Annotated in this window: 53 protein-coding genes (2 of these 53 cut by a window edge); 32 read left to right on the forward strand and 21 right to left on the reverse strand. The window is 38.4% G+C overall.

Features of this window, described 5'->3' with window-relative positions; all coding sequences use genetic code 11:
• On the forward strand, window positions 1-103 hold the final stretch of the coding sequence (locus tag WA338_RS11700; RefSeq protein ID WP_272984798.1) for an alpha/beta hydrolase family protein. 725 nt of this gene lie to the left of the window's left edge; only the last 103 of its 828 coding nucleotides appear in the window; the start codon falls outside the window, past its left edge; the stop codon is at window positions 101-103.
• 150 nt (window positions 104-253) lie between these two features.
• On the opposite strand, the gene WA338_RS11705 is transcribed toward WA338_RS11700, so the two are convergent.
• On the reverse strand, window positions 254-1,549 hold the full coding sequence (locus WA338_RS11705) for an NAD(P)/FAD-dependent oxidoreductase (protein WP_009780436.1): 1,296 nt from the start codon (window positions 1,547-1,549) through the stop codon (window positions 254-256).
• Between the two features lie 124 nt (window positions 1,550-1,673).
• On the opposite strand from WA338_RS11705, the gene WA338_RS11710 reads away from it, so the two are divergent.
• The 7 genes from WA338_RS11710 (at window position 1,674) to WA338_RS11740 (ending at window position 8,724) form a co-directional block, all read left to right on the forward strand.
• Window positions 1,674-2,168 (forward strand): RNA polymerase sigma factor, encoded by a 495-nt coding sequence (locus WA338_RS11710; protein ID WP_009780437.1) that lies wholly within the window; start codon window positions 1,674-1,676, stop codon window positions 2,166-2,168.
• 4 nt (window positions 2,169-2,172) lie between these two features.
• Window positions 2,173-2,814, forward strand: a complete 642-nt coding sequence (locus tag WA338_RS11715) for a hypothetical protein (RefSeq protein ID WP_009780438.1) — start codon at window positions 2,173-2,175, stop codon at window positions 2,812-2,814.
• A gap of 183 nt (window positions 2,815-2,997) precedes the next feature.
• Window positions 2,998-5,907, forward strand: coding sequence for a PEP/pyruvate-binding domain-containing protein (locus WA338_RS11720; protein ID WP_336093452.1), 2,910 nt, complete (start codon window positions 2,998-3,000; stop codon window positions 5,905-5,907).
• A gap of 41 nt (window positions 5,908-5,948) precedes the next feature.
• Window positions 5,949-7,241 (forward strand): serine hydrolase, encoded by a 1,293-nt coding sequence (locus WA338_RS11725; protein ID WP_336093454.1) that lies wholly within the window; start codon window positions 5,949-5,951, stop codon window positions 7,239-7,241.
• A 131-nt stretch (window positions 7,242-7,372) separates the two neighbouring features.
• On the forward strand, window positions 7,373-7,798 hold the full coding sequence (locus tag WA338_RS11730; RefSeq protein WP_009780441.1) for a DoxX family protein: 426 nt from the start codon (window positions 7,373-7,375) through the stop codon (window positions 7,796-7,798).
• On the forward strand, window positions 7,798-8,271 hold the full coding sequence (locus tag WA338_RS11735) for a glutathione peroxidase (RefSeq protein WP_336093458.1): 474 nt from the start codon (window positions 7,798-7,800) through the stop codon (window positions 8,269-8,271). The genes WA338_RS11730 and WA338_RS11735 overlap by 1 nt, the downstream gene beginning before the upstream one ends.
• Window positions 8,272-8,724, forward strand: coding sequence for a MarR family winged helix-turn-helix transcriptional regulator (locus tag WA338_RS11740; protein ID WP_273016952.1), 453 nt, complete (start codon window positions 8,272-8,274; stop codon window positions 8,722-8,724).
• On the opposite strand, the gene WA338_RS11745 is transcribed toward WA338_RS11740, so the two are convergent.
• The 4 genes from WA338_RS11745 to WA338_RS11760 all read right to left on the reverse strand — a co-directional run bounded on the left by WA338_RS11745 (window position 8,721) and on the right by WA338_RS11760 (window position 14,195).
• A complete protein-coding gene (locus tag WA338_RS11745) occupies window positions 8,721-11,492 on the reverse strand; it encodes an NTP/NDP exchange transporter (protein WP_336093460.1) in 2,772 nt (923 codons plus the stop codon). The genes WA338_RS11740 and WA338_RS11745 overlap by 4 nt on opposite strands.
• Window positions 11,493-11,550: 58 nt before the next feature.
• A complete protein-coding gene (locus WA338_RS11750; protein WP_336093462.1) occupies window positions 11,551-12,489 on the reverse strand; it encodes a serine hydrolase in 939 nt (312 codons plus the stop codon).
• A 178-nt stretch (window positions 12,490-12,667) separates the two neighbouring features.
• Window positions 12,668-13,483 carry a lysophospholipid acyltransferase family protein gene (locus WA338_RS11755; protein WP_009780446.1) on the reverse strand — a complete coding sequence of 272 codons (816 nt, stop codon included), beginning with the start codon at window positions 13,481-13,483 and terminating at the stop codon, window positions 12,668-12,670.
• Window positions 13,484-13,553: 70 nt separating this feature from the next.
• Complete coding sequence (locus WA338_RS11760) at window positions 13,554-14,195, reverse strand: NUDIX hydrolase (protein WP_272984813.1); 642 nt, start codon at window positions 14,193-14,195, stop codon at window positions 13,554-13,556.
• Window positions 14,196-14,197: 2 nt separating this feature from the next.
• Between WA338_RS11760 and WA338_RS11765 the strand changes: the two genes are divergently transcribed.
• Window positions 14,198-14,923, forward strand: coding sequence for a peptidylprolyl isomerase (locus WA338_RS11765; RefSeq protein WP_009780448.1), 726 nt, complete (start codon window positions 14,198-14,200; stop codon window positions 14,921-14,923).
• Here WA338_RS11765 and WA338_RS11770 read toward each other — a convergent pair.
• Genes WA338_RS11770 through WA338_RS11780 form a run of 3 tightly spaced genes read right to left on the reverse strand, consistent with a single transcriptional unit; the run spans window position 14,920 to window position 16,851 of the window.
• On the reverse strand, window positions 14,920-15,465 hold the full coding sequence (locus WA338_RS11770) for a pyridoxamine 5'-phosphate oxidase family protein (RefSeq protein ID WP_272984814.1): 546 nt from the start codon (window positions 15,463-15,465) through the stop codon (window positions 14,920-14,922). The genes WA338_RS11765 and WA338_RS11770 overlap by 4 nt on opposite strands.
• A gap of 43 nt (window positions 15,466-15,508) precedes the next feature.
• On the reverse strand, window positions 15,509-16,129 hold the full coding sequence (locus WA338_RS11775) for a trimeric intracellular cation channel family protein (RefSeq protein ID WP_009780450.1): 621 nt from the start codon (window positions 16,127-16,129) through the stop codon (window positions 15,509-15,511).
• Window positions 16,129-16,851, reverse strand: coding sequence for an RDD family protein (locus WA338_RS11780; protein ID WP_009780451.1), 723 nt, complete (start codon window positions 16,849-16,851; stop codon window positions 16,129-16,131). Before WA338_RS11780 ends, WA338_RS11775 begins: the two co-directional genes overlap by 1 nt.
• A gap of 174 nt (window positions 16,852-17,025) precedes the next feature.
• Between WA338_RS11780 and WA338_RS11785 the strand changes: the two genes are divergently transcribed.
• The 10 genes from WA338_RS11785 to rplT all read left to right on the forward strand — a co-directional run bounded on the left by WA338_RS11785 (window position 17,026) and on the right by rplT (window position 26,623).
• Entirely contained in the window at window positions 17,026-18,015 is a 990-nt protein-coding gene (locus WA338_RS11785) for a stage II sporulation protein M (protein ID WP_009780452.1), read from the forward strand.
• On the forward strand, window positions 17,993-18,850 hold the full coding sequence (locus tag WA338_RS11790; protein WP_009780453.1) for a hypothetical protein: 858 nt from the start codon (window positions 17,993-17,995) through the stop codon (window positions 18,848-18,850). The genes WA338_RS11785 and WA338_RS11790 overlap by 23 nt, the downstream gene beginning before the upstream one ends.
• Entirely contained in the window at window positions 18,850-19,593 is a 744-nt protein-coding gene (locus tag WA338_RS11795) for a DUF4129 domain-containing protein (RefSeq protein ID WP_009780454.1), read from the forward strand. The genes WA338_RS11790 and WA338_RS11795 overlap by 1 nt, the downstream gene beginning before the upstream one ends.
• Window positions 19,590-20,810, forward strand: a complete 1,221-nt coding sequence (locus tag WA338_RS11800; protein ID WP_009780455.1) for a DUF4350 domain-containing protein — start codon at window positions 19,590-19,592, stop codon at window positions 20,808-20,810. Before WA338_RS11795 ends, WA338_RS11800 begins: the two co-directional genes overlap by 4 nt.
• Window positions 20,811-20,812: 2 nt before the next feature.
• The gene (locus WA338_RS11805; RefSeq protein ID WP_009780456.1) at window positions 20,813-21,856 is read left to right on the forward strand and encodes an AAA family ATPase; all 1,044 of its coding nucleotides are present in this window, start codon (window positions 20,813-20,815) and stop codon (window positions 21,854-21,856) included.
• Window positions 21,856-23,196 (forward strand): DUF58 domain-containing protein, encoded by a 1,341-nt coding sequence (locus tag WA338_RS11810; RefSeq protein WP_272984815.1) that lies wholly within the window; start codon window positions 21,856-21,858, stop codon window positions 23,194-23,196. The genes WA338_RS11805 and WA338_RS11810 overlap by 1 nt, the downstream gene beginning before the upstream one ends.
• A gap of 136 nt (window positions 23,197-23,332) precedes the next feature.
• Window positions 23,333-25,279 (forward strand): threonine--tRNA ligase, encoded by a 1,947-nt coding sequence (thrS, locus tag WA338_RS11815; RefSeq protein WP_272984816.1) that lies wholly within the window; start codon window positions 23,333-23,335, stop codon window positions 25,277-25,279.
• Window positions 25,280-25,301: 22 nt separating this feature from the next.
• Window positions 25,302-25,853 (forward strand): translation initiation factor IF-3, encoded by a 552-nt coding sequence (gene infC / locus WA338_RS11820; RefSeq protein WP_088124385.1) that lies wholly within the window; start codon window positions 25,302-25,304, stop codon window positions 25,851-25,853.
• A gap of 117 nt (window positions 25,854-25,970) precedes the next feature.
• Window positions 25,971-26,168, forward strand: coding sequence for a 50S ribosomal protein L35 (gene rpmI, locus WA338_RS11825; RefSeq protein ID WP_009780460.1), 198 nt, complete (start codon window positions 25,971-25,973; stop codon window positions 26,166-26,168).
• A 110-nt stretch (window positions 26,169-26,278) separates the two neighbouring features.
• A complete protein-coding gene (rplT, locus tag WA338_RS11830; RefSeq protein ID WP_009780461.1) occupies window positions 26,279-26,623 on the forward strand; it encodes a 50S ribosomal protein L20 in 345 nt (114 codons plus the stop codon).
• Between the two features lie 112 nt (window positions 26,624-26,735).
• Here rplT and WA338_RS11835 read toward each other — a convergent pair whose 3' ends face one another.
• The 3 genes from WA338_RS11835 to guaA form a co-directional block, all read right to left on the reverse strand.
• Window positions 26,736-27,140 (reverse strand): OsmC family protein, encoded by a 405-nt coding sequence (locus WA338_RS11835; RefSeq protein WP_273016955.1) that lies wholly within the window; start codon window positions 27,138-27,140, stop codon window positions 26,736-26,738.
• A gap of 4 nt (window positions 27,141-27,144) precedes the next feature.
• On the reverse strand, window positions 27,145-29,121 hold the full coding sequence (locus WA338_RS11840) for a LysM peptidoglycan-binding domain-containing protein (protein ID WP_273016956.1): 1,977 nt from the start codon (window positions 29,119-29,121) through the stop codon (window positions 27,145-27,147).
• A gap of 81 nt (window positions 29,122-29,202) precedes the next feature.
• Entirely contained in the window at window positions 29,203-30,735 is a 1,533-nt protein-coding gene (guaA, locus tag WA338_RS11845; RefSeq protein ID WP_272984824.1) for a glutamine-hydrolyzing GMP synthase, read from the reverse strand.
• Between the two features lie 393 nt (window positions 30,736-31,128).
• On the opposite strand from guaA, the gene WA338_RS11850 reads away from it, so the two are divergent.
• Complete coding sequence (locus WA338_RS11850) at window positions 31,129-31,863, forward strand: XRE family transcriptional regulator (protein WP_009780465.1); 735 nt, start codon at window positions 31,129-31,131, stop codon at window positions 31,861-31,863.
• Between the two features lie 75 nt (window positions 31,864-31,938).
• Here WA338_RS11850 and WA338_RS11855 read toward each other — a convergent pair whose 3' ends face one another.
• The 5 genes from WA338_RS11855 to WA338_RS11875 form a co-directional block, all read right to left on the reverse strand.
• A complete protein-coding gene (locus WA338_RS11855; RefSeq protein ID WP_009780466.1) occupies window positions 31,939-32,826 on the reverse strand; it encodes an anti-sigma factor in 888 nt (295 codons plus the stop codon).
• 277 nt (window positions 32,827-33,103) lie between these two features.
• The gene (locus WA338_RS11860) at window positions 33,104-35,368 is read right to left on the reverse strand and encodes an aconitate hydratase (RefSeq protein ID WP_009780467.1); all 2,265 of its coding nucleotides are present in this window, start codon (window positions 35,366-35,368) and stop codon (window positions 33,104-33,106) included.
• 247 nt (window positions 35,369-35,615) lie between these two features.
• Window positions 35,616-36,569 carry an AAA family ATPase gene (locus tag WA338_RS11865; RefSeq protein WP_009780468.1) on the reverse strand — a complete coding sequence of 318 codons (954 nt, stop codon included), beginning with the start codon at window positions 36,567-36,569 and terminating at the stop codon, window positions 35,616-35,618.
• Between the two features lie 3 nt (window positions 36,570-36,572).
• Entirely contained in the window at window positions 36,573-37,997 is a 1,425-nt protein-coding gene (locus WA338_RS11870) for a peptidylprolyl isomerase (RefSeq protein ID WP_272984828.1), read from the reverse strand.
• On the reverse strand, window positions 37,981-38,814 hold the full coding sequence (locus WA338_RS11875; protein WP_272984830.1) for a peptidyl-prolyl cis-trans isomerase: 834 nt from the start codon (window positions 38,812-38,814) through the stop codon (window positions 37,981-37,983). The genes WA338_RS11870 and WA338_RS11875 overlap by 17 nt, the downstream gene beginning before the upstream one ends.
• 260 nt (window positions 38,815-39,074) lie before the next feature.
• On the opposite strand from WA338_RS11875, the gene WA338_RS11880 reads away from it, so the two are divergent.
• The gene (locus tag WA338_RS11880; protein ID WP_272984831.1) at window positions 39,075-39,311 is read left to right on the forward strand and encodes a hypothetical protein; all 237 of its coding nucleotides are present in this window, start codon (window positions 39,075-39,077) and stop codon (window positions 39,309-39,311) included.
• A gap of 182 nt (window positions 39,312-39,493) precedes the next feature.
• Window positions 39,494-40,039, forward strand: a complete 546-nt coding sequence (locus WA338_RS11885; RefSeq protein ID WP_009780472.1) for an OmpH family outer membrane protein — start codon at window positions 39,494-39,496, stop codon at window positions 40,037-40,039.
• 177 nt (window positions 40,040-40,216) lie between these two features.
• Here WA338_RS11885 and guaB read toward each other — a convergent pair whose 3' ends face one another.
• Window positions 40,217-41,689, reverse strand: a complete 1,473-nt coding sequence (gene guaB, locus WA338_RS11890) for an IMP dehydrogenase (RefSeq protein ID WP_009780473.1) — start codon at window positions 41,687-41,689, stop codon at window positions 40,217-40,219.
• A 180-nt stretch (window positions 41,690-41,869) separates the two neighbouring features.
• Here guaB and WA338_RS11895 point away from each other — a divergent pair, with 180 nt between their 5' ends.
• Window positions 41,870-44,098: a TonB-dependent receptor family protein gene (locus WA338_RS11895; RefSeq protein WP_273016957.1), complete on the forward strand. Its 2,229-nt coding sequence runs from the start codon at window positions 41,870-41,872 to the stop codon at window positions 44,096-44,098.
• Between the two features lie 34 nt (window positions 44,099-44,132).
• Here WA338_RS11895 and WA338_RS11900 read toward each other — a convergent pair whose 3' ends face one another.
• The 3 genes from WA338_RS11900 to WA338_RS11910 all read right to left on the reverse strand — a co-directional run bounded on the left by WA338_RS11900 (window position 44,133) and on the right by WA338_RS11910 (window position 48,034).
• Entirely contained in the window at window positions 44,133-44,999 is an 867-nt protein-coding gene (locus WA338_RS11900; RefSeq protein ID WP_040532745.1) for a hydroxymethylglutaryl-CoA lyase, read from the reverse strand.
• A 42-nt stretch (window positions 45,000-45,041) separates the two neighbouring features.
• Window positions 45,042-46,925 carry a tetratricopeptide repeat-containing sensor histidine kinase gene (locus WA338_RS11905; RefSeq protein WP_336093479.1) on the reverse strand — a complete coding sequence of 628 codons (1,884 nt, stop codon included), beginning with the start codon at window positions 46,923-46,925 and terminating at the stop codon, window positions 45,042-45,044.
• 95 nt (window positions 46,926-47,020) lie between these two features.
• Window positions 47,021-48,034 (reverse strand): quinone-dependent dihydroorotate dehydrogenase, encoded by a 1,014-nt coding sequence (locus WA338_RS11910; RefSeq protein WP_272984837.1) that lies wholly within the window; start codon window positions 48,032-48,034, stop codon window positions 47,021-47,023.
• 170 nt (window positions 48,035-48,204) lie between these two features.
• On the opposite strand from WA338_RS11910, the gene pepT reads away from it, so the two are divergent.
• From pepT to WA338_RS11925, 3 genes are all read left to right on the forward strand, one after another.
• Window positions 48,205-49,440, forward strand: coding sequence for a peptidase T (gene pepT / locus WA338_RS11915; protein WP_272984839.1), 1,236 nt, complete (start codon window positions 48,205-48,207; stop codon window positions 49,438-49,440).
• Between the two features lie 69 nt (window positions 49,441-49,509).
• Window positions 49,510-50,085 carry a DUF3575 domain-containing protein gene (locus WA338_RS11920; protein ID WP_336093482.1) on the forward strand — a complete coding sequence of 192 codons (576 nt, stop codon included), beginning with the start codon at window positions 49,510-49,512 and terminating at the stop codon, window positions 50,083-50,085.
• A gap of 123 nt (window positions 50,086-50,208) precedes the next feature.
• Window positions 50,209-50,712 carry an FKBP-type peptidyl-prolyl cis-trans isomerase gene (locus WA338_RS11925; protein ID WP_336093483.1) on the forward strand — a complete coding sequence of 168 codons (504 nt, stop codon included), beginning with the start codon at window positions 50,209-50,211 and terminating at the stop codon, window positions 50,710-50,712.
• Window positions 50,713-50,802: 90 nt separating this feature from the next.
• Here WA338_RS11925 and rocD read toward each other — a convergent pair whose 3' ends face one another.
• Window positions 50,803-52,083 (reverse strand): ornithine--oxo-acid transaminase, encoded by a 1,281-nt coding sequence (gene rocD / locus WA338_RS11930; RefSeq protein ID WP_336093484.1) that lies wholly within the window; start codon window positions 52,081-52,083, stop codon window positions 50,803-50,805.
• Between the two features lie 269 nt (window positions 52,084-52,352).
• Between rocD and rlmD the strand changes: the two genes are divergently transcribed.
• The 6 genes in view from rlmD to WA338_RS11960 are tightly spaced (at most 32 nt apart) and all read left to right on the forward strand, a layout consistent with a single transcriptional unit that may run on beyond the window.
• Window positions 52,353-53,765, forward strand: coding sequence for a 23S rRNA (uracil(1939)-C(5))-methyltransferase RlmD (gene rlmD / locus WA338_RS11935; RefSeq protein WP_336093485.1), 1,413 nt, complete (start codon window positions 52,353-52,355; stop codon window positions 53,763-53,765).
• Window positions 53,766-53,771: 6 nt separating this feature from the next.
• Window positions 53,772-54,269, forward strand: coding sequence for a DUF6452 family protein (locus WA338_RS11940; RefSeq protein WP_272984846.1), 498 nt, complete (start codon window positions 53,772-53,774; stop codon window positions 54,267-54,269).
• Window positions 54,235-54,978: a DUF6048 family protein gene (locus tag WA338_RS11945; RefSeq protein WP_273016961.1), complete on the forward strand. Its 744-nt coding sequence runs from the start codon at window positions 54,235-54,237 to the stop codon at window positions 54,976-54,978. Before WA338_RS11940 ends, WA338_RS11945 begins: the two co-directional genes overlap by 35 nt.
• A gap of 32 nt (window positions 54,979-55,010) precedes the next feature.
• Window positions 55,011-55,934, forward strand: coding sequence for a CPBP family intramembrane glutamic endopeptidase (locus WA338_RS11950; RefSeq protein WP_272984849.1), 924 nt, complete (start codon window positions 55,011-55,013; stop codon window positions 55,932-55,934).
• A 28-nt stretch (window positions 55,935-55,962) separates the two neighbouring features.
• Window positions 55,963-56,769, forward strand: coding sequence for a TrmH family RNA methyltransferase (locus WA338_RS11955; RefSeq protein WP_272984851.1), 807 nt, complete (start codon window positions 55,963-55,965; stop codon window positions 56,767-56,769).
• A gap of 10 nt (window positions 56,770-56,779) precedes the next feature.
• Window positions 56,780-57,671, forward strand: partial view of a M48 family metallopeptidase gene (locus WA338_RS11960; RefSeq protein ID WP_273016962.1) — the 5' portion only. It continues 341 nt past the right edge of the window; only the first 892 of its 1,233 coding nucleotides appear in the window; it begins with the start codon at window positions 56,780-56,782; its stop codon lies off the right edge, out of view.

Raw genomic sequence — 57,671 nt, forward strand, 5'->3', positions numbered from 1 at the left:
GCTCATTATGAATAAAAATCATACGGCGATGGTGACGCAATTCTTCAATCCGTTGAGTAAGTATTTTAAAGAAATTCAAAATTTCACCTCAAGTATTGAGTAAACTGCCTCCGGGCAAGCCTATCTACCGACAAAGGCAGGCCCACAAGACATTGGTTGAAAACGAATTTTTAATTTCGAGACAAGCCGTGGAGTATCAAATCGTTTTGGTGGCGCCAATAAAAAAGGGACAGTAAAAACTGTCCCTTTTTTATTAATCTTCTTCTGCGATGATCTTGTTCTGTTTAAACGGCCGCACGATAAGTCGGGCTGCTTTATCATAATTGAGATAACTGTAGGTCCAGTTGAAGAAAGTCACCACTCTATTTCTAAAACCTACCAAAAACCATAAGTGTACAAACATCCAAATAAACCAAGCAAGGAATCCACCAAAGTGAATTTTTCCCATATCGACGACGGCTTTATTTCTACCTATGGTCGCCATAGAACCTTTATCAAAATACTTAAAAGGTTCTAGCTCCTCTTTACGCAACATTTTTTTGAAGTTCTTCGCCAGATTTTTTCCCTGCTGAATTGCAGGTTGCGCCAATTGCGGGTAACCTTTTGGGAAATCTTCTGTTTCCATTAATGCGATGTCCCCAATGGCATAAATATTCTGAAAACCGGCAACGCGGTTGTATCGATCTACTTTATAACGATTCAGTTTAGGTAAAAGCGAAGTTTCTTCAAAACCATCAATAGAAGCTCCGGTAACCCCGGCAGACCATATAAAGGTTGCGGTATCTAAAACAAGATCTCCTTTTGTGGTTACGGTATTATTCTCATAATTTCCCACAAAGGTTTCTAAATGAATCGTCACGCCCATATCCTCTAAAAACTTCTGTGCCTTTTCTGAAGACTGCGGACTAAATGGCGGCAAAACGCGATCTGCACCTTCTATAAGGTGTATTTCGATCTCACTGGTATCCATATCAGGATAGTCTGCTTGGAGCACGTTAGAGCGTAATTCTGCTAGAGCACCACTAAGCTCAACACCTGTTGGTCCTGCACCGGCAATAACAAAACGTAAAAGTTCTTTTCGTTTTACGGGATCTTCGGTTCGATTTGCTTTCTCTAGATTTTCAAACATCAAACTTCTAATATTCAATGCCTGTGGAAGACTTTTCATCCAAATCGCATTTTCTTCAATAGTTTTATTTCCGAAGAAATTAGTACGCGTTCCAGTGGCGATCACCAGATGGTCATAATGCAAATCACCAATATCGGTACGCACTTTTTGAAGTTGGGTATCTATGCGGTGCACTTCAGCAAGCCTGAAATGCATATTTTTTTGTTTCCTTATGATCTTCCTCAAAGGATAAGCGATGGACTCAGGCTCTAGCCCAGAAGTTGATACTTGATATAAAAGCGGTTGGAATGTGTGAAAATTTCGCTTGTCGAGTAAAACTACTTGATAATCTGTTTTTTTAAGTTTCTTGATCAGGTTCATGCCTCCAAACCCCCCACCAATTATAACGATGCGCGGTTGGCTAGTTTCAGGAATATTCATGGTAGTTAATTTGTATCAAAGTTAGCTTACAGCCCTCAGACGATTTAATCTTTATCATTATTTTAGCAATAGCTGTAACATATTACCTCGCTTATGTACAAATAAGTCAACTAACAATTTAATATTGGATCCGCAACTTGAAAAACAATTTGTAACTCAGCTTGAAGCCAATCAAAACATTGTGCATAAAATTTGCCGATTGTATACGCACGATCAGGAATCGCACAATGATTTGTTTCAGGAGATAACTATTCAATTATTTAAAGCATATCCAAAATTTAGAGGTGACTCTAAGTTTACCACCTGGATGTATCGTGTGGCGCTTAATACAGCAATCACCCTTTATCGTAAATCTAAGAGAAGGATTAAAACTCAAGATTACGACAATGTGATGTTCAAAATAGCCAGTACCGATTATGATGATACTATAGAAGAACAATTAAAATTAATGTACTCGGCTATCCGGCAGCTTAACGATATTGACAAAGCGCTGGTGTTTCTTTACCTGGAAGACAAACCGTATAGCGAAATTTCTGAAACTTTAGGTATTACTGAGGTGAATGCCAGAGTTAAAATGAACCGGGTTAAAGGAAAGTTGAAAGACTTATTAAAGGTGTAGTACGATGGATGAATTAGATTTTTTAAAAAAAGACTGGAAGCGCCAGGAGGCCGAACTTCCTAAGGTTAGTGTAGAAAGCATCTACACTATGATACATAAACGCTCATCCTCTTTGATGAAGTGGATTTTGTACGTCTCTATTTTTGAATTTGTCTTATGGACAATTCTCAACGTGACAACCGTCAACGCTGAAACCTTAGAGACCTTAAGACAGATACATTTATATGAGTTTGAGATCGTAGGTATCGTTTTACAATATGCCGTTTTAGGTGTTTTTATATTCTTGTTCTATAAGAATTATAAAGATGTACAAACAACAGACAATACCAAGCAGTTGATGCGTCGAATTCTTAGAGTAAGGCGTACCGTAAATTTCTATGTAGCGTACAATCTTATTCTTTTCTTCATCATAGGTATGGTTGTGTTTATCGCTATGCTGAATTTTGATCCTAAGTTTAATGATATCATGATTCAGGCTGAAGACGGCAGTGAGACCATTCCTCTGAGTTTTGTCGCTTTATTTGTCGTATGCCTGCTGGTATTAGTGGCTATGCTTTGGGGCTTTTACAAATTACTTTACGGCATTCTATTAGGGCGTCTAAAACGCAACTATAAAGAATTAAGCAAACTAGAATTACGGGATTAGATCTCGATTAAATTCAGTTAAAACAAAAGCCTGTTTCTACCGAGACAGGCTTTCTTTATGCTCAAAGGTTTCCAAAATCAAAATTTACATTGCCTCAAGGCCACAAAGATTTAAGAAAATCATAATCTTTTTTAGCGCACCTTTAACAAGGCCTCGACTTATTTTTGTGACAAACAACCTATTATGCCCAAAACACTACCTGCGCTGTATTTTTTCCTTTTTGTAGTAGCTTCATTTTCACTTCAAGCTCAAGAATATACTACATCAACAATTAAGCAAACGATACAGGATTTTAAAAAGGATCCTCGTGGTCCCTATTTGCGTATCCGTTGGTTTTGTGAAGATGGTACGATGCGTGAACCCAAAGATCCTTGTCCAGAGGGTGTTGACGGCATACAGCACGCAAGCTACAAGAGCATTACAGAGGATTTAGCCGAAAAAAATCATCTATTTTTTGGTGAAATTTTAGCCGCCGCAGAACATAACGAGTTTTGGGACGAGGCCAATCAACAAAGCAGATTGAAACAATACCAGCTTAATAAATATTTACAAAGTGTAGATAATGGTTGGATTCTGGAAAAAGCACAATATTACCGTGGTGCAATTCAATCTGAAGATGAAGAAGCCTGGGGCATCGAATTTTATGAATGGCTTTTGAAAGATGACGCCCGCTTAGAAAAAAATTATTACCTCATTAGACAATCGCTAAAAGACATTCCTCATTCTGGTGACGACAATATCGCACAGCGTATGCGCAGTGAGTCAAAAGTGATCGCGGAAGAATTTCCTGAGTTTATGGATGTTCGCGTAAAAATTCACGGCCAGCCCGAAGTAAGCGACCTTGCTCTTGTGCAAAATTTCCGTCAGGAATATAACGACGAACTTACTCCGGAGCTTAAAGAGCAATTTGATGCGCTTGTCGCTACACTGAATGAGTACTATTCTCCAATCAACTTAGAGCGCTTAAAAAATGAGGTTTCAAGTATTAAAGGAGAATTTGACGTTAAATCGCAATTGCTTGATTTTACTACAGATTTTGACAACAATACACCCGCATACAACATCATCCCCGAGATCAGTGATCTTTTGTGCAACATTAGAACACAGATCACTCAGGTAAAAAAGGCTTCAGAACGCCTCACTCTTTTAGATGTATCCTTAAAACTAGAAGAAATGCTGCTGAAAAAAACAGCCGACTGGGAACCTGAAGACCTTCGTGAGTTACTAGAAAAAAACTATTATTTGAGTTATGCTACTGCCGGCACCGGACTTTTAGAAGTTTGGGAATGGGAAGAAGTAGCTTCGGTTATTGCTCCTATAAATTACACTACGGTTTCCTTGGCAGAATTGAATTCCATTTTAAATACTTCGCGTAGCATTGTGCAATGGAGTGCTGCGATGGCTAAAGCAAATTACGACGAAGTGGTAGCAAAATACACCGAATTTGAACCGCTTGCCGCGGGCTTTATTGATGATCGCGTGCGATCGTCGGTAGCGCTTCCGTTAGGAAAAACCGTAAGCGAGTTGGGTGATTTTATTTCAACCAAATCAAACCTAGAAAACGATGTGATGCAAATTGATGAGCAAAGCGCTATTCACGGGTTGAATCCGGGATACGCGATGGGCGAATTGGTTGTCGTCTCAGGAAATCCGGATGCGGTCGAAGTTTCAAATAAAAAGATCTACATCTTCAAGCGTCCACCTTCAGACCTAAAACCTGTGGCAGGAATCGCTACGGTAGATGAAGGGAACCTAGTTTCTCACGTACAGCTGCTCGCGCGTAACTTGGGCATTCCTAACGCAGCTGTAAGCGATAAAAATTTAGAAGATCTTGAAGCCTTTAATGGGAAAGACGTATTCTATGCCGTTTCAAGTAAGGGAACCGTGATCCTAAAACTCGCTGCTGCAATGACTTCTGAAGAACAAGCTTTATTTTCTACCGAAGAGCGCAATCAATCTAAAATTGCCGTTCCTATCGAAAAAATACAGCTAGACAAAAAGAGCATTCTCAATATGCGTGATATTGATGCTTCGGCCAGCGGAATCCTTTCTGGGCCCAAAGCTGCTAATCTGGGGCAACTCAAACAAATGTTTCCTGATCACGTGGTTGAAGGGCTCGTGATTCCTTTTGGAATTTTTAGAGATCACATGAATTTACCAATGCCTGGTCAGGGAAAAAGTTACTGGGAGTTTTTAACTGAAATGTTTCAAACTGCCGAAGCAAAACGAAAAGCAGGAACTCCAGAGTCGCAAGTGGTCGATTATCAACTCGCCAAGCTTGCTACTTTAAGAGAGGCGATCAATGCTATGGAATTGAAACCTTCATTCGTTACTGAATTGCGCAACGCCTTCTCTTCTATTTTTGGAAAACCTATAGGGCAAGCCCCTGTGTTTTTACGCAGTGACACTAATATGGAAGACTTAGAAGAATTTACCGGTGCAGGTTTAAATCTGACGCTTTTTAACGTAGTTGAAGAACAAAAGATCTTAGATGGTATCAAAAAAGTATGGGCATCTCCGTACACCGAGCGAAGTTTCAAATGGCGCCAGGTTTACCTTTCAAATCCTGAAAATGTATTCCCTTCCATTCTTGTGATTCCAAGTGTAGATGTAGATTATAGTGGTGTGATGATCACCAAAGGAATCAATGAAGGAACTGATGAAGATCTTACCGTTGCCTTTAGTCGTGGTGCCGGTGGAGCCGTAGATGGTCAGGCTGCCGAAACCCGATTGGTAACCTCAACAGAAAGCAAGTTACTCGCACCTGCTCGTCAACCGGATTTCATTCGTCTACCCGCATCAGGCGGAACTAAAGCCTATCAAACAGCTTTTGAATCTTCAATTCTCAACGAAAAGAATATTCAAAGCCTAAGAGAGGTTGCAGAGGAAATTCGTACCAAAATACCGCAAGAGACCAATAGCAATCCCAATTCAGCTTATGATGTAGAATTAGGATTCCAAAATGACAAATTGTGGCTATTTCAAATACGTCCTTTTGTTGAAAATAAAAATGCCTTGAGCAATGGATATCTTGATTCTATAGCTCCAAAAACAAATCCAGACGAATATATAGAAATGGACAGTAAGCTCTAAGTTTTCTGCAACCTCTTCTAATATTCTTATAAAAACTAACTATGAAAAAATTATTATTCTGCATACCTGTAGTACTTCTGGCACTAGCATTTGCCACGCCTGAAAGCTTCTACCCTATCGATGGTTATGAACGCACAGGGATAGATCGCCTGGCTTATTTGCAAAAATTGGTACGAGATAGCGTCGCCTATAATCGCATTCCACCTGGAGCTTATTATTCTATAGATGACATCAAACTGCGACTTACTCAAAAAAGAGACAGCGCAATTACCTATATGCAGGACGATCCCGAACTTCAGAAAAAAATTGGCGGGTTGTTTTACGGTTTAGATCAAAGCTATTCGATTTCGGTATTAGATATGACAGACAGTACCGATCTGAAATACGCTTCGCGCAACGAAACCCGAGGATATCAACCGGGAAGTGTGGGAAAATTAGCTATTCTTATTGCAATGTTTGATCAGCTTGAAAAATTATGTCCGGATGATTGGGGAGCTCGATTGAATTTACTCAAGTACAAGCGCGTAAAAGGTGGACCTTTTGCTGTTTACGATCACCATACCATTCCTGTTTATGATATTGAACAAGATAAATTAACACGCAGAACGGCACGCGAAGATGATGTTTTTAGCCTTTATGAATGGATCGATCATATGGTTGCCGTAAGTAATAACGGCGCTGCCAGTGTGGTGTATCGCGAAGCATTATTGCTGAAGGTTTTTGGTGAAAAATACTTTGACCTTACCGATGAAGAAGCTATGCAGTGGTTTAAAGATACAGACCGTGGCGAAGTAACCCGACTGGCCAATGAGGTTGTTAACGAACCCTTGAGAGCCATGGGCATCACCGAAGATGAGTGGAGACTGGGTGGCTTTTTTACTAATGGAGGTGAACGTTATGTAGGTCGTATGGGAGGTAGCATTGGCTCTCCTAAAGGCTTGATGAAGTTTTTAATAAATCTGGAACAAGGGAAAGCCGTTGATTCGCTTTCTAGTCTTGAGATGAAACGCATTATGTATCAAACCGAACGTCGTATACGCTATGCTTATTCGCACGATCTGGATTCAGCTGCTGTTTACTTTAAAAGCGGAAGTTTTTATAAATGTGATAAGAGCAAAGGTCCTTGCGGCGACTATGCAGGAAACGTATTTAATTATATGAATTCGGTGATTATTGTAGAGCATCCTGATGATGGGCCCAAGTATATCGTATGTCTGATGACCAATGTTTTGGGTAAAAATTCGGCTACAGATCATATGTATCTGGCAGGACGTATTGATAAAGCCTTGCAAGAACAAGTTGCTCAAAGCAGAGCGACAACTACAGGTCAATAAAACTAATTATATTTAAAATCTCGAAAACCGACGGTGTGTAACTGTCGGTTTTTTTATATCGGCTTTAACCTTTGTCATCTGATAAATAGCTACATTTACATCGTGTGCGATTTAATCGTAAAAGATATATTATGAAATACACTATTACCCAAAAAGTCTTTAGAATTATTCTAGGTGCTTTGATGGCCTTGGCCGGAATTGGTCATCTAACCTTTCAACGGCAGGAGTTTCAAGCTCAAGTCCCGCGATGGCTGCCTGACGATCCTGCTTTTATAGATTTTGTAGTTTTGGCATCAGGAGTTACCGAAATTCTGCTCGGTCTTTCGATGATCTTTCTTACAAAACACCGTATTAAAGTCGGTTTGATTCTAGCGATTTTCTATGTGCTCATATTTCCCGGTAATATTTCGCAATACACCAATGGCATTGATGCCTTTGGATTAGATACCGATCAAAAACGACTCATTCGCCTATTTTTTCAGCCGATACTAATCATATGGGCTTTATGGTCAACCGGTGCCCTCACTTATCTCAAAAACCTTAAAAACAAAGACTAATGCATTTTTATGATTTAGAAGCAAAAACGCTTCAAGGGAACACTATTCCTATGGCTACCTTTAAAGGAAAAACGGTAATTGTGGTAAACACTGCAAGTAAATGCGGCTTAACCCCGCAATATGAGGGGCTGGAAAGCTTATACCAAAAATACAAAGACGACAGACTCGTAATCCTTGGATTTCCTTGTAATCAATTTGGTAATCAAGAACCCGGTGCAGCTGAAGAGATAAGTGAGTTTTGTCAAGTAAACTATGGGGTTAGCTTTACCATGTTTGACAAAATTGAAGTAAATGGAAGCAATACACATCCTATTTTCAAATACTTAAAATCTGAATTAGGAGGTATCTTAGGCAGTAAAATCAAATGGAACTTCACCAAGTTTCTCCTTGATAAAAAAGGGAATCCGGTAAAACGATTCGCTCCAATAACCAAGCCTGAAAAGATGGAAGCATCGATAAAAAAGCTACTTTAAATGGAAGATGCTTCAGTATTACATCTTAAAAATCAGTTTTGTTTTCCGCTTTATGCAGCGTCAAGACTTACCACAAAGCTTTATGCGCCAATACTCAAAGCTCTAGAGCTCACCTATCCACAATATTTGGTGCTTATGGTGCTGTGGGAAAATGATCAACAAACGGTAAATGCAATAGGTAATTGCTTGCTTTTAGAATCGAACACGCTTACTCCTTTACTCAAACGTTTAGAACAAAAACAGCTTTTACAACGTACGCGCTCCAGTAAAGATGAACGAGTTGTCACAGTAGGACTTACTCAAAAAGGGATTGACCTGAAACAAAAAGCGCTTAGCATTCCACAGCAAATAACTGCTTTATTTGAAGACACAACACTAGAACCTAAAAACCTAGAAAACTTTTATCAAACACTGTATAAATTGATCGATGCTTTAAAAGAAAAAACTGCTTAGCTAGGCTTTTGCGTTTCGATAAGTGATGGCTGCAATTTCTTTAAAGCTAAAGATGCAAAAGAACGCACATCTTTGTTTTTTGCGGTGATCTTCAATTCGGCTAAAAGTGGTAAGAAAGAAGTATCTCCCAAAAACTGAATTAAATAAATCACGGGCAGTCGTAAATTACCATCACCCACTTCAATGAGTTTGATAAGCGCTTTATTAAAGCTGATGTCATCGTCTTCTAAGATCTCGTGATACACATCTGCATCTTCAATGATCGCAAGTTCTAACAAGGGTAAAAGGCTATGTTTTAATTTTGGTGAAAGAATATTATCTAAAAATTCTATAGCGTTGGCACGGGTATCTCGATCTTCACTTAAAAACCCTTTATACGCTACATCAAGATCTTTACGATCATAATACACGGCAAGCATTTGAAAAATAGTCTCGACCCGTAATTTCAGTTGTCGATCCAGAACTTCGAGAAGTCCTTCCCGAGCCTGAATTAATTCGGTATGATCATCTTCTGGCAAACGTTGGTATGCCTCTGCCTTAAAGTTATTCCTGATCACTTTTTTACTGCTAATAATATCACGATACTCAAAGGTGAATATTAGTAATTGCCTGAATATACTCTTTGGAAAATAATTGAGTTTTGGGTTTTTACCCTTCAGCTTATATAAGGATTTTGAAGCTGCACGTCTTATCAGGTTATCGCGGCTACGTAAAAGACTCAATAGAATGCGCACTGAAGCTTGCGTCTCAAAGGTCTGAATAACAGCGGGTATATATTTTTTAGCGCTGTTTTTTATCTTCTTTTCAGCTTCTCGTTGTAATAAGATTTCACTTATTGAATCTCCATAAGCAATAAGTGCAGTGATTGCATTCTTTCGATACTGTTTAACGGTAATAAAATCTATAAGCGCATCAATAAACATGGGCTCTTTAGAAATTCCTGCTGCATTTATCGCGTGACTTACAATAAGTGGATTGCGATTATTAAAGTTTACTGATATAAATGAATAAAATTGAGGTATTTGTGCATATCCGATAGACTCGAGCAAAAATGACAATTCTTCAGGTCGATGATCACTGTCTGGAAGTTCAAGCTCTGCCAGCCACAGCTCAATGCGTAATTCTAAATTATAACGCGCTGCGACTTTACGATTGTGCCGGGATTCTTTAGACAAACATAATAATGCGGCGTGGGCTATATAATCGCTACTATGGTTAAGATAACTATCAAATATGCGGCTGTCATTTAATGATGTATGGGTAATAAGGTAATTCATTGCTGCATATACAACCTCATCATCTTTTAAATGCACCATATTACGCACGGCTTCAAGCGCAGTACCTTCCGGGTAATGATACAATTGATTGATTGCTGCAATCTTAACGGCATCATTATCGTGCTCTAATAAAGGAATAATTTTATCCTTCAGTATTTTGGCATTTCTAGGGTTTAAATGATCGAGATAATTTGCAATCTGATCTGGATCCCCTCCGCTTAGAATACGCCTTCCTATCTCAAGGGGCGACTTCCGTTTACGTTTTGTACCTCCGGGCACTTGCACTGCTTGTTTGAGACTCTGTCTAAAACTTTTAAAATAAGATTCTCGCACTTTGAAAATTCCGACAATCCAGACTAAAATCAAAAATAGAATGATCACCGTCACGTAGTTTGAAGATAGCGATAATCCCTTGATGACAAAGATCAGCAAGCAACCTGCAATTCCCGTAGCTACACTATCTACCACTACATCAATAAATGATTTTGTGCGGTTCTTAACCTCCAGAGGCACCGGTACCATAGCAAGTTCTGTCGCTGCCTTATTTACCGACTGTTTTAAACTTCCGTCTAAACCTTTAATAATAATGAGCACCCAAAGTTCTGGGAATGTCAAAAACAATAAAGAGCCTAACGCAATTCCCAATGGAAGAATTAGTAACGAACTATTAACTCCTAACTTTTCTACAACTCTATTGGTTAGAAATAATTGAATCCCTAAAGAAACTAGATTGAATGTTGAAAACCAAAACCCAAAAAAGGATGCTAATTGATCGGCATCAGGTATCGCTTTACTTGCAAAATCACTGAATTGATAATCAACAAGCTTTGCTACAATAACTCCTAAACCGATGATTAACGCGAGAAAGGTTAAGTGCTTTGATTTTAATAAAATTTTGAACGCAGTATCTCCTAAAATCTTTTGCGATCCTATAGATACCGAACCTCTGCTTACATAGCCTTTTTTATAAATTAAGCTAAGAAGCGGGATACATGCAATTATAAATAAGGCGGCGACCAGTAACATATTTCCGTTACCAATTAAAGGTACGAGCAATGTGGTTAGGTAACCACCAAAAATTCCACCTGCAATTGCTCCAGAACCAATAAACCCAAACAAACGTTTGGCTTCACGTGCATTGAAAACCATATTTGCCAGTAACCAAAACTGACTCGTGGTAAGCACGGCGAAAATTCCGCTAATTACATAAAACGTATAAAGTACCGCACCACCAATAGCATTTACTTTATATAATATGCACAACAAAATAAATGCTAAAGCAAAAAATACCAGAGACACAATAATGATGCGTCTCAGCGAATAGCGCCGTACCGCTTGATTGTAAAAGTAAGACGTAACAATTGCTGTAGCTGCAATAAGTAAATAACCAAAAGCTAAATTATCGGCACCTAAGCCCTTAATGAATAAGGCATTTACCGTAGGTTTTACAATTAGAAGAATGGTTATAATCAAAAAGACGTATAACTGCATGAAAAAAGAGATGGTTATCTCACCATCTCTTATATTAAACGTCTTTTTAAGAAATTTTCTAATCACCTACATTGCCAGCACCCTTTGTAGCACTTGCAAGTAAAGTTCGAGATTTTTGAATAGCTTTTTCTACAGGAAATACTAAATTTCTTATAATTTGTTCTCCATTAGGATCTTCAACAAGAGCTACTAAAATATATCTGCGACCATTATCTCCCCATACAAGAATAGAGTCTGAGTGATATTGTTTCCAAGAACCCGATTTTCTAAACAAACGCGCATTAGGTGCAATACGCTCTAGCGTGTTTACAAACTTGTGATGAAGCGAAGGATTCTCCATAATATCAAGCATCGCTTTAGAACGCTCTGGGCTAACCAATTTTCCGGTTACTAATTTGTAATAAAATCTACAAACTTGCTCTGCAGTTGCGGCGTGACTTAAACCTTTCATAGGATCAGGTCTACGCTCTCCGGCAGCCGCATAGCGTTTTCCTACCCAAAGACCACCACCTTTGTTCTGATCGTATAACTTATAACGGTCACTGGTAAGTACACTAGAAATTTTATCGTAGCCTAAACGATCGATCATACGCGTACTAGCCTGGTTGTTTGATTTACTAATCATCAACCACATGTCTTTTTTGATTTCTGCTGTTTCTTTCAACTCACCTTTTTCAATAGCATCCATCGCCGAAAGCAAAATAGCGATCTTAGGCAAGCTCGCAGCATACATCATCTCATCACCATTAAGACCAGCATATTGAATCGCATTAGGATCATCAAGACTTACAATACCCACTGCCATACGTTTTTGATCTACAAGACGCTTCATCGTAGGATCTTTTGAGATCTGATTGTATAGTTGCGAGGTTAATACAGAACTATTGAAATCTTCAAGCGGTGCATCTACGCATTCTTTGAAGGGAAGTTCTTGAGCATTTATTTTTGAAGTTACTGCTACTACTAGCAATATTAGGGCTAAACTTAGTTTTCTCATAAACAATTTTTGGTCTGATTGATTTTGGGCTTTAACGCAAAGTTTACATTAATAGTATGCAAAGGTTAAAGAAAAATCAACACAAATTCAACATTTAACATTCTTTACTTTAAATAGTTGCAAGCGCTATGCCAAAGAAATGTTAAAAGGCAAGTTTCTGTAAAACTATGGCCAAAATCTAAGAATCGCCCTGATAGCCCCAGCGTCGTGTTTGGTTGAGCTCTTCTTCTTTTTGAAGTTCTTCTTGGGGAATTACTTTTAAGAAAGATGGATGTTGCTCGATCGCATATTCAATCATCTCTACAATATCTTCGACACTATCATTTTGATAATCGATATCCAGAGGCTTTTTGATTTCCATAGTTTGAAGAATTCCGCGCTTTTTGATACGAATGCCCTTTTTATCAAAAGATCTTCTAAAACCATCAATTACAATGGGAACCACAACAGGCTTGTACTGTTTTATGATGTGTGCGGTACCTTTTCTAATAGGTTTCCAAGGTTTTGTAGTGCCTTGCGGAAACGTAATCACCCAACCGTCGTGGAGTGCAATTCCTATATTTTCGGTATCACTTAAGTTTACGGGACGGTCGATCTCTTTCCCTTTTGAGCGCCAGGTACGACTTACTGAAACAGCACCGGCATAAGCCATAATACGCGGTAATAAGCCGCTACGCATAGTTTCACTTGCCGCCACGTAGTAAATATTCAATTTGGGTTGCCATAAATAGCCCACATTTTTTATGCTATCTACTCTCCCACTCAAGCTGGCATTAAATACGTGAAACATAGCAACCACATCTGCAAAATAGGTCTGATGATTGGATACAAACAGCACATTGGTCTCCGGTAAATCTTTTATAATTTCTGAACCTTCAATCTGCAACGCATTAAAACCACGGTAGCGCCTGTGCGACATCACACCGGCTACGCGGATTAACCACTTCTTAATGAAGTCGTAATGCCCAAAGGGATTGGTTTTAAAAATTGCCATAAGTTATGTTCTGTAATATGCTGATTATTGCGGAATATAAAATTAATACTTCAAATTCTACTCCTCAAAATTAATCTAATTGTTGAAGGGCCCATTTTACTTCACTCAACATCATAGCTGTCGCGCCCCAAACTACGTGCTCTGCAAGATAAAAAGCGGGGACATCGAGCATCGTCCCGTAGGAAGTGTCAATACGCTGTGTAATCACACTTTTATCATCTAAGAATTGTTTCAGCGAGACTTCTAAAATTGCTTCTACTTCAGCCTCTTCTTTAATAAAACGTGGAGTTTCTTTTACATAACCTATAAAAGGCTGAACCCAGAAGTTACTTGGTGGTATATAAAGTTTAGTGAGTTTTTTCACGACTTCAATTTCGCTTTGCGCGAGACCAACCTCTTCTTCAGTTTCCCTTAAGGCGGTATGTTTAATGCTTTGATCTAAAGTTTCGGCTTTACCACCAGGAAATCCTACTTGATTACTATGTACTCCTTTATAGGTCTTTCTCAAAATAAGCACCAGCGTAGTCTCTCCTTCAGCATTAGGATAAAAGACCGCCATTACTCCGGCCCAACGCGGATTTTTTGCCTCAATATCCATTTCACTCAATGCGCGAATGCGTTCATCAGGTGCCATTTCAAATTGTGCCTCTTGCCCAAGTAATTGCAAATTGCTTAATTTTGGCATTCTTTTTAAAAACTCATCAAACTGCATATATGCGTACTTCTGTTTACTTATTCCTTAGTTTTTTAATGCTGATAGCAGCCGGTTGTGAAGATAAAAAAACAAAAGAAAAACCTGAGGAATCGCAAACCGTTGAAAAAGTAATAGATAGCACTCCTGAGCAAAAAGCAAAGGCAGAAAATGAGCGTTTAAAGAAAAAAGCCGGATCAATTATAGAATCTCAGGCAGAGTTAATTCCGTTTTTAACCGAATACGGTAAAAACAATCCGGAGACACGAGCTCGAATTTCTACAGAGTTTGGAGATATAGACATTCAGCTTTATAGAGATACTCCTTTGCATCGTGCTAATTTTGTGCTGCTAGTAAAGCAAGGCTATTTTGATGATACGATGATTCATCGTAACGCAATAGATTTTGTTGTGCAAGGCGGAAACAGTGACGGTTATGAAACTCCCAAAAAACGCCAGCGTATAGGAAATTATTTAATTCCCAATGAAGCTAGCCCAAATCACACTCACGTGCGTGGAGCGTTTTCTGCAGCAAAATATCTAGAGCAAAATATTAGTGACGCTTCGTCTCCTTTTGAATGGTTTATTGTCGTTCCTGAGCGTGGCGCGCATCACTTGGATGGAGAACATACGGTTTTTGGTCGTGTTACCAGCGGAATGGACGTAGTTGACGAAATCAATAAACTGAAGACCGATGATAACGAATGGCCAATTAAAAATGTCTATCTCGAAGTGAAGTTGCTGGATTAATCCTTAAAAATCCCGGTTTCTAACCCATCTAAACTGGTTTGGTTTTTATCGGTCCAATATTCTTTGATGCCACTTTCTCCTTTTTGTTCTGCCCAAACTTTCAGCGTTTCGCGCTCCCCTTTATAGTCCATAAATGGAACACCAAAACCGCAAGAAGTTTGAACCAGATCAATGTTCAGTTTGAAGATTTGTCTGGAGCCTGCTGTTTCCTCAAAATAGTTGATGTATTCTGAAAATGCGTGATCGCGCTCGTGAAACACTTCAGCCTCGCCATACAATCGTAGAATAAGCGGATTTTTCTCAAAAGAGCAAAACATAATCGTCATACGTGAATCTTCGAGCATATGTGCTGCGGTCTCATTTCCGCTTCCGGTAAGATTAAGCCAAAGTACTTCCTGATCATTCAATACATAGAAGGTGGCCATTCCTTTGGGCGAAATATTCACACGCCCTTTTGCAGCAGCGGTGCCTACAAAGAATATTTTTTGCTGCTTTATAAAATCTTGTAATGCCTGCGTAAGTTGCGGAAGCTTTTTGCCCATGACTCGATGTTTTTATAAAACTACAAAAGTAATGCGTAGTCTGTTACAGTTCTGACTTGCTATAAATTGAGGGTAATTGAACCTCATAGATAACCGCAAGCGTACGTATAATTACGACCAAAAGCCCTGAAAGAATGGCATTAATTCCGGGAGCTATACCATAATGATGTAATATTACATACAGCGCTCCTCCTGCGATACAAGCACTCGCATAAATTTCCTTTCTAAAAATCACCGGGATTTCATTACATAGAATATCGCGTATCACACCGCCAAAACAAGCGGTTATGGTACCCAAGGCTACACAAATTACCGGATCAAGATTGATGAGTAAGGCAATTTCTACACCAGTCACCGTATACAGCGCAATCCCTATGGTATCAAACAAAAATAAAGAGCGGCGTACGTAGCGTAACTGCTTTCTGAAGATTATACCTACGATTGTGGTTAAAACAATGATGTAGACAAAAGTCGAATCAAGCAACCAAGACACCGGAGATTTCCCAATTAACAAGTCTCGCAAAGTACCACCACCCACTGAGGTTACTGTAGCAATTATAAGAATCCCAAAAAGATCCATGCGTTTTTTAGTCGCAGTGATCACCCCGGAAATCGCAAAAGCAATAGTCCCTAAAATGTCTATTATGCTTGCAATATTTTCCATTACTCCTGAGTATAGTAATTATAATCTTTGAGTACGCGATCAACAAAACTTAACGGAGTTTCTTCAGGTGTTACTTGCATCGTAGTTGACAACTTTTGACTCAGTTTAAGGATAACATTATGCTTACCAAATCTGCGTGCCTCGGTGTAGATCGTTTTTATTTTTTGCATATCGGCATCAGTAAAAACAGTGACCTGAGGATATTTTGGCACATAATCTTCTTCAATTGTCTCTAGAATAGTATGACTCAATTGCACTTTTTTACGCTCTGTGATTACGGTAGTTCCGGCAGCGATATCTCCTAAACGTTGCCCTTTTCCATTTAAAAGAATGGTAAAAACAGCTACTCCGCCAGAGGTAAGAGTGATGTCTATTGTACGCATCAACCAGCGCACAAAGTAACTACCGAAGCCTGGTTTTGATCCGTCAATTTTAACCACCCGTAAACCTAAAGCTGCTTTTCCCGGAGTACGCCCGTCCCAAAAGGATTCTAACAATAAAAAGTATAGAAATGAAGGAATCCCGATAAGCATAAAGTAGATATTGATCGATCCATTTGTATTAGAATCCAAGCCGAAGGCAGAAAGCAAATAGATAGAGGCAATCCAGTAAGCTCCTAAAATCAAAAGGTCTATCAAGTAGCCTAAAATACGATCACCAATTCCTGCAACTTGCTGCTGAATGCTCACGTTTTGTGCAGTTTCTATTTGAAAATTATCCATTAAATTGCTTTCTTTACTCGGTAACCGAGGTTTAAAATACGTTTAAGATGGCCTCAATATAAAATTACGCAGAGAAATAACTTTGCATAATCTACTATTCTTTTATCTTTGAACGATACCCCTCACTAAAAACGGTACTACCGCAATTTTGGTGAGATTTCAATATTTCAGTTTATGCGCGAGGCGGCTTTCGTGAAGCAAAATAAGGACAAATGGATAAGATTTGAAAACGTTCTGTCTGGGAATCAAATAGATTTATCACCAGACGAACTTTCAGCTTTATATCTTGAAGTTACAGATCATTTAAGTTTTGCCAAGACCTTTTATCCGCAAAGTAAAACCACGCAATACTTAAATCATCTCGCTTCACAATCCCATCAAAAAATTTATAAAACCAAGCGCGAATCCAGTACCCGCTTTATCACTTTTTTTACTGAAGAGTTTCCGTTGCTGATGTTCAACTATCAGAGACAGCTTTTGATTTCTTTTTTAGTTTTTGCCCTGTTTTGCATTGTAGGTGCTTACAGCGCTGCTACAGACGGCGCTTATGTACGTACCATTCTTGGTGATGCCTATGTTAATATGACTCTTGAGAATATTGCCGATAATGACCCGATGCGCGTGTATAAAGAAATGAATGAGGTCGAAATGTTTATGGGGATTACGGTAAACAATATTAAGGTAGCCTTAATGGCATTTATTTTCGGAATTCTATTGAGTTTAGGCTCGCTTTATATTATGATGCAAAACGGAATAATGCTGGGTTCCTTTCAATATTTCTTCTACGATAAAGGCTTGCTTTGGGAGTCTATGCGCACGATATGGATACACGGTACCATTGAGATTTCGGTTATTATTATTGCCGGTGCCGCGGGCTTGGTTCTAGGAAATGGAATTTTATTTCCAGGCACGTATTCGCGGCTCGAGTCTTTTAAACGCGGTATGAAAGACGGCTTAAAAATCGTGGTGAGTACGATTCCGTTTTTTATCATTGCCGGTTTTCTCGAAGGATTTGTCACCCGCCATACCGAAATGCCCGATTGGCTAGCGATCTTAATTATCTCAATTTCTTTGTTACTAATTTTATTTTACTACGTCGTATACCCTAGAATACGTTATAAAAAACAACTACACGCTTTAGATGAAAGAACTGATTACCTTTAAAAAACAACGCGAGTTAGGCGACATCATTACAGATACTTTTAAATTCATTCGGCTAGAATACAAACCTTTATTTAAGGCGCTTTTGCGTAATGCTGCTATTCCATTTTTGATATTGATAGGTATTTCGGCATATTACACCGGTGTTACTACAGATATCTCAATACTTGATAACGGGTCTTTTAGTTTTGTAAGCTTCTTTCTACCTGCCCTTGCCATGTTTATTGCGATGTTTTTTTATTATGGTGTACTTTACGGGACCGTTTTGAACTACATCAAATTATATATAGATCATCAAGGCACGGTGGATCAAGACGAACTTAAAACACATGTGAGAGCCGATCTGGGGAGCTTAACCGGACTTACCTTTTTAATCGTAATTATGATTTCTTTTGGTATGATGCTTTGCTTCTTACCCGGTGTTTACGTTGCTGTACCTTTATCACTAACCTGGGCCATACTTGTATTTGAAAATAAAGCTGTGGGAGACTCTATTTCAGACAGTTTTAAACTTATAAAAAACGAATGGTGGATCACCTTTGCGACAATGTTTGTCCTTGGTCTTTTGCTTTATATCGCGAATATTGTGTTTTCACTGCCGGTAATCATTTACAGTGTTGCCAAAGGATTTCTTTCGGCTGAGACGATCTCACAAGGCGACATGTCTAGTATGTTTGATTGGGTTTACGTTTCACTAAGCGTGCTTTCTTCGGCAGTACAATATATTTTGGCAGGGATTTTTGCCGTGGCTGTCGCTTTCATTTATTACAATCTGAATGAAAAGAAAAACCAAACCGGTACTTTTGAAGCCATTGAAAGTATTGGTTCTGACCATTAATGATCAAAAAACTAATTTACATACTCGTTTGTTTTTTTTCTTTTGCAGGTTTTGCTCAAACCCCGGGTGATTCTACCGCAACAGAAAAGCAAATAATCTATGACGATAGCCAGGTGGCTCCGGTTTATTTTGATGAACAAGCCATCGATGAATATCGGCAAGATGACTCCTTTGATTATGTAGCTTTTGTTCCGCCAGATACTATTTGGACACGTTTTAAAACCTGGTTAAACGATCTTTGGTCTTCTTTTATTGAATGGATTTTACAAGGAAGCGAAGCCACAGGTATTTTAGGCTTTTTAGTTTCTGCCCTACCCTATTTGATCATTCTTGCGGTTGTAGGTTTACTCGTGTGGTTGTTTATGCGTATAGATCTCGCCGGATCACCGCTTAAAAAAGACAGTTTAAATAAGGTTATACTTTCTGATGAACAAGAGATCATTGAGACTCAAAATATTCAAGAGCTCATAGATGCTGCCCTAAAAGCGCAAAATTATCGCCTTGCGGTGCGCTTTTATTATTTACTCTTACTACAAAAACTGGCACAAAAAGACATCATCGACTGGCAAGTACAAAAAACAAATGCCGACTATGTTTACGAGATTAAAAACGAGGTACTGCGCACAGATTTTACCAGACTCACGCGTATTTATGATTTTATCTGGTATGGTAATTTTGAAGTAAGTCAAAACGCCTTTTCAAAGGCAGAACAAGAATTCAAAAAAACAACTTCGAGTCTATGAGCAAGCGCTATAAGATAATGGCCGGAGTTTTAATTGCATTTCTTGCAGTTCTAATTTTAGCTGAAGCTTCACAACCCGAGCCTATAAATTGGTTTCCGGGTTATGGAAAACAGGATAAAATTCCTTTTGGAACCTATGTTTTCTATGAGCAGCTTCCTGAGGTTATCGACGCAGAAAGAATTGAGGAAGTCAACATTCCGCCTTTTGAGTTTTTGCTAGACACTACGATTCCTAAAGGAAGCTCTTATTTTTTCGTTAACGGAAACGTATATAACGATGCTTCAGAAAGCAATAAAATACTACAATGGGTAGGTGAAGGAAACACCCTTTTTGTTTCGGCTAAATCTATAAGTCAAACAATTTTAGACAGCCTTTGGTTAAACCTCAGTTATTACAGCGAGACCGCTAATCTGAAGAAAAGACCTCTAGTGAATTTCACAAATCCACGGTTGAAAGCAGCGCGTCCCTTCCGCCTTAACAAGGATGTAGGAACGGTTTATTTTGATGAAATCGACACCCTTAGAACTACAGTACTTGGTGAATTTGATTTAATACGAGACGATGATTCTTCGCAGATCAAAAAGCCTAAAATCAACTTTATAAAAACACCTTACAAAGAAGGAACGGTGATTTTACATACTTTTCCAGAAGCTTTTACCAATGTTTTCATGTTAGACAGTCTTAACGCTAATTACACAGCAAAAGTCTTGTCTTACCTCCCACAACAAGGAAAGGTTTATTTTGATCAATATTATAAAAACAGTAAATCGTATGCTGTTTCACCATTGCAACTTATCTTGACCAATAAATACCTCAAATGGTCTTGGTATTTGCTTGCACTCGCTGCTTTGCTTTGGGTAGTTTTTGAAGGTAAAAGAAAACAACGCAGCATTCCTATTATAAAACCGTTACCCAACAAGACCTTAGATTACACCAGAACTATTGCCGGAATGTATCTTGACAAAAAGGACAACAGGCAAATTGCGATGCATCAAATCAATCATCTGCTGGAATATATTAGGAGCTCCTATTCGTTAGCTACAGAACGTTTGAATCTTGAATTCATAGAAAAGCTAAGTGCAAAAAGTGGCAGAGATCAAAATCAAATAAAAACACTCATAGATTACATGGTCCTGATACGACAGAAGGCTGAAGTGAGCGAAGACGAACTTATAAAGCTGAATACGCTTATAGAAAATTTTAAAAACACCCATTAATTATGGAAGACGAACATAAAGAACCTGAAAACCAAAATCTAAATACACCACAGGATTCCACAGATGAAACTTCAGAGAATTTAGAGTTTCAGAGCAGAATTCCGCTAGAAGAGTTACGTGATAACGTAGCTGCTTTAAAAGCTGAATTGGCTAAAGTAATCGTGGGGCAGCACGAGTTTATAGAACTATTGATCGTTGCCTTGCTTTCTGATGGTCACGTTTTGATCGAAGGTGTACCGGGAATTGCAAAGACAGTTACAGCAAAACTTTTTGCAAAAACCTTAAGTACCGGTTTTAGCCGAATACAATTCACACCAGATTTAATGCCCAGTGACGTCTTGGGAACTTCGGTATTAAATATGAAAACCAGTGATTTTGAGTTTAAACACGGACCTATTTTTTCAAACATTGTGCTTATTGATGAGATTAACCGCGCGCCGGCAAAGACACAAGCAGCACTTTTTGAAGTGATGGAAGAACGCCAGATCACTATCGACGGGCATCGTTATGATCTAGAAAAACCCTTTATGGTTTTGGCCACTCAAAACCCTATTGAGCAAGAAGGAACTTACGCCCTGCCAGAAGCACAGCTTGACCGTTTCTTATTTAAGATCAAAGTGAATTATCCCGACCTTGAAGACGAGATCGAGATTCTAAAATCACAAAACGAACGTACGGGCACACAAGCCGAAGCGATCAATAGTGTGCTGTCTCCAGAGAAACTTCAAGAATACCGTGAACAAACCCGTAAGATTCTTGTAGAAGAAAAAATCCTTAATTACATCGCATCGATTACAGTCAAATCACGTACCCATCCGCATTTATATTTAGGTGGATCTCCTCGTGCTTCGTTGTCGATTATGAATGCTGCAAAAGCATTCGCCGCGATTGCCGGTAGAGATTTTGTAACTCCTGAAGATGTAAAGCGATCAGTAACTCCGGTTATGCGGCATCGTGTGATTCTCTCCCCAGAACGAGAAATGGAAGGTATGACACCGGAAACAGTGATCGACATGCTAGTTCAATCTGTTGAAGTCCCTCGTTAGTGCGCATCATCAACTTCATAAAACACTTATATCTCGGCAAGCGTGTATTTTTTATACTCGCTGCCCTTATTGTGCTGTTTCTTTTTTCCTATTGGTGGCACAGCCTTTTCAGCATTGCTCTCTTAGGTGCCTTTTTCCTGAGTATTGCTTTCCTGTATGATGTGATCATTCTTTTCAGAAAAAAAGACGCAGTTAGCGCTTCGCGAAAACTTCCCGAGAAATTTTCTAATAGTGATCTTAATGAAGTTCCCTTAGAAATTCAAAGCAAGTACAGCTTCAATACACGTTTTTCTGTGATTGATGAGATTCCTGTTCAATTTCAAAAACGAGATTTTTTAAAAATCGGAAGCATTCCGCCCCGCGGAAAAACCATATTAAACTACCAACTAAGACCTGTAGAACGTGGAGTCTACACTTTTGGACGTCTTAATATTTACATTTCCTCTCCATTAAAACTTGCCAAACGCAGATTTACCTTTGGCAAAGATCAAGAGGTCAAAGTATATCCTTCGTTCATTCAGATGAAAAAATATGCTTTTCTGGCTATTGACAATAAGCTGACACAATTTGGTCTCAAAAAAATCAGACGCATCGGTCACACGATGGAGTTTGAGCAAATTAAAGAATACGTGAGTGGAGATGATGTGCGCACCATAAACTGGAAGGCAACAGCAAAACGCGCAGAACTGATGATCAATCAGTTTCAAGATGAAAAATCGCAACCGGTTTACTCGATCATCGATGCCAGCCGGGTAATGAAAATGCCTTTTAATGGCCTTACCCTACTCGATTATGCGATAAACAGTTCGCTTGCCTTTAGTAATATCGCTTTGAAAAAAAACGATAAAACCGGATTGTTAACCTTCAGCAATACCATACACAATCATCTTTCTGCAAGTAGTAAAAAAACACATTTAAATACTATTCTTGAGGTACTTTACTCCATCTCTACAAACTTTTTAGACAGTGATTTTGGAAGACTTTATGCCGAAGTAAAACGTAAAATCACGCATCGCAGCCTCCTGCTGTTGTACACTAATTTTGAACATAGCAGCGCAATGCAGCGCCAATTGCCTTATCTCAAAGGTATTTCGCGAAAACATGTTTTAGTTGTTATCTTTTTTGAAAATACAGAACTTGAAGATCTAATTGCTAAAAAAGCGCAAAACACACCGGAAATCTATCATAAGACGATTGCTCAAAAGATGGATTATGAGAAAAAACTTATGGTTAAAGAACTTGAAAGAAACGGAATTCAAGCGGTTCTTACTAAACCGAAAGATTTGACTGTAAATACCATCAACAAATATCTCGAGATTAAAGCACGTGGTATACTGTAAACCGGTTTGAAAGAACAATTACTTTTTAAGAAATCATCTTACACTTTTTAGACTAAAAAATAGCTTGTAAATTTTTGATTTACTCCTATCCTATTTTCTACTGAAACCCCTTATCTTTGCAGCCTAAATTTTTACTATGATCCAAGTTACTTTGCCAGATGGCAGTGTAAAAGAATTTGAAAGCGGAACAACGCCTTTTGATGTTGCAAACAGCATAAGTGCCGGACTTGCCCGCAATGTTATTTCTGCCAAATACAATAATAAAACTATTGAAATTACCACGCCACTTACCGAGGATGGCGCACTGGTATTGTTTACTTGGAATGATGATGAAGGTAAAAAAGCCTTTTGGCATTCTTCGGCGCATATACTTGCACAGGCGTTAGAAGAATTATATCCTGGTGTAAAACTCACTATAGGACCTGCGATAGATAAAGGATTTTATTATGATGTAGATCTGGGAGACCGTTCGCTTAGTGAGAATGATTTCAAGAAGATCGAAAATAAAATGCTTGAAATCGCTCGCGGAAAGCACGAATTCTCAATGCGCAGTGTATCTAAAGCAGATGCGCTTGAGATGTACAAGAAGCAAGACAATCCTTATAAAGTAGAATTGATCGAGAACCTGGAAGACGGTACGATCACCTTCTGCGATCACGATACCTTTACAGATTTATGTCGTGGTGGGCACCTGCCAAACACCGGCTTTGTAAAAGCGGTAAAATTGATGAGTGTTGCGGGAGCATATTGGAGAGGAGATGAAAACAAACCGCAGCTTACGCGTGTTTATGGAATTTCATTTCCGAAGCAAAAAGATTTAAAAGAATATTTAGAATTACTTGAAGAAGCAAAAAAACGCGATCATAGAAAACTAGGAAAAGAGCTTCAGCTTTTTACTTTTTCGCAAAAAGTTGGTCAAGGTCTGCCATTATGGCTGCCTAAAGGTGCCGCTTTGCGTGAACGCTTAGAAAACTTTTTAAAAGCTGCTCAGAAAAAAGCAGGTTACGAGATGGTCGTTTCTCCACACATTGGCCAGAAAGAGCTTTATGTAACTTCTGGGCATTATGCAAAATATGGAGAAGACAGTTTTCAGCCTATTACTACTCCGGCAGAAGGTGAAGAGTTTTTACTAAAACCTATGAACTGCCCACACCACTGCGAGATTTTCAATGCCACGCAGTGGAGTTATAGAGACTTACCTAAGCGCTTTGCAGAATTTGGTACGGTATACCGCTATGAGCAAAGCGGTGAATTACACGGACTTACACGAGTACGTGGATTTACGCAAGATGACGCACATATTTTCTGCACACCAGATCAACTGGATGATGAATTTATGAAAGTGATCGATCTTGTTCTTTATGTTTTTGGTTCATTAGGTTTTGAAAACTTTACTGCTCAAGTTTCTTTAAGAGACCCTGAGAATAAAGAAAAATATATTGGTACTGACGAAAATTGGGCAAAAGCCGAAAATGCGATTATCAATGCAGCAAAGGCTAAAGGTTTAAACTATGTTGTAGAAACCGGAGAAGCTGCATTCTACGGACCTAAACTAGATTTTATGGTAAAGGATGCCTTAGGTCGCAGTTGGCAGTTAGGAACCATTCAAGTAGATTATAACCTTCCTGAGCGTTTTGAACTTTCTTATAAAGGCAGTGATAATGAAGAACATCGTCCGGTTATGATTCATCGTGCACCTTTTGGAAGTATGGAGCGTTTTGTAGCAATATTGTTGGAGCATACCGGTGGAAATTTCCCATTATGGCTTATGCCTGAACAAGCTACAGTGTTAACACTCAGTGAAAACTATGAGAATTACGCGCAAAATGTATTAACTTTGCTCGAGAATCACGATGTTCGCGCCACGATTGATGATCGTGGAGAAACCATGGGGAGAAAAATCAGAGAAGCAGAAATGCAAAAAACTCCTTATATGTTAATTATTGGTGAGAAAGAAGCTAATGATGGTACGGTTTCTGTACGTAAACATGGTGGAGAGGATTTAGGAACAATGACCGTTGCAGATTTTGCAAAAATTATTGAAGCCGAAATCGCTCAGACATTAAAAAAGTTTGAAGTTTAATTAAAATTTTATAGCCATAGCAATACGTAGAAAAAGATCAAGAGGACCAGCAAGAGTCCAAAAGCAAGACCAACACAATATCAACCAAAAAATTCGTGCACGTGAGGTGCGCCTTGTTGGCGATAATGTAGAAATGGATATTTATCCTACCAGTAAAGCACTGGAAATCGCTCAAGAATTGGAGCTTGATTTGGTGGAAATTTCACCAAATGCAAATCCTCCGGTTTGCAAGGTAATGGACTACAAAAAGTTTGTTTACGAGCAAAAGAAACGTGAAAAAGCCATTAAGGCAAAAGCGTCTAAAGTTGTTGTAAAAGAAATAAGATTTGGTCCTAACACAGACGATCACGACTACGAGTTTAAAAAGAAACACGCGATTAAGTTCTTAGAAGAAGGAGCAAAATTAAAAGCGTACGTATTTTTTAAAGGGCGTTCAATCATCTATAAAGATCAAGGTCAAATTTTATTGCTACGTTTAGCACAGGATCTTGAAGAGTATGGTAAAGTTGAGCAAATGCCAAAATTGGAGGGTAAACGTATGATTATGTTTATGGCTCCTAAAAAGAGTAAATAAAAGTCTTACGACTTGATAAAATATAAATCCCGACCTTTTTAAAAAGGCCGGGATTGTTTTGATTTATAAAAATCATACAAACAGCAATAAGCGGAATAATTAAATAAACTAGGAATTATGCCTAAAATGAAAACAAAAGGCAGTGCTAAAAAGCGTTTTAAGCTTACAGGTACTGGTAAAATCAAAAGAAAGCACGCGTTTAAGAGTCACATCTTGACAAAAAAGTCTAAGAAACGTAAGCTAGCGTTAACTCACGATACTTTGGTACACAAAGCTGACGAGAATAACGTGAAAATTATGTTACGTCTTAAATAAGCACGTAACCGGTTAAATTATTTTATAAACCCTGGAGTTGGGCAAAACCAAAAATGTAAGAGTTTTGAAAGTGGTGCTTGTCACCCGCCTGCTACAAAAACAATTAAATTATGCCAAGATCAGTAAATTCAGTTGCTTCTAGAGCCCGAAGAAAAAAGGTAATGAAGCAAGCCAAAGGTTACTTTGGAAGACGTAAAAACGTCTACACAGTTGCTAAAAATGCGGTGGAAAAGGCTATGCTTTATGCATACCGTGACCGTCGTCAAAAGAAAAGAAATTTCCGTACATTATGGATCACTCGTATTAACGCGGGTGCTCGTATGCACGGGATGTCTTATTCTCAGTTTATGGGTAAAGTTAAAGCTGCAAACATCGAGCTTAACCGTAAGGTACTTGCAGATTTAGCAATGAATCACCCAGAAGCTTTTGAAGCAATCGTAAATAAAGTAAAATAAGGCTATAACGCCTAATTAAACAATACTCCGCTTAGAAATGAAAAGCCCGATCAATTTGATCGGGCTTTTCTATTTTATTATCAGCATCAAAGGATTTAATAGTTCACCTTTCTTACTTCCAATTAAAGACGATTTCCTTTTCCATATCTGGATGAAGACTGTTCAACACAGGGCAAGTTTTTGCTGTGTCTTCTAAAATTTTCTTTTCTTTTTCAGTCTGCACTCCTTCTAAATTAAGTTTAATTTCTACCCTTGCAATTCTTCTAGGCTCTGCCTTCATTATTTTGGTAACTTCTGCAGTCGAACCTTTAAGTTCGACGCCTTCCATCTGCTTTGCCTTAATCCCCATAACTGTAAGCATACAACTAGCTAATGCAGTCGCTACCGTATCTGTGGGCGAGAAAGCTTCTCCTTTTCCATTATTATCTGTAGGAGCATCAGTTATGAATTTGTCACCAGATTTCACGTGTTCACATTCGGTACGCAAATCACCAAGATAAATCACTTTACTCGTCATAATTCTAATTTTTTAAATAAGAAGATTCACTTGATTCTACCGGAAGCTCCACCACAATCTCTTCTAAATTCTCACCGTATTTTAGAATATAGGCCGCAGTATTAAAATATCCTGTAGATACCGGATCTTGCACGTAATTGAACTTATTTTCTACATACTGCGTCAAATAACCGGCATCTGCTGCGTCGTACAAACTCTCAGAAGCTGCTAGCCTTAAAATAGTATCAAAAGTGATATCATAGCCACGTACAGCATAACTATTAGGCACATAACCGTATTTATTTGAGTACGCCTCAACAAAAGAAGCGTGCTTTTCATTGTAAGAACGATCAACTGAAGGGAAATGAAAATTAAGTTTCATAAGAGTAATATTTGAAACATCATCACTCTCATATGCTGAACCCTTATCTGTGGTTAATAAGGTAATCTTTTTATCTGCAAGCTGGGTAGATAAATTGGTCGTTGTGTTACTTATAAGTGCAACATCATTTGACTCAAGAATCACCCAGTTTTCTATTGTTTCTGAAAGCTTATCTGTCAAATCACTCGCCTTTAAATAGGATCCGTTATCAGAAGATTCGGGATACACGATACGAGCATCAGGATATAAAGCTGTTAGCTCATTTCGTTCTTTAAGGTGCTTGGAATCTGCAACGATTACTATATTTTTCCCCTTACCTTCCAGTTTGATGAACTGCATCATCTGTTGCTTTAAAATCTCATCGTCAGGTCTGGACTGAAACATGTTTGATCGCATTGCCACATTAGGCACGATTGGAGAAACTACAGGTATTGCGCGTTCACGAAGTAATTGACTCGCTTTCTCCACGTTTGAAGTCAAAAGCGGGCCAATAACCGCATTCATGTTAGAAAAGTCATTAGAACGTATGATATCCTCAACTTTTCGATCGTTACCGGCTTTACCGTCTGCTCGGGAATATTCGGTATCAAACGCTACTAGCTTTGTTGATATTCCAAGTGCTTTTGCCGAGTCTACAGCCATAAGAACACCGCTATAAAAATCTAAAGCTATATTCATCACCCGGTCGTTTTTTAAAACCTGTTTGCGAACATCACCGGTATCTACTACTGTTTTACGTAAATTAAAGGGTAGCATTACCGCAATATTTTTGGTAGATCTATTTACCAAATTATCTGCTAACTTCACAGCTTGCCCTTCTACAGTCACTGCCGATGCACCTGTTAATTTTTCTTTTGGTAATTTTAAAATCATTCCGCTTTTGAGACCATCAACCAATGCAGGATTCAATGCAACAAGTTCTTCTTCGGTCATATTCCAGCGCTCTGTAAGTCGGTAAAAATTTTCCTTTGGCTTTACTTCATAAAACCCATATTTACTTTCTTCAAGAACAGCATCCTTAGCATAAGATTTGTCTGGAACATTAATGATGTCACCTATTTGTAAACCATCAGAAATCTCCGGATTCATCTGCTCCAATTCTTCAATAGTAATCCCATACATAGAAGCCAGTCCGTATTTGGTTTCCTTTGGTTTTACTACGTGCTTTCGCTTCGTTAATGCGGGCTTTGCAGTTTCATCAGCTGCAACTTCATTCTTGTTGGGTATTTTAACAATCTCTCCGTTTCTCAATTCGGCGCTATACAAATGCTTATTGTAACGCTTAATTTCAGATTCACTTACGTCATATTTCTTTGAAAGCTTGTAGAGCGTTTCGCCCTTTGCTACGGTATGCAAAACAAATTTACCGTCTGCAGAAAGTTCTGAACCACCGGGAGCTGATTTGCCTCCTGGCAAAATAAGAACTAGACCGGGATACAATTTATCTTTAGCCTCAGGATTGAGCCGATAAATCTCGTAAACAGTAACATTGTATTTATTGGCAATAGTAGATACCGTCTCCCCTTCACGCACCTGATGACTGGCATATTGCTGCTGCCCAATACTTGAACAGCTAAAGACCACGAAAATAAAAACGAAAAGAATTGTGATGTTTTTCATTGTAGTTATTTTTTACATCAATACCTCATAAAATTATGAGGTATTGATGTATAAATGTTTAAAGCAAATTAAAAAAGCTGACTATTCCCACTCAATCGTAGCTGGTGGCTTAGAACTGATGTCATAGACTACTCTATTAACGCCTTTAACCTTATTTATTATATCATTTGATACTTTTTGCAGAAAATTATAAGGTAGATTTACCCAATCTGCTGTCATACCATCTGTACTTTCTACTGCTCGTAGCGCAACACATTTTTCATAGGTACGCTCATCTCCCATTACACCAACAGAGTCTACAGGAAGTAACATTGCTCCTGCTTGCCAAACTTGATCGTAAAGCCCCCAATCGCGTAATCCGTTAATAAAGATTGCATCTACTTCTTGTAAAATACGCACCTTTTCTGGAGTAATATCGCCCAAGATTCTAATGGCAAGACCCGGCCCCGGAAAAGGATGTCTCCCCAATAATGCAGGACTCATATCCATACTAGCTCCTACACGACGTACTTCATCTTTAAAAAGCATACGTAAAGGTTCAACAACCTTTAACTTCATAAAATCTGGTAAACCTCCTACGTTATGATGCGACTTGATCGTTGCCGAAGGCCCTCCTGTAGCAGAAACAGATTCAATAACGTCTGGATAAATGGTTCCTTGCGCAAGCCACTTTGCATCTTCAACCATATGTGCTTCATCATCAAAAACTTCAATAAATACACGACCTATGGTTTTACGCTTTTCTTCCGGATCACTTTTTCCTGCAAGCGCATCTAGAAAACGTGCCGAAGCATCCACACCTTTTACATTGAGCCCCATTCCTTCATACTGCTTCAAAACGTCTTCAAACTCGTTCTTTCGAAGCAAACCGTTATTAACAAAAATGCAGTGAAGATTTTTACCAATAGCTTTATGCAATAACATCGCAGCTACAGAACTATCTACACCTCCTGACAAGCCTAAAATGACTTTATCTGTGCCTACTTTATTTTTGAGTTCATCTACAGTGCTTTCGACAAAGCTATCTGGTGTCCAGGTTTGTTCAACCTGAGCTATATTGATAAGGAAGTTTTCTAAGATTTTCTTTCCGTCTGTAGAATGATAAACTTCAGGATGAAACTGAATCGCGTAGGTTTCTTCCCCGCCTATTCGGTATGCTGCATTTTCTACATCGTGCGTACTCGCCAAGCGCACCGAGCCTTCCGGTAAAGATTTAATAGTATCACTATGACTCATCCAAACCTGGCTACCCACTTCTACATCTTCAAAAAAAGCTTCACCTTCTTTGATCATAGAAAGATTTGCTCTACCATATTCTCTGGTATTGGATTGGCCAACTTCTCCTCCGTGAAAATGTGCCAAATACTGCGCTCCATAACAAACCCCAAGTAATGGTTTTTTACCACGTATTTGAGATAAATCTGGATGAGGTGCATTTTCTGCACGCACAGATGATGGAGAACCCGATAAAATGACCGCTTTATAGCTGCTCAAATCTTCAGGTAAGTTATTGAATGGTTTAATTTCGCAGAAAATATTGAGTTCCCGAATACGTCTTGCGATCAATTGGGTATACTGCGATCCGAAATCTAGAATGAGTACGTTATTTTGCATAGGCAAAAATAGCATTTCTATCTTTTTTCAAAACATCAATTTTAATAGTTCTTATACACAAATTAATAAACATTTTAGGCGCCTAAAAGAAGCGCTATGAAAATCAAAGTGCTAGCTTCAAAAAACTTCCATTTGCGGTAATTAGACGACTGTTCGGTCTTCTTCGACTAATTACTTATCTTATAAGGATTTAAAACGTATAATCTTACACAAACAAAAAGCATCAATGTTAAATAAATATCATATATTTAACTGAATTATTAAAATATCAATAATTTTATAGGTATTTTTTAATTGAAAATAAATTTTAAGAAAAAATATAATTATAAACAATACAATTTGTTTTAATCTTTATATTTGAAATTAATAGATGTTCCCTAAACCTTATCTATAATGTCAATATCAAAACAACTTAAAACCCTTAGGGAAAGCTCCTCGCTTTCTCAAAAAAAAGTTGCCGAAGAGCTCGGCATTACTCAAGGCGCTTATTCATTAATTGAAAATGGTCAAAACTCGATCACCACAGAGCACCTTTTAACCCTTAGTAAACTTTATAGCGTTCCTACAGATCGTATTTTAAAAGGCTCTCATAATTCTATAATGATGAGTTCTTCTAACGGATTTGTACCGCTCATTAACGTTGAAGCACGTGCAGGTTTTATCGAGAACCGTGATAATGAGCAATGGATGTCTACCTTAGACATGTTCAAATTGCCCGGTTATGAGCCTGCTCAAGGTCAAAAACTCTTTGAAGTTGAAGGAGACAGTATGGCCCCCACTTTAATGCACGGTGACATCCTTATCACACAACACACAGATGATTTAAATGAGATTCTGGACGGTTCTGTTGCGGTAATTGTTACCACAAAATCAGTTTTAACAAAACGGATTAAGAAGGATTTACCCAACAATGCACTCATTCTTATAAGTGATAATAGCAAATATGAAAGTATAAGCTATGACATGGAAAATATTCTTGAAGTTTTAGTCGTTCGCGGTAAAATTACAAGTTCGCTAAATGTTGTAGATATGGACGCTAATAAACGCGTACAGCACTTAGAGAGTCAAGTAGATAAGCTACAAAGCGATATGAGCAAGCTTATAGAAAAAATAAACAAGCTTGTATAAAAAGCGTAATCAATATCAAACAAAAAAATCCTGGATAATGCCAGGATTTTTTTATTTGATAGATTTTAGACTTTCTTATTTAGTAACTCTTCCAACTGGAAAAGAAGCCGTATTGATCTGCATTGTATTTGTTATGCCAGAACCTGCTTCTTGAGTAACTGTACCCACTAATGGACGCAGTACAAAAGGTGCAATTGAAGCTCCAGTACTGCTATTATCAAATATAGGCTGAATGGTTATAAACACCTGTTTATTCAAAAGATTAGGCAACGTATTCACACCGTAAGCACTAAGCACATTTTCATTGATAAAATCTTCTCCCGGAAAATCCGGAGCTGGATTTATGTTTAGACTGAATGGATCTGATTCATCTGCGTTATTTACATTGGTAAATCTACCTGTCGACAAATTGACATCTCCACTGGCTCCCGGTACAGTAACCCAGCCTTCGTACTTCCAACCTGAAGGTAATGTTGGTAATTTTAATCCCGGCTGACCTGTAGAAGGAATATACCAATACAAACCACTATTTTCGTTAGTAGAGACATTATCTGTAGGTGTTTGTAATACAAATTGACCAGAAGCGCTTGTGTAAGAACCAAACGTCTGTGTAACATCAACCGTCGCAGCATTACCCACAAAATTTCCACTTAATAAAATAGACTCACTAATTGCCGGACTAGAATCATTTCCCGGCTCAACACTCAAGAAAAATTGAGTTGCATTATCTACTTCGCCAGTTAGTGCTTCAAATGTTTTAGGAAAATCCACATCTGTAAAACGTCCCAAAGGAGTTAGATCAACTCCGTCACTGATCCAAGCCTGATACTGAGCTCCATTCTCCAAACGTTCTAGACCAGAAATATCAACAGTCACTGTAGATCGTGCAACCGTATCATCTCCTGAACATGATGACAAAACTGCTAAGCAAGCAGCCAATAGTATTACATTAAATTTTCTCATAGATTTTTTTAGTTAATGTTGTTTCTAAAATGCATAACGCAAATAGACTTCAAAAATTTTAAATGAATAGTTAGGACTATACTGAAATCTAAATAGCATTTCTTTAATAAAAATAGAAAAACTACCTAGATACAAAGAAGCCTTCGTGAGAAACAAACTTTTTATTTCAAGACATCCCGATAACTATCGGGACGCAGTATTAAACTCGTTGAAGTTACCAATAAAAAAAACCAAACCACGAGTAGTGATTTGGTTTTAATTCAACTTAAAAATAAGCTTATGCGTTTTGCTTCTTTATAAGATTTAAAGCAGAACCTTCACGATACCATGCAATTTGAGCATCATTATAGGTATGATTTGCCATAATAGTATCTTTGCTTCCGTCAGCGTGAGTAACTTCGATAGTTAATGGTTTATCTGGAGCAAATTCTTCGATATCTAAGAAGCTGAATGTGTCATCTTCCTGAATCAAATCGTAATCATTTTCGTTAGCAAAAGTCAATCCTAACATCCCTTGTTTTTTAAGGTTTGTTTCGTGGATACGTGCAAAAGACTTTACAAGTACAGCTGCAACCCCAAGATGACGAGGCTCCATAGCCGCGTGCTCACGAGAAGAACCTTCACCATAATTGTGATCTCCAACAACAATTGTTTTAATTCCTTTGGCTTTATACTCACGTTGTGTATCTGGCACACCACCGTATTCTCCTGTCAACTGACTTTTTACAAAATTAGTTTTCTTATTGTATGCATTTACTGCACCAATTAGACAGTTATTCGAAATATTGTCTAAGTGACCTCTGTAACGTAACCAAGGTCCCGCCATAGAGATATGGTCTGTAGTACATTTTCCGAAGGCTTTGATAAGAAGTTTAACCTCTTTCAATTCTGAGTCTTTAATCGGAACGAAAGGCGTTAATAACTCTAGACGCTCACTATCTGAAGCAACAATTACTTCTACAGAACTACCATCTTCGGTAGGTGCTAGATAACCGTTTTCTTCAACAGCAAAACCTTTTGTAGGAAGTTCTAATCCTACAGGTACATCCAATTTAACTTCTTCTCCATCTTCATTAAGAAGGGTATCATTAAGTGGATCAAAATCCAAACGACCAGAAATCGCTATTGCAGCTACCATTTCTGGTGATCCTACAAAAGCATGTGTATTTGGGTTACCATCTGCACGTTTTGAGAAGTTACGGTTGAACGAGTGAACGATCGTGTTCTTTTCTTCTCCTTTACGGTCACTACGATCCCATTGACCGATACAAGGTCCACAAGCATTTGTAAATACCGTTGCGCCAAGATTTTCAAAAACTTCTAATAATCCGTCGCGCTCTGCAGTGTATCTAATTTGCTCAGATCCCGGATTGATACCAAAATCACTCTTTGGCTTTAATTTTTTATCGATGGCCTGCTGTGCGATCGAAGCTGCTCTTGATAAATCTTCGTAAGATGAGTTGGTACAAGAACCGATCAATCCCCAATCTACTTTAATTGGCCAATCATTTTTAGCCGCTTTTTCACCAAGCTCTCCAACCGGAGTAGCTAAATCTGGTGTAAAAGGACCATTAAGATGTGGGCGTAATTCTGAAAGATTAATTTCAATTACTTCGTCAAAGTATTGCTCAGGATTAGCATATACTTCATCATCACCTGTTAAATATTCTTTGATTTCATTTGCTGCATCTGCAACATCTGCACGGTCTGTAGCACGTAAGAAACGCTCCATAGACTCATCGTAACCAAATGTTGAAGTTGTAGCACCAATTTCAGCACCCATATTACAAATGGTTCCTTTACCAGTTGCTGAAAGGTTTTTTGCACCAGGGCCAAAATATTCTACAATAGCACCAGTACCACCTTTAACGGTAAGAATACCTGCCACTTTAAGGATAACGTCTTTAGAAGCAGTCCATCCATTTAATTCACCGGTTAATTTAACACCGATCAATTTTGGAAACTTAAGTTCCCAAGGCATTCCTGCCATAACGTCAACAGCATCTGCACCACCAACACCAATAGCGACCATACCAAGTCCACCAGCATTTACGGTGTGACTATCAGTACCAATCATCATACCACCAGGAAAAGCATAGTTTTCAAGAACTACTTGGTGAATGATACCTGCACCCGGCTTCCAGAAACCAATTCCGTATTTGTTTGAAACAGATTCTAAGAAGTCAAATACTTCATTACTTGTTTCATTTGCACGTTTTAAATCCTTTTGAGCTCCTTGCTTCGCTTGAATAAGGTGATCACAGTGAACCGTAGTAGGCACTGCAACTTCTTTCTTACCTGCTTGCATAAACTGCAAAAGCGCCATTTGAGCTGTAGCATCCTGACAAGCGATACGATCTGGAGCAAAATCTACGTAGTCTTTACCACGTACAAATGCCTTATCAGTTTTACCATCCCAAAGGTGAGAGTATAATATTTTTTCTGCCAGTGTTAAAGGCTTACCGGTAATTTCGCGAGCAGCATCAACACGCTCTGCTACTTTACTGTAAACCGATTTGATCATATCGATATCAAATGCCATATCTAAGTTTTAGTTAATTGAATTTGTAAATTAATTGCGCTTTGAAGCGGCGCTAAAATTACGAAAAACCGCAGAAAATAAGAAGACTATGTATAGATTAAGGCAATTAGAACAAAAGCTAAATTTATTGCAAATTCAACTTGATATATATCGATTTCGTTGCTTAATTATGATAATTAGGTAGTTACAAGACAAATGTTAATAAAAATCTCTTCTTGAAAATTATTTAGAGCCTTTCTATATTAGCTTAAAGCAAACTTTTTATGATTTCTTTAAGGGTTAACCCCTCTGCTTCAGCCTTGTAGTTCTTGATCAGACGATGCCCTAAAATGCCCTGAGCAACAGCTTGTACATCTTCGATATCGGGGGAATACTTTCCATTGAGGGCTGCGTGCGTTTTAGCTGCTAGGATTAAATTTTGAGAAGCTCTTGGCCCAGCTCCCCAATCAATATAGTCTTTCACTATTTGTGGCGCAGCGTCTTCAGCAGGTCTGGTTTTTCCTACGAGAGCTACTGCATATTCAACCACATTATCAGCAACCGGAATACGTCGTATTAACTGCTGATAAGAAACAATATCTTCTGCCGAAAAAAGCGCTTCAACAGCTACAGATTTTTCAGTAGTCGTTGCTTTTACAATCGCAACCTCTTCTTCATAAGTTGGGTAAACTAAATTGATCGCAAACATAAAACGATCTAACTGGGCTTCCGGTAAAGGATAAGTCCCCTCCTGCTCGATCGGGTTTTGGGTTGCTAATACAAAATACGGTTTGTCAAGTGGATATTGCTTTCCGGCAACGGTGACCGCTTTTTCCTGCATAGCTTCTAAAAGCGCTGCCTGGGTTTTAGGTGGGGTTCTATTGATCTCATCTGCTAAAACAATATTGGCAAAAACAGGCCCTTTTAGAAATTTGAATGTTCGCGATTCATCAAGAATTTCTGCCCCTACAATATCACTAGGCATAAGATCTGGTGTAAACTGAATGCGTTTAAAATCTAATCCTAAGGCCTGAGCAATGGTATTTACCATTAACGTTTTGGCCAATCCCGGAACACCGATCAATAATGCGTGCCCTCCAGAAAAAATTGAAATTATAATTTGGTCTACAACCTCATTTTGCCCAATGATTACACGGCCTATTTCTTTCTTTAGATCTTTATATCGAGTTACAAGCGCATCAATTGCCTTAGCGTCTGACATATATTATTGTTTTACCCAGTTGCTACTATACTCGCAATTTCTATAATCTCCGTTTAATTTGATATAGGTTTCAGCAATTTTTTCATCTTGCCATTTCTCGATGGCTTTGATGCGTTTTGCCTGAAGCGCAAAGTTTTTAATCTTCACATAATCGATAGCAAAATCTGCCTCGTGCTCTTCGATACGATCTGAAACCGTATAAATCTCATAACGTGTTTTACCGGTACGCGTTGGATTATTAAAAGCTATAGAAACCTCACCCTCTTTTAAGTTTTGAACCTTAGGATATAATTCTGGTGGAAGGTTTTTAAGCTCAAACATACGATCCTGAGTGGTTGGATTGATCATGATACCACCATCGCTGGCTGTTTCTTTTTCATCTGAAAATTCTTTTGCAGCTTCTGCAAAGGTGATCTCACCATCTTCAATGCGCTTTCTAATCTTCTCTATTTTATCTTTGGCTGCTGCCTCTGCCGCTGAAGTCACTTTCGGAATTCTCAAAATGTGTCTCAAATCGATTTTTTGACCACGAATTTTTTCCACCTTTATGATGTGATAACCAAATTCAGTCTCAAAGGGCTTACTTACTTCACCTTCCTGAAGGCTGAAAGCAACGTCTCTAAACTCTTTTACAAACTGTGATTTACGATCTACATCTCTAATAAGACCACCGTCACCACGTGTTGATTCATCTTCAGACCACAACACCGCTTTGGTAGCAAAACTGCTTCCGTTTTCAAGAATGTCGTTACGATAACCGTTTAATTGATCGATCACCTTTTGCTTTTCTTCTTGAGGAACTTCCGGGATAATTTGAATTTTAGAGATTTCTAATTCCACTCCAAACTGAGGCAATCCATCTTCTTCTAATTCTTTATAATACGATCTGATCTCTTCTGGGGTCACCTCGATCTCTTCAACAATATTTTGTTGCATTGCCTTAGCCAACTCTTGATTTCGGTTCAATTCTAAAAGCTCTTTTTTCAAATCGCTCATTTTTTCTTTGCGATAGAATTTTAAAACTTTCTCTTCTGACCCCAACTGATTGATGAAGTAATCTATTTGCTGTTGCGTGTATGAGCGTATTTGCTCTTCGTTGATCATCACACTATCAATAACCGCGTGGTGTGCATACAACTTATCTTCCATAAGTTTATCCATCACACTGCAGGTTGATAAATCTTGACCTTCTACTTTTTGTTGCTTTAACGACTCGATAGACTGCTGAATATCACTTTCTAGAATTACATATTCACCTACAACAGCTGCCACCCCATCTACTTTAAAAGTAGTTCCTGAAGTAAGCGGTTGCTCTTCTTCTTGCGCAGTATTTTCTGAAACCGAAGTATCTATAATTTCTTGTGCATTTAACCCTGCCCACGCACTGCAAAAGAGAAACAGGCTACACGCTTTAGTTATAAAGTTCAAATTGTTTGTTTTTAATTGCATCCTTAGTAATGTCTTTTTCTAACTGTTTAATCAATTCTAATTTTCTTCTGTTGAGAAGAATTTGCTTTACCGTAGGTAAAACGTAATCTAGCGGCGCATCATCATTGCGATCTAAGCGATCTTTTACAGCGATCAAATATAATCCTAATGAATCACGCAGTTGCGTAAATTCGGTTTTATTTAAAAGCGACGCACTATTTTCTATGGTTACCGGCGGAATTCTCGCGATCACCTTATCCAGACTTATCCAAGTGGAATCGTTCAAATATTGTGCCTTAAACTGAACCGAAATGGAGTCTAAATAACGTTTATCTTCAGCATCAAACCGAGTAAAGCGTTCTTTTATTTCGTCTATATTATAATCTGCATCGCCCATTTCTAAATATCGGAATTTTAGCAAGGCTTCATTCAATTTAAAATTCTCTTTATTCTCCAAATAGAATTGCTGCGCTTGCGCATCTGAAATCGTACTGTCTAAACTACGAGCAACCAACGCATCTTTGTAGGCCTGTGAAAAAAGATCAAGTTTATATTGCTCAACAAGATTATTAAGACGGTCTTGTTCTGCAAGTGTAATATTACGCTGCGCATTGTCTACAAGTAAACGCTTTGTAGCCCAGCGATTGATGTAACTGTTCACCAGGGTCGTGCTGTCTTCGGCAGACATTTCAGAAGTTATGAGCTTAGCGATGTCTTCTTCGTACAAGAAAGCATTACCCACACGAGCTACAGGCTTACCTGTTGGCACCTTTGATCCTAAAAGATCACAGGAAACCGGTAGCGTAAGCAGGATCATAATTAAAAGAAAACCTCTTCGGAAACTCAACATAGTTTATTGCTAGGTATAAACGTCAACAACAAAGACTTTAGCTTACATCAAATGTTGCATCATTTTAAAGATTGCAAAATTAGAAAATATATAGGAGAACTTTTCAACCTACATACTTTGATGTAAAACTGAAGGATTATAGCTGTTTCTAACCATTTACTCGATCGCTGCAAGTATCTTTGCACCTAAAAATTTTATTTTGGCACAAGAATTGAAAATTGCTTGATATGAATCAAAAAATTAAACTCATTTGGGATTTTAGAGGTCCTGATGCATTACAAATTGCAAAACACCACGTCATTCATTTAGAAGAATACACTGCAGCGCATCAACTTGAACATAACGCTACCGGTGTAGAAAAGAAATCTGATCTATACAGTATTGCTTTTCTAATTGTTTCTAAAGCAGAAATGCCTGCAGTACGCGATGCTCTTAAACCGCATCGTGGTGAGTTTTGTGATTGATTAAAGCAAAAAGTCTTAAAGTAACCGAGTTTAGCTTAGGCTAAATTAAATTTGCAAATCAGTCAAGCCTTCAAAAAATACTTTGATAGCTTTCAAGCTTTTATATCTTTGCGCGTAATTTTTTGAAAAAATTAATTCAAATTACATTAATCGCCTCTTAAAAAGGCTAAACTAAATTGAAAATGAAAAAATTATTCTTACCCCTAGTAGCTTTTTTAATAAGCTTATCTGCTTTAGCACAAAATAAAGTAGGAACTATTGACAGTGATCTTGTTATTTCTAGTCTTGACGAAGTTGCCCAAGTACAAAAAGATCTTGAAACCTATGGTGCTGAACTAGACAAGCAGTTTAAAGATCTTGTAAACAAGTATCAAACTGCAGTAAAAGCGTATCAAGATGCTGAAGCTACCGCTACTGAAGAAGATAAAAAAACGAAGCAAGAAGAAATTGTAGGAATGGAGCAAGACATTCAGCGTTTTAGACAAAACTCGCAAGGTTTGATTCAGATAAGACAAAATGAATTAATGCAACCGCTATATCAAAAAGTAGGACAAGCACTGAATCAAGTTGCGCAAGAACAAAACTATTCTCAGGTATTTACACTAAGCTCTGGTGTTGCTTATTTTGATCCGGAACACGATCTTACACAAGCCGTAGCCGACAAACTAGGGGTTACTTTAAAAACACAAGGGCAACAACAACAAACGCAATTGCCTACTCAAAACTAGATTTCAGAATCTTTGAAGTAACCTACCTCAGGGCAAGTCCATGAAGCATTACTTGGAAACGAATTTCCAATTTCGAGGCATCCCGATAGCAATCGGGACAGAGTATTAAACCCTTTGGCGGTGCCAATAAAAAAACCGGTAGCGTTTGCTACCGGTTTTTTTATTCTTGAACTCTAATTATCTACTGTAATTAGGAGATTCTTTAGTAATTGTAACATCATGCGGGTGACTCTCGTGAATACCACTTGAAGTGATTTTTACAAAGCGACCATTTTCTTTAAGCGCTTCTACATCTTTAGCACCGCAATATCCCATTCCGGCTCTTAAACCACCTACAAATTGATGAATACTTTCAAACAATTCGCCTTTGTAAGGAACGCGCCCCACAATACCTTCTGGAACCAATTTCTTAATATCATCTTCAACGTCTTGGAAGTAACGATCTTTTGAACCGGTTTTCATCGCTTCAACAGACCCCATTCCGCGATAGGTTTTATACTTTCTTCCTTCGTAAATAATAGTTTCACCCGGAGACTCTTTCGTTCCTGCAAGAAGCGAACCTAACATAACACAATCTGCTCCTGCGGCAATTGCTTTAGGAATATCCCCTGTATAACGAATACCACCATCTGCAATAACGGGAATTCCTGTTCCTTTAAGGGCTGCAGCAACTTCTAAAACTGCACTAAACTGAGGAAAACCAACACCGGCAACAACTCGCGTTGTACAAATTGATCCAGGACCAATTCCTACTTTTACGGCATCTGCTCCAGCTTCTACAAGATATTTGGCCGCATCGGCTGTAGCAATATTTCCTACCACAACATCAAGACCCGGAAATTTTTCTTTTACACTTTTTAATACGCGAACAACACCTTGGGTATGTCCGTGCGCTGTATCAACAACAACTGCATCAACGCCCGCATTCACTAACGCCTCTACACGCTCTACAGCATCTGCGGTAACACCCACAGCTGCTGCAACACGCAGACGACCATAAGTGTCTTTGTTTGCGATAGGCTTTTGCGTAAGTTTTGTTATATCTCTAAATGTAATTAAACCAATGAGCTTGTTGTCATTAGTTACAACCGGTAATTTTTCGATTTTATTCTCTTGAAGGATCACTTCAGCCTGACTTAACGAAGTACCTTCAGCCGTAGTGATAAGATTCTCTGAAGTCATTACTTCGACAATCGCACGCTCGTTATCCTTTTCAAAACGTAAATCCCTGTTGGTCACAATTCCTTTTAGATGCCCTTCTTGGTCAACGATTGGAATTCCACCAATACTATGCTCAGCCATTAAACGCTTGGCATCTTTTACTTGTGCGTCAAGGTTTAAAGTAACAGGATCGATGATCATACCGCTTTCGGCACGTTTTACACGACGCACTTTAACCGCTTGCTGCTCAATCGTCATATTCTTATGCAGTACGCCAATACCACCTTCTCTAGCAATGGCAATTGCCATACTTGATTCGGTCACCGTATCCATCGCTGCAGATACAATTGGGACATTAAGCGTGATGTTTTTTGAAAATTTTGACTGAATATTCACTTCGCGTGGAAGCACTTCTGAATACGCCGGAACTAAGAGTACGTCATCGTAGGTAAGACCTTCTCCAAGTATTTTTGTTTCGTGAGCTGTCATTGCAATTAGGATTTAATTGCGTGCAAATATACTGCTAAAATCTGAAATAGACACTTGCTTATAGATTATAGTCACAGAATTAATAAAATACTATTTGAACTAAGTCTAAATAAATTTTGTCTATTTCCTAAGCTAGTATTAGATTTGCGTAATTTTTATATAGTTTAAATAATAATAATAATGAAAAAAAAGTACCTCATTTTTATTGGATTGCTAATAACGGGGATTAATACTCAAGGGCAAGTAACACCGACGAAGCAGCAAGATTCAACTGATAGAGAAGAACTTCAAGAGATTCTTTTGTCCAATGCTGTTCTAGGAAGCAAGTTTGAAGTAAAGAATAAAACAGGTTCAGCTTATTATTTATCCTCAAAGGATCTTCAAAAATTCAGCTATACTGACGTAAACAAAGTATTACGTGCCGTTCCTGGAGTCTCCATCTATGAAGAAGATGGTTTTGGATTAAGACCTAATATAAGTTTACGCGGTTCATCACCAGAACGAAGTGCACGCATCACACTAATGGAAGATGGCGTTCTTATCGCACCTGCTCCATATAGTGCTTCATCTGCTTATTATTTTCCAACTATCGGTAGAATGCAGGCCGTCGAGGTTCTTAAAGGTAGTAGTCAAATTCAATATGGTCCTTATACCACTGGTGGTGCGATCAATATGATATCAAAGAAAATTCCAACTGATTTTTCTGGAGCGGCACGCTTTTCAATAGGAAATTATAACAGTAGAACTACCGAAGCGACCGTGGGTGATAGTTACAAGAATTTTGGCTGGAACACAGAATATTACAACTACAATTCAGACGGTTTCAAATCACTTGACGGCGGAGGTAATACCGGATTTGATAAAAGTGATTATCTAGGAAAATTTAGATGGAATACTTCAGCTGATGCCAAAATTTTTCAAGCGATAACTGCTAAAATTCAATTTTCAGAAGAAACCAGTAATGAAACTTACCTTGGTTTAACTGACGCTGATTTTGCTGAAGACCCCTTCCGCAGATATGCAGCATCTCAGAAAGATCAAATGAATGCTGAACACAGTCAATATCAGCTGAATCACATTTTAAAACTTCCCTCAGGATTTAAATTAAGTACAACTTTTTATAGAAACAACTTTAAGCGTAACTGGTACAAACTAGACGATGTTACGTTAACTGAGGACATAAGCATAAGTAAAATACTTTCTAACCCACAGGAGTATCTTGCAGAATACAATGCACTTCAAGGCGATAATGATACTCCTGAAGACGCATTGGGTGTCAAAGCCAATAATCGTAAATATTATTCACAGGGAATACAAACCGTAGGAAAATTCTTTTGGGGAACCCAAAATGTACAATCTTTAGAATTAGGATTACGTTTTCATCAAGATGAAGAAGATCGTTTTCAATGGGAAGACCGTTTTGCTATTCAAAATGGAGAAATGAAACGGACAACAGTAGCCATTAAAGGTTCTAATGCTAACAGAGTTGCAAGCGCAGATGCACTTGCTGCACACGCTTTGTATAAAATCACATTTGATAAACTTACACTCACACCCGGTTTACGCTATGAGCATATCAAATTGCGTCGCGAAGACTTTGGTAAAGAAGATGCTAATAGAACCGGAATTGATTTAGCCACACGAGAAAACACCGTTGATGTTTGGATTCCCGGAATAGGTGCTAATTACAGAATTTCTCAAAACCTATCTTTTTTTGGAGGTATTCATAAGGGCTTTGCACCTCCGGGAAGTTCTGATGGTCAAAAACCAGAAGAAAGTGTTAACTATGAGCTAGGTTCTCGTTTTCTTATAGGAGGTTTGAATGGTGAAATTGTAGGTTTTTATAATGACTATAGCAACCTCCTAGGAAGTGACCTTGCAGCTTCGGGAGGTACAGGAACATTAGACCAGTTTAATGCAGGTAAAGTAATTGTAAACGGTTTAGAAGTTCTACTTAACTATGATATTCTTTATAATAGTTCTGCGAGTATAAACCTACCGCTAACTTTTGCTTACACGTATACAAACAGTGAATTTCAAACTAGTTTTGAAAGTAGTGACGCTATTTACGGTAATGTTACTAAGGGAGATGAAATCCCTTATATTGCTAAAAATCAATTTACGGTAACAGCTTCTCTTACACATAAAAAATTTGATTTAAGTCTGAGTGGTCGATATACCGCTGCCTTTCGCACACAAGCTGGAACCGGAACAATTCCCACAGAATTTAAGGTTCCATCGAGTTTTGTGGTTGATTTTGGGGCTCGCTATTACATAAACAAGCAAATTTCTGTTTTTGGAAACATCATCAATCTACTTGACAATACATACGCCGTATCTCGAGTTCCGGCTGGGCTAAGACCTGGTATGCCGTTTAATATTAATACTGGCATTGCCTATAGATTTTAATATTTAGATTTCTAAAATAGAATGCGACTCGGGTTTAATGATACTTTTCAAAAATTCGAGTCGCTTCATTATGCGCCGACTCAAAACTCATAGGTCTAATTCCTGAATCTACCTTAACCGAATTAAAATAAGACAACATTTTCTCGGTGGGCATGTTGCCGGTAAGTTCGTCTTTTGCCATCGGGCAACCACCAAATCCCTGTATGGCACCGTCAAACCTGCGGCAGCCGGCTTGGTAAGCCGCATTGACTTTTTCAAACCATTGACTTGGTGTTGTGTGAAGATGCGCACCAAATTCAATCTGGGGATATTTCGGTATAAGTTCGCTGAAGAGACAATCAATCGTTTGCGCCTCTGAAGTTCCAACGGTATCTGATAGCGAAATTATTGAAACTCCCATTTCCGCTAGCTTTTCTGTCCATTCACCTACAATTTCAACATCCCAAGGGTCACCATAAGGATTACCAAAACCCATAGAAATATACGTCACAACTTCCTTATTATGTTTAGCCGCCAATTCTAGAATTTCAGAAAGAATCACCACCGATTCTTTTATTGTTTTATGCGTATTACGCATTTGAAAGATCTCAGAAATACTGAAAGGATACCCTAAGTAATCGATCTCTTCAAATTTAACCGCATCTTGTGCACCTCTCAAATTAGCAACAATAGCCAGAAGTTTGGTCTGCGTTGCGCTAAGGTCTAATCTACTCAAGACTTCAGCTGTATCAGCCATCTGCGGAATGGCTTTGGGGCTCACAAAACTACCAAAGTCTAACGTATCAAAACCACAGCGCAACAAGGACTGAAGGTATTGCACCTTGACTTCTGTAGGAATAAATTGCTTTATACCCTGCATTGCATCTCTGGGACATTCTACTATTTTAAGCGGTGTACTCATAAAACCTAATGTAGTAATTTAAAGATACAACTCTAGAAACTCTTAGACGAGAGGTATGTGTAAAGTAAAAGTAGAACCTTCATTCTTTACACTTTGTGCAGTAATTTCTCCGCCTAATCTATGAGCAATTTCCTGACATAAAATCAATCCAATACCATTACCCGACTCATCATTGGTCCCTTTTACAGAATACCGTTCTTGCTTTTTTAGAACACGATCTAACTCGTCATTGGTCATTCCAACCCCAGTGTCTGTAATTGATAGATTGTAAAACTTTTCAGTTTTAGTAGCACTAAAATTTATGTTACCATTTTCTGGCGTAAACTTTATTGCGTTCGTCAAAAGGTTACGCAAGATCACAGTTAGCACTTGTCTATCTGATTCAATGACATCCTCCTGCGGAATATCGCAGGTAATCTTAATGCTCTTTTTTGCAATAAAGACTTCTTCAGCCTCAAAAACTTCTCTAGCCACTTCGTAAGGACGCAACTCTGTTTTAATAAACTTGTAACCATCCATTTGAGATTTGGCCCAAACCAGAACGCTATCAATTAAATAATACAGGTTTGAGGTTTGCTTTTTCAACTCTTCAGCTAAAATCTCTATTTCTTCCTGTGTAAAGGATTTAAAATTAGTATGCAGCATATTGATACTGCTTAACACCGCTGCCACCGGACTCTTAACATCGTGTGCTACTATAGAAAATAAATTATTCTTCTGATGGTTACTTTCCGTAAGACTTTTATTGCTTTCGTTAAGTAGGCTTTGTTGCTTTTTAAGTGTTTTATTTGCCTCTGATTTATAGATATACATTCTGTAGAGAATTAACATCAAAATCAAGAGTAAGAAAATAAACAAGGTAACTCCCCAAATGGCATAACGCTGATGCTTGATCTTTAAGGCCTGAAGCTCAGAGTCGTTACGCAACAGCTCATTTTCAAACTGTTGCTGCTCCGTTTGAAACTGTATTTTTAAATTTTGAAGAATATTTGATTGCTCTCTGTTGTGGATCTCGTTATTGAGTTCAATGTATTTTTTGGCATAAATAAGAGCTTCCTTATCGATATTTTTTGCTTCAAACAGTTTTTGCTGCGCTTCATAATTGGCCAAAATCACATATTGATCTTTTGTAGCAAGTGCACGCTCCTCAAGCCCCTCAAGTTCATTCTCGGCTAAATTAAGGTCGCCTTGATATATATGACTTTGCGCTTTATATCCCCGTGACAAGATCTCAAACTGAACCGGAATATTTTCTCTGGAAATCGCATAAGATAAACTCTTGATAGCCTCATCATAATCTCCTAAGAAGAATTGAGCAGTACCCATATTGAAATATGTGACCGCGGTAACCCGAGAATCTGATTTTGCATCAATATAACCTACCGCTTTCTTGGCATAATATAGCGCACTATCCATCACCTTTTTCTCCCGAAAAACGCCACTTAAGTTTGTTATGTATTTTATATACTGCCCCTTACTTTGAACGGTATCTATGTATCGTATTGCACGATAAAAATTCTGCTGGGCTGCATCATAATCTCTTAGGTAAAACTCAAGAACACCAAGGTTCCCGTAACTTTCACTTAGCCCAACACTATCTTCAAGCGCTTTGTAAAGCGGAAGCGCCTTCTGAAACTCTAATATCGCTAAAGGATATTGGGATGTTACCACATAATAGGTCCCGTTGCGATTATAAGCCTTTGCTATACCACGCTCATAATTATTTAAAAGCGCTAATTCTAAAGATTTCTTGATGTATTTTTTTGCTGAATCTGGCTTGAGATACAAAAATTCGTAGCTTATTTGTTCATTAAGATCACTACGTAAACTATCACTTTGTGCTTTGGCAAGTTCGCGTTTTAGGGAATCTATATTTTTAGTTTGCCCAAAAGACTGAAAACCAACAAATAGAAAAATTAGACACACAGCAATGTGCCTTAAAAATATTTTAAAGTGTTTAAAATTGAATTTCACTAAACCTAAATGCATTGAAGTTGGAACCGTAAATGTATTAAAGCTTTTTATTTCTGCTTCAGAATTTCCTGATTAATACGTTTAATTAATCCCGGTCCTTCGTAAATAAATCCGGTATATAACTGAATTAGACTTGCTCCGGCCTCTAATTTTTCAAGCGCATCTGCTGCAGAATGAATTCCCCCTACTCCAATTATCGGGAATGCTCTATTGCTTTTAACCGATAAAAACCGAATAACTTCAGTAGACCTATCTTTTAAAGGTTTACCGCTTAAACCTCCGGCTTCCGCTCTATTTTCAGACTTTAATCCTTCACGACTAATAGTTGTATTCGTCGCGATAACACCGGCGATCTGCGTTGTTTTTACAATATCAATAATATCTAATAATTGCTCATCAGTAAGATCTGGCGCAATTTTTAAAAGAATAGGCTTCCCTCCTTTAAGTTTATTAAGTTCTTGAAGGCCGGCAAGTAGTTTAGTTAGTGGTTCTTTGTCCTGTAATGCGCGTAGATTAGGCGTGTTTGGCGAACTCACATTAACCACAAAATAATCTACATAATCATAAAGCGCCTCAAAACAAATCTTATAGTCGTTAAAAGCTTCCTCGTTAGGGGTGACTTTATTTTTACCAATGTTTCCGCCTATTAAAACATTCTTGTTTTTCTTCAGCCGGGCTACTGCTGCTTCTACTCCACCGTTATTAAACCCCATACGGTTGATGATCGCCTGATCTTCCTTGAGTCTAAAAAGACGCTTTTTAGGATTTCCCGGTTGTGGTTTTGGCGTAAGCGTACCTATTTCTACAAACCCGAAACCAAAATCTGAAAGTTCCTGATACAACTTAGCATCCTTATCAAAACCTGCTGCAAGTCCTACCGGATTTTTAAATTTCAGCCCAAAAACCTTACGTTCTAAGGCTTTATCTTCTACTTGAAAAAAAGATGTAGCAAGCCGTGTAAGCCCTAATTTGCTGAGTAATTTTATACTTCTGAAGCTAAAATGATGAACACCTTCCGGATCAAATTTAAAAAGTAAGGGGCGTACAATGCTTTTATACATAGAGGTCGGTTTTAAGGTCTGGCAAAAATAGCTTTAAGTACCTCAACTCAAAAGAAAAACTGCTGCTATTACACCGAATTAAATATTTTATAAAATTGATTCTCTGTATTTTATTTTTTGATCATAACAGTACCTTTACAACCTAAAACTATCAAGTTTAAAATTTGCCTATGATCCAAAAAGACCTCCTAATCAAGCGTTTTGTAAGCTATGTTTCTATAGATACGCAAAGTGATGAAAACAGCAGCACTACTCCAAGTACCCAAAAACAATGGGACCTTGCTCACAAATTACATCAGGAACTTCTTGATATGGGGCTCTCTGAGGTAAGTATCGACGATAACGGTTATATTATGGCAACGCTACCAGCAACTGTAGACAAGCCATTGCCTACGATTGGTTTTATTGCACATTATGACACTACGCCAGATTTTAGCGGAACTAATGTAAATCCTCAGATCATCGAGAATTACAATGGTAAAGACATCACTCTTAATGAAGAGGCAGGTATTATTCTCTCTCCTGATGATTTTGACGAACTTTTAGATTACAAAGGACAAACCCTGATCACTACTGACGGGACAACACTACTTGGCGCCGATGATAAAGCTGGTATTACCGAAATTATGGAGGCAGCTTTATACCTCAAAAACCATCCGGAGATCGAACACGGTCCAATACGCATAGGATTTACTCCCGATGAAGAAATTGGCCGTGGCGCTCATAAATTTGATGTAGAGAAATTTGGAGCGGAATGGGCGTATACGATGGACGGTAGCCAGATTGGCGAACTAGAATTTGAAAACTTTAATGCTGCAGGCGTCAAGGTTTTTGTTAAGGGAAAAAGTGTACATCCCGGTTATGCCAAAGGTAAAATGATCAACAGCATTCATATCGCACAAGATTTTATCAGTTCGCTTCCAAGATTAGAAACTCCAGAGCATACTTCAGGGCGTGAAGGATTTTTTCACTTAAACGGAATCCATGGTGATGTTGAAGAAACCGTTCTTGAATACATTTTGCGAGATCACGACAAAGAGCATTTTGAAGCGCGTAAAGAAGTACTGAATAATCTTGCGGCAGAAATCAATAGTCAATACGGCTTAGAGCTAATTTCAATAGAAATTAAAGATCAATACTTTAATATGCGCGAGAAAATCGAACCGGTAATGCATATTGTAGAATTGGCAGAAAAAGCAATGCGTGCGGTAGACGTTGAGCCTATTATTAAACCTATACGAGGAGGTACCGATGGTTCTCAGCTTTCATTTATGGGATTACCCTGCCCTAATATTTTTGCGGGGGGACATAATTTCCACGGAAGATTTGAATACGTGCCTGTAGAAAGTATGATCAAGGCTACTGAAGTTATTATCAAAATAGCTGAATTGGCTGCTAAAAAATAAAAATCAAAAACAGCGCAACCTTTTGATAATTAGAGCATCTTTGTGATGTAATCAATCACAAAACACGAAATGCTGAAAAAATTAAGCGCCATTCTTCTACTAACACTATCAACAAGTGTATTCGCTCAGGAAGAAGATAGTTTTTTAGATAAAAAGCACGAGATTAAATTAGATGCCATTGAGTTAATTGCCGTTGCTAATATCGAATTCTCTTATGAGTATCTCATAAGCAAATACTCCGGTGCAGGTATCTCCATTACATTTGATGGAGGAAAAGAAAGCGATGACATCATAACGTGGGCAATCACGCCATTTTACAGGCAGTATTTCTTCAATCGTCAAGAAAAACGTGCTCAAGGTCTCTTTGCTGAAGGGCACCTCAATGTAGGTGGGTTTGAAGATTATTACTACGAGTTCACCTACAGTGTAGATTCTGAATATCAGCCTGAGACCCGGGTAGAAAACAGTACGACTGCGTTTGGTGCCGGCTTTGCTTTAGGATACAAATGGGCGAGCAATAACGGTTTTGTTATAGAGCCGCTTTTAGGAGTAGGTCGCAATCTTTTTGGTTCAGAACTTAATGACGATTATATTGATTTAGACTTTTATTTTAGAGGAGGTATACAAGTAGGTTATAGATTTTAACAGAACCTCTTGATGCTGATTTTGGGAGATAAATCTACCTCAATAAAAAAATCACTACAACCGAAGCAACCAATTTGACCCTTCAGCGTCTAAAAGGTGTAAACAAAAAATCACATTTACACTATGATGCTAAAAACAACAAACGCGTATTTTAAATTAATTTCAGCACTACTTGGCCTAACCGTCTTAATCTCTTGCGGAACAGACGATACCGATTACGAAACACCTATTACTGAAACTCCGGAAGAGGCTTTTGAACGCAATGAAGCAGAAATCCTTGCTTATATCGAAGCAAATGATCTTGAAGCTACGCGCACAGAAAGCGGGTTGTATTATGTAATTACCGCTGAAGGAACCGGCGACACGCCTGCAGCAGATGCAGATGTTAGTGTAAACTACAAAGGTTATTTTTTAAATGAAAACGTATTTGACCAATCTACCAGAGCGGTACAATTTAACCTTGAGAATGTAATCGCAGGCTTTTCTGAAGGAATTCAGCGTATTCAAGAAGGTGGCTCAGCTACCTTGTTAATGCCGGCAAGTTTGGCTTACGGCGTTTACGGGAGTGGACCAATCCCACCGTATACAGCAATTGCTTTTGATGTTGAATTGCTAGAAATACAATAAAATTCTCAGAGCATTTAACGCTTTGAAGATGCCAATAAAAAAGGAGCGCAAATTGCGCTCCTTTTTTATTAAAATATATTCAGCTTTCTATTATTTCTCAAATGCCTTTAAGGTCTTAATGATGATAGCAACACAATCTAGCAATTGCTCCTCATTCATGACCAATGGTGGTGCAAAACGAATGATATTTCCGTGAGTTGGTTTTGCCAGCAATCCGTTTTCTTTTAAAGCCATACAAATGTCCCAAGCCGTACTGCTGTCTTCAGAATCATTGATCACAATGGCGTTCAACAATCCGCGACCGCGAACCAAATTCACGATAGAACTTCCTTGGATATATTCATTGAGTTTTTTACGGAATAATTCTCCTAAAACTCTAGCATTTTGAGCCAACTTCTCATCTTTCACCACATCTAGCGCAGCCATTGCAACTGCTCCAGCTACTGGGTTCCCACCAAAAGTAGAACCATGTTGACCTGGTTTAATAACATTCATTACAGGATCATCGGCCAATACTGCAGAAACAGGATAAGCTCCACCAGAAAGTGCTTTTCCTAAAATTAAAATATCTGGACGCGTATAGGTTTCCTGCTGCTCACAATGCCCTTCGCAAGTACAGTTACCACAAACAGCAAGTAAGGCTCCGGTGCGTGCGATACCGGTTTGTATCTCATCTGCAATAAACAATACATTATGTTCTTTGCATATGGCTTGTGACTTCTTTATAAAATCATCACTTGGCGTGTAAACACCAGCTTCGCCTTGTATAGGTTCAACTAAAAAACCTGCGATATTATCATTTTCTTTTAAAGCTTTTTCAAGCGCTTCGGTATCATCGTACGGTATTTTTATAAATCCCGGAGTGTACGGACCAAAGTTTTTACGCGCATCTTCATCATTTGAAAATGAAATGATCGTAGTCGTTCTTCCGTGAAAATTATTTTCACAAACAATGATTTGCGCATCGTGCTCAGGCAAACCTTTTTCTTCATATGCCCATTTACGCGCAATCTTAATCGCAGTTTCAACAGCCTCTGCTCCGGTGTTCATCGGCAGTAACTTATCAAAACCAAAATATTCGGTTGCGTATTTCTCATAACGACCTAACATATCATTATGAAATGCACGAGAAGTCAGGGTTAAGACTTCGGCTTGTTTTGTCATTGCGCCAACAATGGCAGGGTGACAATGCCCTTGATTAACTGCTGAATATGCAGATAAAAAGTCATAGTACTTTTTATCTTCTACATCCCACACGTGCACGCCTTCACCACGTTTTAAAACCACAGGAAGTGGATGGTAATTGTGTGCGCCGTGCTTGTCCTCAAGAGCAATCGCCTCTTGTGAAGTAAGTTGATCTACAGTAGTCATTTTGTAAAAATTTTAAAGGTAATCTTTCAACGATTCCTGCTTTTGATGCTTCAAGGGATAAATGCGTTGAGACATCTTTTTTAAGGAGAGAAATCATCCTTTTAAGAAGTTGCAAAGTACTAAAAATAAAACGAAAACCTCAAGACTACCGCTTCGGTATCGGGTATATAACGCTTCTTTATAAAAGTTATAACATCAACTTAACAAATGAAAAAAACATAATAAGAAAGCATTTCTGCAGATCGTCTTATTTATACTATTTTTGCCGCGTGTCAAGAAGAAAGAAATCCAGAAAAATATTCTCAAATGTGTTGGTCACAGATGCCGGCGCAAAAGGGAAGTCTATTGCAAAAGCGCCAGATGGTCGCGTAATTTTCATCAGCAATGCTGTGCCAGGTGATGTGGTAGATATTCAAACTATGAAGCAACGCAAAGCCTATTATGAAGGTAAAGCGATTAAAATTCATGAATATTCTCCTAAACGCACCGAGCCGGTTTGTAAACATTTTGGAACCTGTGGTGGTTGTAAATGGCAAAATATGCATTACGACTATCAGCTGGAGTATAAGCAGCGTGAAGTCGTAAACAACCTACAGCGTTTGGGTAAAATTGAATTACCCGAAATCACTCCCATTAGCGGTAGCAAAGACATCTATTTTTACAGAAATAAGATGGAATTTTCTTTTAGCGACAGCAAGTGGCTCACGTTGAAGCAAATTCAAAGCGATGAGATCATTGAAGACCGCAATGCCCTTGGATTTCATATTCCGGGAATGTGGGATAAAATTCTCGACATCGACAAATGTCACCTACAACGTGACCCGAGTAACGCCATACGCAACGGCGTAAAAGAATTTGCTACGCAAAATAATATTCCGTTTTTCAATACACGCAATCAGGAAGGTCTTTTGCGCACGCTTATGATTCGCACGAGCAGTATTGGTGAATTGATGGTTTTAGTACAATTCTTTAAAGACGATCAAGAACCTCGTGAGCTAGTGATGAATTACCTAAAGGAAACTTTTCCTGAAATCACATCGTTACTTTACGTCATTAACGAAAAAGGAAACGACACCATTTATGATCAAGAAGTACTGTGTTACGCAGGAAGAGATCATATTTTTGAGGAGATGGAAGGGCTCAAGTTTAAAATTAACGCTAAGTCTTTTTATCAAACCAATTCTGAACAAGCGTACGAACTGTATAAAATCACGCGTGATTTTGCCGGTTTAAATGGTGATGAGACGGTTTTTGACCTGTATACAGGTACCGGAACTATTGCACAGTTTGTAGCCAAAAAAGCCAAAAAAGTAATTGGTGTTGAAGCTGTTCCCGATGCAATTACCGCCGCTAAAGAAAATGCGCAATTAAACGGAATAGAAAACGTTGAGTTTTATGTGGGTGATATGAAAAATGTATTTAACGATGCATTTATCGCACAACACGGCCAGCCTGACGTTGTGATTACAGACCCGCCACGAGATGGAATGCATAAAGACGTTGTTGCTCAACTTATCAAGATCAAAGCAGATCGCATCGTTTATGTAAGCTGTAACAGCGCAACGCAAGCTAGAGATTTAGCTTTATTAGATGAATACTATAAGGTAGAACGCGTGCAACCTGTTGATATGTTTCCGCAGACGCATCACGTAGAAAATGTGGTTTTATTAAAACTGAAATAAAAGCTAATGCTTAAAAACGGTATTTTATTACTTCTTTTAATTGTTGTCATTTCGGTCTCTTGTGAGCGGGATGATATCTGTGCAGCGAGCACACCTACTACACCGGTACTCACTATTGGTTTTCAAGATACCGACAATACCACTGAAGAAAAACCGCTTAATATTACTATTTACAAGCCTGATTTTTCTGATAGCCTACCGTACACCAGTAGTTCACAGGTAGAAATCCCATTGCGAACAGATACTACGGCTACAGTTTTGGTTTTTGTCAAAAACCCGAATAACCTCGTCGCAGCCGAAGATCCTGATAACGCAGATACGGTGACTTTTAATTATACACCGCAAGAAGAATTCATCAGCAGAGCTTGTGGCTACCGCGTGAGCTTTTCAAATCTCACTATTCAATACAATCCAGGTACCGATGGACGATGGATTGACGATATTATTATTAACACCAGAACCATAACTAATGAAGACACCACACAGGTTTTTATTCGTCATTAGTTTTACACTGGTGACTTGTTTTTCGCTTTGCGCGCAAAACGAACAAGGGATCGCTCAAGAAAGCGCTACAGATTCAACAACTGTAGACACGCTTGATACTGCAACCAAAACAAACAGCTACGGGTTGCGCATAGGTGTAGAACTTAGCAAACCCTTGCGTTCTTTTCTTGATGACACCTATCAAGGTCTGGCGATAGTTGGTGATTTTAGAATTAAAGACCGGTATTATCTGGCCGGAGAACTAGGTACCGAAACCAAAGAATTTAATGAGCCTACTTATGATGCTCAAGTTGAAGGAAGTTATCTAAAAGCCGGAATCAATTACAATGCTTACAACAATTGGGAAGGGATGTCTAATCTCATTTACGTTGGATTTCACTTAGGCTTTTCCACATTTAATCAGGACCTGAATAATTATACCATTTATACTACCAATTCTTTTTACGAGCCTGATGTACGCACCAATCCTCGCAATTATTCTAACCTTAATTTGATCTGGGCAGAACTTCAGATGGGACTTCAGGTAGAATTATTTAATAACTTATATATGGGTCTCAACGTGCAATTGAAGCGTATTCTTTCACAAAAAGCGCCTGACGACTTTACAAACCTATATGCTCCGGGATATAACAAAGTCACTTTTGATAATGTGTATGGCGCCGGCTACGGGTATACGATTTCTTATCTAATCCCTATTTTTAAAAAGTAAGGCAGAAAAGAAATTTTTATAATTAAGCCGAAATGGGATTACGCTCACGAATTCACATCATTAATGATTTCATCAAAAAGCCAGATGATATCCCACTTCAAATTTCTCTTTGGCAAAAACTGAAATTTTTAGTTTCCGGGATAGTTTATGATTTTGGTGTTGCCTTCCTCTTGATCATTTTTATAAGTTTTCTCGCGCCTTTAACCGAAGACTATGAAAACATATTAAATCAGGAACTGTACAGTTTTTGGATGACGATTGTTTTTGTTACCATTTTGCCTCCCCTACTCGAAGAACTCATCTTTAGATTTCCTCTTAAATACAAGCGCAACTATCTGATGCGTTTGATCGCTTACCTCTTTAAAGTTGACCTAGAAACCTTCTGGAGAAAACACCTGCGTATTATCGTCTATCTATTTTCGGCAGCATTTGGCTTTGTGCACATCTCAAATTATAGCAATGTCGATTTTTTATTCTTTGTGTTGTCACCTATTCTTGTTGGCGCTCAACTTTTTGCAGGAATTATTTTTAGTTTTTTCAGACTAAAACTCGGTTATATTTGGGCGATTTTGGGACATTTTAGTCATAATTTCATCCTGATTATGATGGGGATTCTTTTCTATCACAATGTATTTATGACGCTTGTTGACGATGACGAAGTAAAAATAGAAGCCGCCGGACTTACTTACTTGGTTGATGAAGCGCCACGTTTGACTTTTGAAACCACTTCTAATGGAAATCTCCTGTGCCTTGAAGCACAAAATTTCAGTTTACAAAAAGTGGTTAACGCACTCTATGAAGAGCAAGACAGCTTGATCATAAGAGATAATGAAAGACTTCATCTTAAACTGATTAGCAAACAAGATTCTGGATATTCTAAAACCAAATTTCTTGAAACACTTAAGGAACATTATGTTTTTAAAAAAGTGGTCGACAGTACTTCTAATAAAGAATAAGCTGCTACAGCTTTAGTATCTTTGCTTTATGATTAAAGAAATCAGCAGCACACAAAATCCAACCGTCAAGCACTTTGTTGCGCTTCAGGAAAAATCCAGAATTCGTCGTAAAACGGGTGAATTTCTAATCGAAGGCGTACGCGAGATCAATCTCGCTTTGGATGCAGGGTTTCAACTGGTGCAACTTCTCTTTTGTTCTGCGATCGCTACTTTTGAAGAACTTGCAGCGCTTCAGTCAAAACTTTCTGCTGAAGTGACCCAGATCGAAGTTACCGAAGAGGTCTATAAAAAAATCGCTTACCGCTCAGGTACCGAAGGAATTATCGCTTCCGCGAAAGCGAAAAAAAACACGTTATCAGCTCTTGATCTTCCTAAAAACCCGCTAATTATGGTTGCTGAAGCACCAGAAAAACCGGGGAATATAGGAGCTTTATTACGTACTGCCGATGCTGCAGGTGTTGACGCTTTTATCTTGGCAAATCCCAGAACTGATCTTTACAACCCAAACATTATACGCTCTAGCGTAGGCGGACTTTTTACGGTTCCTGTTGCCACGGGAAGCACACAAGAGGTCATTGATTTTCTGCAACAAAAAAACATCGCGATTTACACCGCGATTTTACAGGAAGCGATCTCTTATGAAAAACAAGATTTCACCACAGCTTCTGCCCTGGTTGTGGGCACCGAAGCAGACGGCCTCTCTGAAGCTTGGCGTACTGCCGCAAAACAAAATATCATCATCCCAATGCAAGGCCGTTTAGACTCGATGAATGTTTCGGTAGCTGCAGCGATTCTTATTTTTGAAGCACGCAGGCAACGCGGTTTCACTCTTTAAAATCCCTATTATGACACCCACTCTTGTTTTTTATATCATCATTGCTTTTATCGTGATCAGTTTTGCTGTTGACCAATTCCTTGATTGGTTAAATGCAAAACATTTTGATGATCCTGTCCCTAAAGAATTGGCAGATGTTTATGATGGCGAAACCTACCGGAAGTCGCAAGAATATAAAAAAGTAAATGCCAAATTCAGTACGCTTACTTCGAGCTTTATGCTCGTAGTAACTTTATTGTTTTTCTTTCTCGATGGGTTTGCTTTTGTAGATCAAATCGCCAGAAGCATAAGCGACAACGAGATTATTGTTGGTCTTATTTTCTTCGGAATCATTATGCTTGGATCTGATATTTTAACCACACCTTTTAGTTATTACAAGACATTCGTAATTGAAGAGCGTTTCGGTTTTAATAAATCTACACCTAAACTTTTTATAGCAGATAAACTGAAGGGTTGGTTAATGACTATTATCGTTGGTGGTGGTTTATTGGCGCTTATAATTTGGTTTTACCAAATAAGCGGAAATTTATTTTGGGTATACGCCTGGGTAGTCTTTGCGGTTTTTGCTCTGGTAATGAATATGTTTTATGCCAAACTTATTGTGCCGCTTTTCAATAAACAAACTCCGTTAGAAGATGGTTCGTTACGTGATAAAATTGAACAATACGCCGCTACTGTAGGTTTTAAACTAAACAATATTTTTGTGATCGATGGGTCCAAACGAAGCACTAAAGCCAATGCCTATTTTTCAGGATTTGGTTCAGAAAAGCGCATTACCCTTTACGACACCTTGATCAATGATTTGAACGAAGAAGAGATCGTCGCTGTTCTTGCGCATGAAGTAGGACATTACAAAAAAAATCACATCATCATCAATCTGATTTCCTCCATCATCCTCACCG

The organism is Leeuwenhoekiella sp. CH_XMU1409-2 (assembly GCF_037029365.1).
GTDB classification, from domain to species: Bacteria; Bacteroidota; Bacteroidia; order Flavobacteriales; family Flavobacteriaceae; genus Leeuwenhoekiella; species Leeuwenhoekiella blandensis.

Bases quoted from the DNA above. Each gene is read 5' to 3' on its own strand.
- WA338_RS11705 (WP_009780436.1), bottom strand. From the start codon at position 1,549: ATGAATATTCCTGAAACTAGCCAACCGCGCATCGTTATAATTGGTGGG.
- WA338_RS11715 (WP_009780438.1), top strand. From the start codon at position 2,173: ATGGATGAATTAGATTTTTTAAAAAAAGACTGGAAGCGCCAGGAGGCC.
- WA338_RS11720 (WP_336093452.1), top strand. From the start codon at position 2,998: ATGCCCAAAACACTACCTGCGCTGTATTTTTTCCTTTTTGTAGTAGCT.
- WA338_RS11725 (WP_336093454.1), top strand. From the start codon at position 5,949: ATGAAAAAATTATTATTCTGCATACCTGTAGTACTTCTGGCACTAGCA.
- WA338_RS11730 (WP_009780441.1), top strand. From the start codon at position 7,373: ATGAAATACACTATTACCCAAAAAGTCTTTAGAATTATTCTAGGTGCT.
- WA338_RS11735 (WP_336093458.1), top strand. From the start codon at position 7,798: ATGCATTTTTATGATTTAGAAGCAAAAACGCTTCAAGGGAACACTATT.
- WA338_RS11740 (WP_273016952.1), top strand. From the start codon at position 8,272: ATGGAAGATGCTTCAGTATTACATCTTAAAAATCAGTTTTGTTTTCCG.
- WA338_RS11745 (WP_336093460.1), bottom strand. From the start codon at position 11,492: ATGCAGTTATACGTCTTTTTGATTATAACCATTCTTCTAATTGTAAAA.
- WA338_RS11750 (WP_336093462.1), bottom strand. From the start codon at position 12,489: ATGAGAAAACTAAGTTTAGCCCTAATATTGCTAGTAGTAGCAGTAACT.
- WA338_RS11755 (WP_009780446.1), bottom strand. From the start codon at position 13,483: ATGGCAATTTTTAAAACCAATCCCTTTGGGCATTACGACTTCATTAAG.
- WA338_RS11760 (WP_272984813.1), bottom strand. From the start codon at position 14,195: ATGCAGTTTGATGAGTTTTTAAAAAGAATGCCAAAATTAAGCAATTTG.
- WA338_RS11765 (WP_009780448.1), top strand. From the start codon at position 14,198: ATGCGTACTTCTGTTTACTTATTCCTTAGTTTTTTAATGCTGATAGCA.
- WA338_RS11770 (WP_272984814.1), bottom strand. From the start codon at position 15,465: ATGGGCAAAAAGCTTCCGCAACTTACGCAGGCATTACAAGATTTTATA.
- WA338_RS11775 (WP_009780450.1), bottom strand. From the start codon at position 16,129: ATGGAAAATATTGCAAGCATAATAGACATTTTAGGGACTATTGCTTTT.
- WA338_RS11780 (WP_009780451.1), bottom strand. From the start codon at position 16,851: ATGGATAATTTTCAAATAGAAACTGCACAAAACGTGAGCATTCAGCAG.
- WA338_RS11785 (WP_009780452.1), top strand. From the start codon at position 17,026: ATGCGCGAGGCGGCTTTCGTGAAGCAAAATAAGGACAAATGGATAAGA.
- WA338_RS11790 (WP_009780453.1), top strand. From the start codon at position 17,993: ATGAAAGAACTGATTACCTTTAAAAAACAACGCGAGTTAGGCGACATC.
- WA338_RS11795 (WP_009780454.1), top strand. From the start codon at position 18,850: ATGATCAAAAAACTAATTTACATACTCGTTTGTTTTTTTTCTTTTGCA.
- WA338_RS11800 (WP_009780455.1), top strand. From the start codon at position 19,590: ATGAGCAAGCGCTATAAGATAATGGCCGGAGTTTTAATTGCATTTCTT.
- WA338_RS11805 (WP_009780456.1), top strand. From the start codon at position 20,813: ATGGAAGACGAACATAAAGAACCTGAAAACCAAAATCTAAATACACCA.
- thrS (WP_272984816.1), top strand. From the start codon at position 23,333: ATGATCCAAGTTACTTTGCCAGATGGCAGTGTAAAAGAATTTGAAAGC.
- rpmI (WP_009780460.1), top strand. From the start codon at position 25,971: ATGCCTAAAATGAAAACAAAAGGCAGTGCTAAAAAGCGTTTTAAGCTT.
- rplT (WP_009780461.1), top strand. From the start codon at position 26,279: ATGCCAAGATCAGTAAATTCAGTTGCTTCTAGAGCCCGAAGAAAAAAG.
- WA338_RS11835 (WP_273016955.1), bottom strand. From the start codon at position 27,140: ATGACGAGTAAAGTGATTTATCTTGGTGATTTGCGTACCGAATGTGAA.
- WA338_RS11840 (WP_273016956.1), bottom strand. From the start codon at position 29,121: ATGAAAAACATCACAATTCTTTTCGTTTTTATTTTCGTGGTCTTTAGC.
- guaA (WP_272984824.1), bottom strand. From the start codon at position 30,735: ATGCAAAATAACGTACTCATTCTAGATTTCGGATCGCAGTATACCCAA.
- WA338_RS11850 (WP_009780465.1), top strand. From the start codon at position 31,129: ATGTCAATATCAAAACAACTTAAAACCCTTAGGGAAAGCTCCTCGCTT.
- WA338_RS11855 (WP_009780466.1), bottom strand. From the start codon at position 32,826: ATGAGAAAATTTAATGTAATACTATTGGCTGCTTGCTTAGCAGTTTTG.
- WA338_RS11860 (WP_009780467.1), bottom strand. From the start codon at position 35,368: ATGGCATTTGATATCGATATGATCAAATCGGTTTACAGTAAAGTAGCA.
- WA338_RS11865 (WP_009780468.1), bottom strand. From the start codon at position 36,569: ATGTCAGACGCTAAGGCAATTGATGCGCTTGTAACTCGATATAAAGAT.
- WA338_RS11875 (WP_272984830.1), bottom strand. From the start codon at position 38,814: ATGATCCTGCTTACGCTACCGGTTTCCTGTGATCTTTTAGGATCAAAG.
- WA338_RS11880 (WP_272984831.1), top strand. From the start codon at position 39,075: ATGAATCAAAAAATTAAACTCATTTGGGATTTTAGAGGTCCTGATGCA.
- WA338_RS11885 (WP_009780472.1), top strand. From the start codon at position 39,494: ATGAAAAAATTATTCTTACCCCTAGTAGCTTTTTTAATAAGCTTATCT.
- guaB (WP_009780473.1), bottom strand. From the start codon at position 41,689: ATGACAGCTCACGAAACAAAAATACTTGGAGAAGGTCTTACCTACGAT.
- WA338_RS11895 (WP_273016957.1), top strand. From the start codon at position 41,870: ATGAAAAAAAAGTACCTCATTTTTATTGGATTGCTAATAACGGGGATT.
- WA338_RS11900 (WP_040532745.1), bottom strand. From the start codon at position 44,999: ATGAGTACACCGCTTAAAATAGTAGAATGTCCCAGAGATGCAATGCAG.
- WA338_RS11910 (WP_272984837.1), bottom strand. From the start codon at position 48,034: ATGTATAAAAGCATTGTACGCCCCTTACTTTTTAAATTTGATCCGGAA.
- pepT (WP_272984839.1), top strand. From the start codon at position 48,205: ATGATCCAAAAAGACCTCCTAATCAAGCGTTTTGTAAGCTATGTTTCT.
- WA338_RS11920 (WP_336093482.1), top strand. From the start codon at position 49,510: ATGCTGAAAAAATTAAGCGCCATTCTTCTACTAACACTATCAACAAGT.
- WA338_RS11925 (WP_336093483.1), top strand. From the start codon at position 50,209: ATGATGCTAAAAACAACAAACGCGTATTTTAAATTAATTTCAGCACTA.
- rocD (WP_336093484.1), bottom strand. From the start codon at position 52,083: ATGACTACTGTAGATCAACTTACTTCACAAGAGGCGATTGCTCTTGAG.
- WA338_RS11940 (WP_272984846.1), top strand. From the start codon at position 53,772: ATGCTTAAAAACGGTATTTTATTACTTCTTTTAATTGTTGTCATTTCG.
- WA338_RS11945 (WP_273016961.1), top strand. From the start codon at position 54,235: ATGAAGACACCACACAGGTTTTTATTCGTCATTAGTTTTACACTGGTG.
- WA338_RS11950 (WP_272984849.1), top strand. From the start codon at position 55,011: ATGGGATTACGCTCACGAATTCACATCATTAATGATTTCATCAAAAAG.
- WA338_RS11955 (WP_272984851.1), top strand. From the start codon at position 55,963: ATGATTAAAGAAATCAGCAGCACACAAAATCCAACCGTCAAGCACTTT.